The following is a 57,671-nucleotide window of genomic DNA, read 5'->3' as shown; positions in this document are numbered from 1 at the left end:
ATCATTTCTTCGAATGTATAGCCAAAAATTTGGCAAAGCCTTTTGTTTACAAAAACGGTGTCATTATTCTGGCCTACCTGCCAAATGCCTTCTTGTGAAGTTTCAATAATCTGCCTATATTTTTCTTCGCTTTTTTTCAGATTTTTCTCGGCTATTTTCTCTATGGTTATATCATGCAAGGTCCCATGCAAACCGATGGCTCTTCCATTTTGGTCAAGTTCAAACTTACTTCTGGAGCGGATATGCTTAATGGTTCCATCTCTCAAGACTATCCGGTGATTGATATCGGTTTCACCACGCGTTTGTTGTGCCCTATTGTTTACCGAAATCATCTCATCAAGATCATCTGGATGTATAAATTTCAACCAATTGGCATATGTATGCTTGTTATCTGTAGGAGAGAGGCCATATATGTTACACGCTTCTTCAGACCATAACGCAATATTCGTTTCAAAAGACAGCACCCAACTCCCAAGGTGGGCTGTTTTCTGAGCCTCATTTAATCTTTTTTCATTCAGCCCTAGAGATTCTTCTGCTTTTTTTCTGGCGGTAATATCTCTAGAATGGCAAGCAGTGCCAATTACTTCGTGGTCTTTACGAATGGGGTAAAAAGAAATTTCCGACCAGGATTCTATGGGTGAGGTGATGTATTCCATTTCCAAGAACTCCTCTCCGGCAAGTGCACGTTTATAATAGGCTCTAAATCGATCAAATTGTTCCTTAGATAACACTAAAGATAATACATCATCACCTTTGGTGATTTCTTTCTTCGTGGTAAGTTTAATCACTTCGAAAAAAGGTTGATTAAACGTAATCAGCTCACAATCTAAATTGATACTCCACATCAGATCGGTTGTATTATTAATTAGGGCATTTAAATTATTCTTGTCAAACTCGCGTTGTTTTTCACTTAGTTTCTTTTCCGAAATATCCCGGATAAATCCGATGAAAGCTATTTCACCGTTGATTTGCGACGAGCTAATACTTAGCGAAACATCAATTTCGCTCCCGTCTTTCTTTACCGCTCGGATTTCAGTGGCTTTCCCAATCAGAACTTTTTCTCCAGTTTTGAGGTGATTACTAAAGCCAGCCGCATGCAACTTCCGGTATCTTTTTGGGATTACAGTTTCAGCTAAAGGTGTGCCCAACACCTCGGTTTCTTTCCATCCGAATAAAGCTTCAGATTTATCATCCCATTTGGTAATTACTCCCATTTTATTGATAACAATTACCGCATCCAATGATGCTGCATAAATAGTTTTTACAAGATTATTACTTTCGATCTGTGTTTGAAGTGCTCGCTTCTGATCAGAGATATCGCGAAAATTAGTGACCATGGCGTTAATGCCAGGCTCATCAAGCATGTTTGTTATCGTAGCTTCACACCAGATCCACTTTCCGGTTTTATGTTTTAAACGTAATTGATGATGGTAAGATGCTCCCGGACTTTTAAGTATCTCGACTCTGTTTTTGATGAAAATTTCCAGATCGTTAGGGTGAATAAAATTGGTTGCCATCGTATTCGAAATTTCGGTGGGCTCATAGCCAAATATCTTAGTAATTGAGGGACTTCCATAAAGCATTTCTCCTTTCGCAGTAGAAAGGGTAATCATATCAGATCCATTTTCTATAAGGGAACGAAAACGCTTTTCGTTGTCTTTAACTGATTTCAATGCTAATTTTTGCTCAGTTTTATCAACAGACAAGACTGAAATGCCCTCTGGAATGGGATCCACACACAGGTCGAAATTAGACTTTGACCCATCGGGGAAGACGAACTCGGTCTCGAAACGCTGAGATATCCTATGTTTCATGCAGCGCTGCATTTTTTTGAACAGTACTGTTTTTTCGATGCCCGGGTATTTTTCAAATAAGGTAAACCCTATCAGTTCTTCTCTTGAATAGGGGCTAAATTTTACCGACGCATCGTTTACATATAAATATCGCCATTGAAAATCATGAAGCTGTACACCCTCGATCAGATTATCAAGCGTGTGCCGAAACTTCTTTTCGTTATTAATTATCAATTCTTCAGTCTCTTTTTGGCGTTTTTGCTTCTCAAAGAGATCTAGCCCGAATGAAATATCGCGTGTAGCCTCTTCCAATAGCCTGATTTCTTCTTCTCCAAAAAAATGGAGATCACTCGAATAAAGAGTAAAAGCACCTATAACCTCATCTGATTTTTTGATCGGGATTACAATGCAGGATTGAATATCGTTTGCTGCAGCAAATGCTTTCAAACTTGTTAGTTCAAGGTTGTTTTCGATATCGTTGCAAATATAGGAAACTCCGGTGTGCAACACCTTTGCCTGTAGGCTATCTAGATCGAAAGGTATGGTTAAAAATAAAGGAATTTCTTGCGAAGGTATTCCGCTCTGATCAACCAGATTAAGCGCTTTGGTTTCATTTTGATATAAACCTATCCAAGCCATTTTGAATTTACCAAATTGGAGCGCAACTTGGCAAGAAATACGGAAGAGGCTCTCCGCATCCTTAATTCTAACAATGTTATGATTTACCTGACTAATAAATGCTAAAAGCTGGTTTGCCTTATTTAATTTCTCTAATTTTATTTTATTCATACATTGTTAATCCTTCCCAACAATATGCATGATTTAGGGGAAGGTTAACACGTAAAGAAAAATAGAAATGATCTCCTTTTTTTTGAAAAAAGGATTCGAAAACTAAGTACCTATTCTTTTTTGGTTCCATCACAACATCCATCTCCATACATCCTACGGTTTATGAAATCCAAAAAGAGAGAAACTATAAATACGGTTTCTGGGATTCCTTATAAAGGTATAACTTTAATTGACATTTGAACCATTTACTTCAACTATCTTCGAAAGGTGAATTTCGGCATATTCTGCATAATTCAATAATTCTCCGTTCTTTCTTTTATAAAAATTAATTACCTTACTTTCAAAATGACCTTAAACAATCAATTCGTTTTAGTGTTATAACTGCTCATGGAAGACATTAACGCTTTACAAATAAAAATAGCTGAGTACGAAAAGCAAAATGCTGAATTATTGCTGCGTAACGAAGAGCTGAAAGATTTTGTAGAAAATGCTTCTATACCTCTCCATTGGGTAAATGAACAAGGAATAATTATATGGGCTAATCGAGCTGAGCTTGAAACGCTCGGCTACAGCGCTGATGAATATATTGGCAAGCCAATTCAAGATTTTCATGTAGAAGAATCTTCCATATCCGATATTTTAACCCGATTAACAAATAATGAAACCCTAAAGAACCACAGAGCAATTCTAAAATGTAAAGATGGAACATTAAAACATGTTCTCATCAACTCTAATGTGTATAGAAGGGACGGAAAATTTATTCATACCCGATGCTTTACCAGAGACGTTACCCCCGTTGTAAATGAAGATATCAGGAAAGAAGCACTATCAATAGCATTAGAGAATAGAGAATCCCAGCTTCAGCTTGCGATTGAACTTACCAATTTAGGTACCTGGGAGTGGGATCCTAAAACTGGCCAATTATTTTGGTCTGATGAATGCAAAAAGATTTACGGTTTTCCGCTCGAAGAGGAGCCCACTTTTGAACTATTCTCAAAATTAATTCACCCAGAAGATAATGATCGGGTGCTAAATGCAATACAAAATGCCCTTGAAGATAAAGATGGGATTTATGAAATTACCAATAGAATTATTCGCTTTGATAATCAAACCATTAGATGGATAAAGGTAAAAGGTAAAGTATATTTTGATGATCTTAAAAACCCTGAACGTTTTATTGGTACCGTAGTAGATATTACCGACAGTAAGCAAACGCAAGACAAAATTATTACGAGCGAAAGGTTATTTAAATCCATCGCCTTAAACATTCCAAATTCTTTGGTGATTGTGATTGATAAAGATCACCGCTACGTTACTATTGAAGGTGATTTAATGGAAAAAATGGGCTTTAACAGCGCAGACTATACCGGCAAACATCCCACAGAAGTAGCACCTCCTGAGCGCTACGAAGCTTCAAAAAATTTATACGAACGCGTAATGGCCGGCGAAAAATTTTCTGTAGAAAGGCAGAGCGAAGCTGGGGGCATTTTTATGGTACATTTTATTCCGTTAAGAAACGAAGAACAGGAGGTAGAATTGGGGTTGATTATTGCAATGGATATTTCTGAAATTAAAGAAGGTCAGGAGAAAAGCGCCAAGCTTGGAGCAATTATCGAATCAAGTGATGACGCCATTATCAGTAAAACCTTAGAAGGAATTATTACCAGTTGGAATAATTCTGCGGAGCGAACTTTTGGCTATACGGCCGAGGAAATGATCGGCGAGCCTGTTTTAAAATTAATTCCCTTAGATCGACAACAAGAAGAAGTTCATATCCTATCACGCTTAAGAAATGGCGAACGGGTAGAGCATTTTGAAACCAAACGTTTAAGAAAAGACGGTAGTTTGTTAGATGTTTCACTAACTGTTTCTCCTGTTAAAGATCCAACTGGCAATATTATCGGCGTTTCTAAAATTGCCAGGGATATTACAGAAAGAAAACAGGAAGAACAGCGTAAAAATGATTTTGTGGCTATTGTTAGTCATGAATTAAAAACACCCCTCACTTCTATTATTGGCTATATACAGCTGCTAATTTCCCAATCAAAAAGGGAAAATAATGAGCAGAGCTTAACCATCTTAACCAGAACAGAAATACAGGCCAAAAAAATGGCAGCCATGATCCAGGATTTTTTAAACCTGGCTAAAATGGAAGAGGGTAAAATTCAAATTAACCTTGCAGACTTTGAATTATTGCCATTAATCGTTGAAATAACAATGGATTCTCAATTTAAAAGCGATAAGCATGAGATTGTATTATCTGTAGATGATGGAATTGAAATCCATGCGGATAGGGATAAAATCGGTCAAGTATTAATCAATCTATTGAGCAATGCCATCAAATATTCGCCACAGGGTGGAAAAATAGTTATCGGAAGCGAAATCAATGGAGATGAGGTTAAAATCTTTGTTAAGGATGAAGGTTTGGGCATTCATCCCTCTGATCAAAAAAGATTATTTGATCGGTTTTATCGGGTAAATGATGATCGGGTTAAATCTGTTTCAGGGTTTGGGATTGGCTTATATTTTGTTTCCGAAATATTGCGTTACCATCAAAGCACTATTGAGATCGATAGTAAGGAAGGTGCTGGATCAACGTTTTACTTTAGTCTTGCGCTGAGCGATAAGCGATAAGCGGAAAGCGGAAAGCGTTCTGCACGCTTTACGCCAAGCTCCCATCTCTCAACTCCAAACTCTAAACTCTCAACTCCCTTGGCTTGCGATCAATAGTTCTCCAAAACTTTTCACATTATCTGCAATAATATCAGCTTTTACATCAGAAGAGGCAACATCTTCCATGGTGGCTTCTCCAGAGAGCACCAAAACGCCAAAAGCATTGGCATTTAAGGCCATCTTAACGTCTGTATATAACCTATCGCCTACCATGGCTATTTCTGAGGGTTCGAGTTGGTAACGATGTAAAATCCCATCTAACATTCGTGGATCGGGCTTGCCAATTACCATATCTGGCCATCTTTTCGTAGCTCCTTCTATACAGGCACAAATAGCTCCACAATCAACTAAAATTACAGGCTGATCGGTTGGGCATACCCAATCTGGATTTGTTGCGATATAAGGTAGTTTTTGGCTTGCCCACCAGGCCGCACGACATAGGCGAGCGTATACCAGAGAACTATCAAAACCTACAACAAGTGCATCTGGTACATCATTCGCATCATCTGCAGTAGAGATAAAACCGTTTCCTTCAAATTCGGCAATCATGCTAGGCGTACCCAAAATAAAGAGACGTTTAACCAGCGGGAGATGACTTTTAAGGTAATCAATGGTTGCCAAGGCCGAAGTATACATTTCTTCACGCGAAGCAGGAATTCCCATCTTTTCTAAATGCTTTAAATAGTCATTTGTACTTTTTGAGGGATTATTGGTTAAAAAAGAATAGCCTATTCCTGCTGCTTTAAGACTTGCTAAAAACCCGGGTGTATACGGAAACAGTGTACTGCCATTGTAAATAGTTCCATCCATATCAAGGGCTACATGCTTAATTTTTTTTAGTCGTTCCAGTATTTCTGGCGAGACAGCGCTTTTTATACCGTCGAAAGATTGGTTTGTAATCTGCATTTAATTAATTCGTTTCAGTTTCATATCCATGGGCTCTTGATTTCCAGCCCAATAAAAATACCAGACATCCTACAACACCAAGCCCTGTTAATATTCCGAACGTGGTATCCCACCCATAGTTATCCGCTAAAAGCGCAATTCCAACACCAGATAAAATCGTACTTGCATAACCAAACAATCCCGTAAAGCCCCCTGCTGTTGCCGCTGCCCTCCTAGTAGCCAAATTTGCTGCTGCAATACCTATTAACGCTTGCGGACCATAGATAAAAAATCCGATACCCATTAACAATGCTGTAATTACAAGAGTTGAGGGATGTTGGATCTGCCAAAAAACAGAGATACAAAGCGTCGCCCCGATCATACAAAACAAGCAGGTACGAATAGTTCTCCCTTTTAGATACTTATCTGTAACGTAACCAGCAACTAACATCCCTACAATTCCTGAAGCTTCAAAACCAGCTACCATCCAAGCCGCTTTAGACGGAATTTCAATCCCCTTCCATTGCTTTAAGATACTAGGGCCCCAGTCTAACATTGCATAACGGAGAGTATAAACAAAAAAATTGGCAACAGAAATAATCCAAATATTAGGGTTTCGGAATACCATTTTGCTTATAAATGCTTTATATTCTTTTGAATTTTCTTTTTTATCTTCATTTTTCACATGCGCTACACCTAGTTCTGGTAAGCCTACCGAAGAAGGTGTATCTCTTATGATAAACCATACCGCTATAGCCCCTAATAAGGCAACAATAGACGGAACGTAGAAACACCATTGCCAGCCCCATGAAACCACATATCCACATAATACTAGCGTTAATCCAGCACCGATCGAGTGGGAAGCATTCCACCACGACATTTTTGTCGCCAATTCTGTAGGAGGTACCCAGTGTGATAATAGTCTGGCACATGGTGGAAACCCCATTCCTTGAAACCAGCCATTAAGCACCCACATGATGCCAAATAAAAGTACCGTACTCCCAAATCCAAAAATGATGTTACAAACAGCACAAAGCACTAACCCGATTACCATAAAGTACCTCGAATTAACACGATCTCCTATAAAGCCGTTCGCAAATTTAGATACTCCATACATTAATCCGTGAAGTGTTAAGAAAAGACCTAATTGCACTTTGCCGATCCCTAAATCCTGTTCCATAAAAGGCATCGCAATACTGATGTTTTTCCGAACAAAATAATACATGGCATAGCCAACTATTGTGCCTACTATTGTTCTTGCCTGCCAGTTGCCGAATCTCTTTTTCGTTGGTGCATCCATCGATGCATATTCTGGGTTAATCGTGCTCATTAGGTATGATTTAATTCTAGTTTAGCAATTAATAGTTATTGTTGAGGGATTAGTCCGCAGCGATTTCCCAAATTCCGCCTTTTCCAAAGAGCTCTTCCAGCCACTGTTCTAAATATCCAGTTCTGATGGCCAGGTCTAAAATCGTAAACCTTCTTCTAATAAATTGGGCCCTGATAAAAGTTTCTCTTAATCTTTCACGCGCAATACCGATCTGTTCTGGAGCAGTTGGTGCACCTACAAGTTCCAATCGGCGTTTTGCCTCTTCGTACGGTACAACCTGTGCCGCTAATTTATTTTTAAGGCTTGGCCAATTATTCTTTAAAAGGGTTAGCTGTGCTTTCAGCTCCTCTCGGGTATTGTATTTCGCTTTTATTTCTTGAAGGCCTATTTCCGGAAAATCTGTTCCAACAAATATATCCAGTGCTGCGGCCTCTGCTTCGGCAGGAAGTGGCCAATTGGCACAACATGTTGCAATATCCAGATTATTAATGGCTGTGCCCAATAGACATTCGTAAAGTGCGGTTATGGCAATGGTTCCAATACTAACCTGAAAGCCATGAGAAATGTGTTCGCCATTGTTAAGATGGTTCTCCATGTTCCATAAATGACTAAATTGGTGTTCAGCTCCAGATGCCGGCCTACTAGATTTAGCCCATTGCATCGCAAAGCCACCTAACATTAGTCCTTCCACCAAGCGGGTTATAGCCTGAGGGTCGCCGTTTTTCACCCCCTCTGGGTCAGAAAGTGCATCATGCAATCCATCCTGAACAATAGACCATGCTGTAGGATCTATAGGCTCTACGTGTAGGCTATCAGCTAAAATCCAATCTGCACCTGCTGTGATCTTTGCAAATAGATCTGCATAACCCGAAGCGGTCATCTCCGAAGGAGCTTTACAAATAATACTGATATCGGCTAAACAAGCCTGTGGTGCCGGACAGTTGAAGGTTTGTTTTGCCCCATTTGCAGTAATGGAAGCACCAAATGCGGTATAACCATCCATTGATGCTGCTGTAGCAACACACATATATTGGCGGTTGGTTAAATGGGATGCTAATTTGGTAAGATCGTTAATCGTACCTGAACCAACTGCGATGGGAATAGCCTCATTGGTTTGCAAAAATGTTACCAGTTCATCAACAAAAGCATATTCTGCATATAAATGCGGATCTGAATAAATAAATGGGGCCAGTTGGTTTATACCTGCTGCATTTAAAATCTGTTTTACTTCTTCACCTGCAATCTTATAGGTTATGGTATCCGCAATAATTACAGCGGTTTTGCCAAAGAATTGTTCCGAAAATAAATCAGCTACTTCGGTTAAAAGCCCTTCACCTATTCTCAGTGCACGTGTTTCACTTGCTGCAGCTAGAGCTTCTTCAATTTTTGACATCATTTTTATCAAAGATTATTAATTTTTTTTTATTATGCTTATTATTAACGTAATAAAGCTGATTGATGAAAACATGGCAATATTCCCATGTTTCGTTTTGCATCGTTATTTTAAATTCTATGCTTTCAAAGAAAGAAAATAAAAACAAATTAAACAAATCGAAAGTGCTTTAACTGCTCAAAAATTTTCAATTATGAAGGGATTTTGGGAGCGGGGAGTTTGGGGTAAGGAGTTGAGGGTTGGGAGTTAGTTTAAATCGCGTTGTGCTCCGGCATTTGTAGCATGACAATTAGAAAAAGTTCAAGTAATCTTCTGTTTTCATTGTCTATAAAACTCAGGTTGTGCTTCGACAAGCTCAGCACGACAAGTTATGGAGTTTTTCTAGCATTGAACAAATTCAATCCTTTAATCCTAGTCCTAGTCTTATTGCCTCCAACCTCCGCCAAGTGCCCTATACAAATTTACTACAGCTTGTAATTTTTGCAGCTTATCATTCACACCACTTAATTGTGCTGCTAATAAACTCTGCTCAGAAGTTAATACATCTGTGTAATTTGTTGCAGAACTGTAACGCAATAATTCTTGGGTAAAATCTACCGCCTTAGTTAGTGATGCAATCTGTTTTGCTCTTGTTGTTTCTTTTTCGGCAGCCGTTTGGTAAGCGTACAGCGCATTAGAAACCTCTTGAGCACCCGTTAGAAGTGATTGCTGAAAGCTGTAGAGTGCAATTTGTTGCTGGGCTTCAGCGGTCGTAAGCCTTGCTTTATTTTGTCCCCTAGCAAAAAGGGGCTGTGTTAAACCGCCAACTAAATTGTAAAAGACAGCATTGTTAAAGAAATCCTTTAATTGTAAGCTGGATAATCCGCCAGCGGCTGTAAGGGTTAAAGAAGGATAAAAATATGTTTTAGCCACATTTTTGTTTTCAAAAGCTGCTCTAAACGCAAACTCTGCTGCTTGTACATCCGGTCTATTTTGGAGCAATTGAGCCGAAACACCGGTTTGCAGATTGGTAAACACCTCTTGACTAGCCAATGTAGATCGGTTTATACTTAAAGGAGCGTCTGCTAATAAAGTGCTCAATGAATTTTCAACTTCTCTTATGCTCCTTTTTAAATCTGGAATACTTACCTCTGCGGCATATAAATTAGCCTCACTTTGTACTACTGCTGCACCATTTACAACGGCCCCATCCTTTAAGGCCTTCATGGTCGACACATTTTTTGTTCGCGCCTCCACTGTTTTTATGGTAATCGCCAATTGCTGGTCTAAAGCTAATAGATTGTAATAGGCATTCGCAATATTAGCGATCAATTGTGTTTGCACTGCACGTTTAGCTGCATCGCTTTGCAATAAGGAGGCATAGGCTGATTTCTTGGCACTGCTTAATTTGCCCCATATATCGGCTTCCCAACTGGTACTTAATTGTCCTCTAAAGGTTTGCGTTTCCAGATCAATTGTTCCGGCCGGAAAGTTAACAGCGCGTGCAGATTGTTTTGAATCGGTTACTGATAAATCGCCCTGCAAACTTGGTAATAGGGCCATTCTACTTTGGTATAATCCAGCTTCCGCAATCTTTATCCTTTCGATGGCCTGTTTGAGGTCTAAGTTCTCGGCCAATCCCTTCTCAATCAAACCTTGTAAAATAGGATCTGAAAACAAACTCTTCCAAGGCAAATTAGCAATGGTGGTGGTATCTGTACCCTGTTTATCACGGTACAAATTGTCTGTTTTTAATGTGGGTCTGGTATACGTTTGTGTTACGCATGCACTCAATAAGAGTAAGGCAAAGCCGATGAGAGTGATAGAGTATCTATAATTGAGTTTCATTTTCTATTTAATTTAATGGGTTTCAGGTAACGGAAAGTCCAATTCTGATTGTTCGCCTTCAATTCCCTCATCGAAAGGAGACTTACTACTTATTTTTTCTTGAAGGGTTTGGAAGATGATAAACAATGCTGGGATCACAAAAATCCCGAAAATTGTTCCGATCAACATCCCGCCAACTGCTCCCGTACCAATTGATTTATTTCCTGCTGCTCCTACACCCGATGAAAGCATAAGTGGTAACAACCCTAAAATAAAGGCTAAAGAGGTCATTAAGATGGGGCGTAATCGTGCTGTTGCTCCTTCAATGGCCGCATTCACGATGCTCATTCCTTTACGTCGTCTACTAACCGCAAATTCTACAATAAGGATCGCATTCTTGGCCAACAGACCAACCAGCATAATTAATGTGATCTGGGTATAGATGTTATTATCTACTTTAAAAATCTTATCGAAAATAAATACGCCCGCCAATCCTATCGGCAAGGAAATCAATACCGCTAATGGAAGAATATAACTTTCGTACTGCGCACAAAGCAAGAAATATACAAACACTACGCAGAGCAAAAAGATAAAGATAGTCTGGCTGCCGCTACTCATTTCTTCGCGTGATAGCCCCGAAAATTCGTAACCATACCCTTGTGGTAAATGTATCGCCGCCTCTTCCTGAACTGCTTTTAAAGCATCCCCAGAGCTGAAACCTGCTTTGGGTGCCCCAGTAACTGCAATAGATGTGTATAGATTAAAACGAGAAATTGCTTGCGGACCATATACTTTTTCTAGGGTGATAAATTCGTTTATCGGCGCCATTGTACCACTAGCATTGCGAACGTAAATACTGTTTAGCGTTTGCTGATTTGCCCTATAAGGCGCATCTGCCTGATACATTACCCGGTACTGTTTTCCGAATTTGTTAAAGTTTGATGCGTAAACACCGCCGTAATAACCTTGTAAAACGCTCAGCACATCAGTTACCGATAAACCTGCCTGTTTTATTTTAGCTACATTAACATCAATCTGAAACTGTGGGAAATTAGGGTTAAATGAGGTATAAGCGTTCAAAATCTCGGGACGCTTGCTTAAGGCGGCTAAAAATCCTTGGGCAATTTCATTAAACTTCCTGATATCTCCCCCAGTTTTATCCTGGAGCTGGAATTCGAAACCTCCGCTGGTACCAAAACCTTGAATGGTTGGGGGTGCAAAGAAAATGATCTTCGCTCCTTTTATCCCCGCAGTTTTGGCAAACAGTTCGCCAATAATGGCCTTCACATCCCGTTTGCGCTCATCCCACGGTTTCAACCTCGAAATTACCATGCCGTAAGAACTTCCAGAACCACTGATCATACTCCGACCGGTAATCCTTAACGAGTTTTTCACCTCTGGTATTTTATGCACAATACTATCGATCCTTTCTAACACCAAGGCTGTTGCCTCTTGTGAAGTACCGGCTGGCAAAGAGATATCAGACATAATGGTTCCCAAATCTTCGTTAGGTACAAAGCCCTTTGGCGTGGTATTCATCGTCCAGATCAGTGCTACTGTAAAAAGCGCAATCCCTAAGCCTGCTATCCATTTTTTATGTGATAAAAAGCTTACTGATCGTTTGTAACGCTTGGTCATCAAATCAAAGCTGGTATTAAAACCTGTATAGAAACGTTGTAAAAAGTTTTTTCGCTTTCCGAGGTGATCAACATGAGGTTTTAGGAACAGGGCGCATAATGCCGGACTTAAAGTTAAGGCATTAATTGCCGAAAGGATAATGGCGATGGCCAAGGTTAAGCCAAACTGTTTGTAAAATACGCCCGATGATCCCTGGATAAAACTTACTGGGATAAATACAGCTGCCATTACCAAAGTAATGGAAATAATGGCTCCACTAATATCATCCATGGCATCTACGGTAGCTTTTTTTGCCGAGGTATAGCCATGGTCTAACTTGGCATGCACCGCTTCGACCACTACAATGGCGTCATCAACTACAATTCCAATGGCCAAAACCAATGCAAATAAGGTTAGCAGGTTAATGGTAAATCCAAAGAGGCTCAAGAAAAAGAATGTTCCGATAATAGCCACTGGTACACTTATCGCTGGAATTAAAGTTGACCTAAAATCCTGAAGGAAGATAAATACAACGATAAATACCAAAATAAATGCCTCTATTAATGTGTGCAGTACTTTTTCTATAGATGCGTCCAAGAAATCGTTTACGTTAATTAAGGCCGTATAGTGTACACCTTTGGGGAAAAATTTCGACGCTTCATCCAATGCTTTGATCGAATTTTCGATTACTTCTTTTGCATTTGAACCCGCTGTTTGATTGATGGCGATCCCAAGAGCGGGCTTACCATCAAATTTTACTGAACTCGCATAACTTTGAGCGCCCAGTTCTATTCGTGCGATATCTTTTAAACGAAGAACCTGACCATTGCTTCCTGTTCTAACAATCACATTACTAAATTCGGTTTCGTCTTTTAATCTTCCAGAATATTTTAAGGTGTATTGAAATGACTGCTCACCCTGCTCTCCAAATTGTCCGGGAGCTGCTTCTATATTTTGTTCGGCAAGAGCAACGCTAATATCGTTTGGAACCAAACCATAAGTGGCCATCACATCTGGTTTAAGCCAAATCCGCATCGTATAATCCATTAAACCAAACGCACTGGCATCACCCACTCCGTTAATCCTTTTAATTTGCGGAATGATGTTAATGTTGGCATAGTTTTGCAAAAACTTCTGATCATAGGATGGATCATCACTATAAATACCAAAAATAAGTACATTACTCGCTTGTCTTTTAGCGGTTATCACACCAGAACGTGTTACTTCGGCAGGAAGTAAACTGCTTGCCCTAGCTACCCTATTCTGCACGTTTACTGCAGCCAGATCAGGGTTGGTACCCAGTTTAAAGTTTACGGTAATAGTTGCAGTACCATCATTACTGGCAGAAGAGGTCATGTAGGTCATGTTTTCTACCCCGTTTATCTGCTCTTCCAATGGCACTACAACACTGTTCATTACCACATCAGCATTAGCGCCCTGATAAGAAGCCGATACCTGGACTGTGGGAGGTGCAATTTCTGGATATTGTGAAATAGGGAGGGTGATTAGCCCTAAGATTCCAAGTATGACAATAATTACTGAAATTACTGTCGATAGTACCGGTCTCTCTATAAATTTCTTAAACATATTTTCGATTTACGATTGTTGGTTTACGATGTACGATTGGAGCTCTGATAGTTATCAGGATATGATTTGTGATTAAAGCGATTGGAGTATTGATATCGATAACGCCAAACGCTTAGCGCTTAACGCTTCTTCACTTCAGCATACACCGAATCAGCATTTAAATCTTGTGGTTTTATTTTTGTGCCATCCTTTAACGATTGAAATCCTTCTAGCACCACTTTATCGCCTGCTTTTAGGCCTTTGGTAACTACATAAAATTTTCCTGTGGTAATTTCCATGATCTCAATTTCTGTACTTACAACTTTGGCAGAATCTCCCAACACGTAAACAAATTTCTTTCCTTGTAAATCTGTAGTTGATTTTTGAGGGATTAATATCACATTATTAAGATGTTGAGGGATGCGTACCGAAGCACTTGCTCCACTTTTTAACAAGGAAGTTGGATTTGGAAAAGTGGCCCTTAAACTTGCAGAACCAGTGTTGGTATTGATTTGGCTATTAATGGATTCTATCTTACCGTTTTCGGCGTAGACATTACCATCAGCTAGTACTAAACTTACAGCGGGAATATTTTTCATTTGAGCAGCGAGGGTTTTTCCCTTATATGTAGTAGAAAAATCCAACAATTGCTTTTCGTTTAAGGAGAAATAAGCATACACTTTAGAAATATTGGATACTGTAGTTAAGGGCTGCGCGCTATTTCCGCTCACCAAACTGCCGGTTTTAAAGGGAATACTGCCCACAATACCATCCGCCGGACTAGTTATACTGGTGTATCCTAAGTTTACTCTTGCATTAGCCAATTCTGCTTTTGCTTGTGAAAGTGCAGCTCTTCTGCTTTGCAATGTTAACAATGCAGCATCAAGATCGTATTTACTGATGATATCTTTTTCTACCAGGGGTCGGGTTTTATTTACTTGCAATTGCGCTGCGCTCACATTTGCTTCGGCAGCACTAATTGCCGCATTGGCAGTCCGTACCATTTGCTCATATTGTGGCGCGTTAATTTTGAAGAGCATCTGCCCTTTTTTTACAATCGCACCTTCATCTACGTAAATTCTTTCGATAAATCCATCTACTTTGGGCCTGATATCAATGTCTTGAATTCCTTCGATAGTAGCGGGGTAATCAGTTTGCAGTGTAGTTGATTGCGTACTTACTGCAAAAACCGGGTAAGCCTGTGGGGCCGCCGCCGCTGCCGCTGCTTGTGCGGCTTTTTCATCTTTACCACCATTACAGGCGGCTAAAAGAACACCAATAAATAAGATCGAGAGTTTAAATGTAAATTTCATATTGTTAGGGTTAATCTTGTAAGTCATATTTCAATTATTGGTATACCATTTCAAAAATTAATTGCTTTCGCTCTTTCATTAATTTTAGGTATTCGGCATCGCCGATATTATAAAGCGATTTATTGATACAGTTTGTAATTAATGGATAGGCCATTAGCGCAAATAAATTCATACAAAACTGGCGAGGATCCATCTTTTTGATTTTTCCTTTATCCATTTCAATCTTCACTTCTTTTAAAAAAGATTTGATTTTATTCTTTTTTTCCTCCGGAACAGGCTTTTCGCCTCGATTGAGTTCGGTTACGACGTACATTTCACGATATGGATATTTAATTGCCTGATCCATAAATACCGTGATCAGTTGGTGTATTTTGTCTTTAAATTCTAAATTGGCAACAAATACCGAATCAAGAACAGCCGACATATCAGCCCGCGCCTCTGTGGCCACTTGTTCGAATAGAATATCTCTAGACCTGAAATAATAATTTAGTAATGTTCGGTTTACACCAGCAGCATCAGCAATATCCTGTGTAGTGGCATGTAGCTTCCCTTCAGAAAAAAAAATCCGCTTGGCGGTATCTTTAATTAACTGCTCTGTTCCCTTATCTTTTGTTGCCATTTACAATTTTGTTTAACAATTTTGTTAAATGCAAATGTAGAGATATGTACGAGCTAGAAAAATTTCTATCAAAAATGTAGCGGATTTATGACAAAAGGGTGAACAATCTATCGTCTATGGACGATGGTCGATAGACAATAGTAGGTTCTATCTAAGGCATCATCAATTGATAAATTTGTCCTCTATTGCCAGTAAGCAGCACCAGTTTCCCATTTTTAGCTTTTTGAAGGGAGTTGAAATTTTGTGTAGAGATATTTTGCCAGTTGTTGCCGCCATCGGTAGAAAAGTCAGTGCCTGATGATCCCGTGGCAAAACACAATTTGTCAGTTACATACTCAACCGCAGAGCGATATCCAAGCACCGGCCTAATGGGTTTAACCCATGATTTTCCACCATTTGAAGTGAGCAATACATTATTTATACTTTCTTTATCTTTTAGGTAATTTCCTCCTACTGCAATTCCTTTTTTGGCATTATAAAATGCGATAGAGAATGGGCCAGTACTACTTTCACCCTGTATAATCGGACAATCATACACTTTCCATTTATTACCATAGTTGCTTGAGTAGAAAATTCTAGAGACCGACCCTCCGCTTGCGATCCAAACTTTACCATCTTTGGTTGTTCTAATTGTGGTGCCACTTGCTGCAAAACCAGCCTCTCCTACCTTAAGGTCTTCTTTCAGGTTTTTAGAAATATCATGCCAGGTTAAACCGCCATCTGTAGTTTTCAAAAGCTGCATTTTATTATTGATCGGATCACCGAAAATAATCCCCTCCTGTTCATTCCAAAATGCCATACCGTCTAAAAATATCGCTGAGTCTAGATTTTTATAGACTTCACGCCAAGTTTTGCCACCGTCAATTGTAGATAATATATATGCAGGCGATCCGGCATTTACAACAATCGCTTTTAGATTATCGAAGGCCTCGATATCTCTAAAATCAAGTTTCTCATACCCTTTTGGCTGTGTCCATTGCCAATTTTTACCTCCATCTGATGTTTTGCCCACATAGCCACCGCTGCCACTTACCCAAGCTACAGAATCTGTTACAACAGATAAACCTCGCATGCTGGTTTTAGTACCGGCAGTTAATTCTTTTAATGTATAGTTTTGAGCAAAGCTGATGATGGGGCAGAGTATTAGGAAATACAGGATCTTCTTCATTTTATATTTATTAAAGGGATAAATTTAAATAGGAATGGTCTATTTCACTCTTTTCCAGACTTCTGATCGCCCAATTAGTGAAATGCCAATATAGCCTCTAATATTTAATTGGCCATTTTTTATGGAGAGGTTACAACTATAGGTTTTGCCCGTTTTGGGTTCGTAAATAGTTCCGTCTGTCCATTTTTCATCTTCAAACACAAAATCCTTTAAGATCTCCAATCCCAAAAGAGGTCTTGATCTTAAACTTTCTGTGGGATTTTTACCATCTTGTTTTGGCTTTCCCCTTTCGTCAATCGGCTCTTTAAGCCACACCAATTTACCAAAGTATCGGTCTGATTTTTTATAGATCTCTACCTGGCCTTCACCTGATGGGTTAATCCATCTGCCCAAAATGTCATCCCTCTTCTGGGCTAACACAGTGGTTGCCAAGAACGAAAAAACAATTAAAGCAGCAAATTTTCTAAGCATGTGTTAAAGTTAAGCAATAGTATGGAAATTGCAAGAAGTGAGAAAGTCGGAAGATATGATTTGTTAGCATGGCGCAGAGATTCACCACCTAAGACACCTTAGACGTCTTAGGGCAAGATGTATTTAGTGCCCGGCTTGCCTAAGGTGTCGAAAAAATTAACCACTAAGAACGCAAAGACAGTTTCAACCAGCAATTTGCAGTGGCTATCCTCACGTGGTGAAAAAACTCAATGTATCTTCTAGTACGGCCGCACTCCATCCATTTTCTTCCATCAAAGAAATAATAGCGAACGCCTGAATTGGACCGCTTACATTTTCAACACGTAAAATCAGGTCGCAATCTTCAAGATCGAAGTTTGCACGGTAGTTCTCAAAGCTTTTATGAATCTTTGCAACCAACTGTTTGGCCTGATCAGCATCACTTACATTTGTTTTAAAAACTTCAACCATGATTGATGTATTACTCAGTTTACGTACACAATGTGGAAGCCAATTATTTCTTCTCGTCGTAATTTACCATCCATTGTATGCCGAATTTATCGGTTAACATTCCAAAATAAGCTCCCCAAAACATTTTAGCTAAAGGCATTTGAATATGACCGCCTGCCCCTAATCCAGCAAATAATTGATCTGCTTCTACTTCACTTTCAGTATCAATGGAAACAGAAATATTTGTTCCGTTAACAACCTGTTGCATCACCGAAGGCACATCGGTTCCCATTAAAACACTTGTTGGTCCAATAGGAAGTGCAACATGCATAATACCTTTATGTTCGTTAGCCGGCAAACCTTCACAGGCGCCAGGGTTATCTTCAAAACGTGAAAAAGTAGAAAATTCGCCGCCGAAAACAGATTTATAAAAGTTAAATGCCTCTTCTGTATTACCATTAAAATTTAAATATGTGTGGATTGTTGCCATGATGTATTTGGTTAATTGTTGAATTGGTTAATTGCGAATTGCTTAACTGGTTAATTGTTTAACTGGTTAACTGGTAGCTGATAACTGGTAACTGGCATTAGGTATTTTCCAGAATTTGTTTCAGGTTAGTTAAACTTTTACTGATATCCTTCCCCAAAAGATTATCTATTACTAAATTAAACAGTGTCATGGGAAATTTATTTCTTCCAACCATTTGCCATTTAACTTGCGTCTGATTGGCGCCAATCTCAGTAGTGAACATGTACATCTGAGCCACGTTCTTAAAGGGTTTTTCAAATCTCACCTCCACCCGTGTGCTCTTGCCTTCGTCAATTAGCATGATTTCCTGTTCGCCCTTACCGGCCTGTTTATTTCCTTCCCATTTGCTTAAAAATCCAACTGTACCGTCTGTGCCAAAATAATCTATCTTATTGGTAGGATCCTGCATCACCCAATACGAATACTTTTCTTGATTTTTCATCAATTTAACGTAATCGAAAACTTCATTCAGCGGTCGATCAATAATAACGTCTCGTTCAATAGTATAGGCTCCTTTTGTTATAAGGGCAAGGAATAAGAGGAAGACAATCAAAATTCCGATGACAAGCAAAATAATTAAGATAACATTCATAGCGTTTAATTAATATTTTTAAGATTAAACTACGACAATTTTAAGTACTGATGGATATTCTTTAATTGGTGCAGGTGTCGTTGAGTGTGGAAGATCACAAAATAAATGGCTTCTAACCGGGTAAGATGTCCAAGTTTTGGCAATTCAAAAGACAGGCAGGTTTTGTTAAGGTCTAAGGCTGGGATCGCTGTTGCAATATCATGTTTAATTTTCTGGATTTGAGCAAGAAGTTGCTCCTTATCATAATCTTTCATTTGAGGATCAATAAAATCTGGGGATTTCATTTTAGATTCGAAATTTAACAATATACTCCTAAGAATTTTTACCTTTTCATCAACTGGTCGTTCGGTTGGCGCAACTTCTCCATTCAATACCTTTGCAAAATTTCCCGCTGCTAAACTAATGTGCTCTACCACTTGTCCGGCAGTCCAGCTATCTTTATAAGGAATCTGGTTAAATAATTTATTGTCAAATTGGGAAATAGAGTTTTCTAAATCAGAAAATGTATCATTAAAAGTGGTTAATAGTTCGTCTTTGTTCATGCTTACATGTATTTAATACCATCATAATTTAATAACCTGCGCCATAGGGCGATTTGACCGATACAATTCGCTTCTCTGTACATATCAAAGGACACCATTTCGTAAACCGAAAAACTCATATCGGGGAAGGTCAAAACCTTATCCAGTTGTTCATCTGTAGCTTTTACAAGTTCTTCTCTTAAAATTGGAGAGATTTTGTCCCAATCCTCTTCATAACTTGCCAAGGATGGGTAGGTTACCCCATTTTGGATACCTGTATGATCTTTAAAGAGATCATTGGCGGCAGATTTTAATTCCTTTCCAAATAGATTAGCCAGTTCATATCTTTCCTGAACCAAGCTTCCTGCTAACCAAGCAATATGGTTTGCTTTGGTATTTAATCGCTTCCCTGCATCTTCATCAGAAATGCCTTCCAAAGCGCTGTGAAAATAAGTGCTGTGCATATCGTACAAATCGATTAGGCCGAGCAGTCTTGTACTTGTAGTTTTAGCTTCCATTTTAAATTATTTAGGTTATACTAAATTACAGAACTTTTAATGTAAAGAGAATGCTATAAAAGTCAATATTAGGGGGCATTTGAGCCAAATTTTTTATCTTAGTATAACCAATCCTAACTTTATGAAAAAAATAGGGGTTATTTTAACCAAAAACTATAAACTATTAAGTGTAGCTGCAATCTTAGAGGTATTTGACACCGTAAATTACTATAACCGAATTGCTGGAGAAGAAAATTCCTTTCAGTTGCATATGTTATCAGGCGAAAACTCTTCCCATACCGATGTATTCGGTTATCCACTAATACCTTTAAAAGATGCTCCCATATTTGATTTAATTCTGATTCCTGCCTTCACATCAGAAAATATGCCAGTTACCTTACACGAAAACCAGGCCTGTATTCCCCATATCATTAATCAATATAATCAGGGAGCAAGTATAGGTACTTTTTGTACGGGTGCATTTTTACTTGGGGCAAGTGGGTTATTAAACGGTAAAATAGCTACTACGCATGTGGATGCAAGCAAGGGTTTTGCAAATGCGTTTCCAGCAGTAAAGCTAAAAGCAGATAAAACAGTAACGCAAGACGGCAGATTATATACAAGTGGGGGCGCAACCTCTTCATTTCATTTATTGCTTCACTTTGTACAAGAATTTTGCGGAAAGGATATGGCAGTTAAGATTGCGAAGGTATTCGCGATAGATATGGATCGAGATAGTCAATCCTATTTCGGTACCTTTCAGCCCTCAAAAAACCACAATGATGAACTGGTAGCTTCGGCCCAACAAAAAATCGAAAGCAATTTTCATGATAGCACAACTATAGAAGAACTGATTAGGGATATCCCTTCGAGCAGAAGAAATATGGTAAGAAGGTTTAAGCAGGTAACCGGTATTACTCCAATAGAATATCTTCAGCAGACCAGAATTGAGGCGGCAAAAAAATTATTGGAACAAACCGGTCAGCAGATGACAGAAATCATCTTTAATTCAGGCTATAATGACCCTAAAGCGTTCCGCAAAGTTTTTAAAAAAAGCGTAGGGATGACACCTTCACAATACCGAGAGAAGTTTCAGGTGAGATAAGCGATTAGCTAAAACTAAACGATCCATCCATTATATCTTGCATCTTTAACCACATAGTAACGTAGCGAAAATTTTAAAACTAGACATTTTTAGATTACATCTTCCCATTTCTCATTTCTTCACCAAGTGCATTACTTGTCCGCCTCCAGCCTGTATTTCTACACTAACAATATCAGCCTTGCTTACCACTTTTGATGTTTTTACAATAGCGTTAGGATTTTCTTTAGTAGTAGCCCCATCTTGATAAAATTCGGCCTGGTAATTCCCTAAAGGGAGAAAATCCAATGGAATTTTTAAAGTCCTAGGTACACTATTATTTATTGTTCCTACATACCAATCTGTGCCTTTTCTACGTGCAACGGTTAAAAAGGATCCCACCTCGGCATTTAGCACTTTTGTTTCATCCCAAACGGTTGGTACGTTTTGTATAAAATCAAATCCCGGCTGCCCTTCATAGGCTTCGGGATAATCAGCCACCATCGTTAAATAGCTTTCTAAAACCACATACATGGCTAGCATATGCGCACGTGTGCTAACCATAAGCGGTCTGATATAATGGGTTTTAAAATTTTCGGGCTTCACGGCCCTAAAACCGCCCAGATGATAATCACTTGCGCCAGCTATCAATCTCGTAAAAGCAATGTCCAAATCATGCTCGGGGGTTATTCCTTGTTTGCGCCATTTGTTCTGCTCGTAATTATAGGTCCCTTCCCGTGTAAATTCGTTGGGGTATGTTCTATTTAATCCAGTTGGTTTATAAGCGCCATGAAATTGAATAAATAAGTGATGTGCCGCTGCTTTCTCTAGGATCTCTTCTTGGATATTTACCATTTCTTGATCATCCCTATCTAGAAAATCGACCATCATTCCTTTAATTCCCCATTTTTCAAATTGTGTAAACGCAGCTTCCAGTTGTGGATATAAGGCTTTCCAATTTACCCAAACATGAATGGCAACTCCTTTGCTTTTAGCATAATCGCATATCTTCTGCATATCAAGCGCAGCAATAGATTTTGTGACGTCTGAGTAAGTTCCTTGGTGACCATAATTTGGCCAATCATTGGGGTACCAGGCAAAACCCCCATATCCAATCACCGAATGATATTCTATATGGTTTCTGGCGCAAAAATCAATGTAATATTTATTAGTTTCAAAATTAGCTCCTGGCACAAATGAAGTATCGGGCACTACATCGCCGTTCCACCAATGAAAAGATGTTTTACCCGGTTTTAGCCAAGAAATGTCCTTAATCTTTGAGGGTTCATTTAAGTTGGTAAGAATGTTTGATTCTATTAATGCTCCCACACGATCACTAAAAATCATTACCCTCCATGGCGTTTGATGTGGGAGTATTGCTTTGACCTTAATTTCTTTTTGACCTTGCAAGGGCGATAGAAAGCTTTTTAAAATGCCATTTGATTTAGATAGATACATGCCCGCGTAGTTTCTTAAACTTGCTTCCGTTATCGCCATGTAGGTTTGGTCTGGATATTCGAACAAAGCCGGAAGATCCATTAGCTGCGTCGAATTAAAATCGCTCAGCGACATCTTTTGGTACAGCCCTTCATGGCTACTGTTGTAATTATCAAAGAGTAAGGCCCTTATTTTTGGGTTTCCTGCAACATTAAACTCACTATTTTCATCTGTTAAGGTATACGACGACCAATTTTCTTGCTTCGGAAACTCATATCTAAATGCTACTCCATCATTAAACGCTCTAACAACAAGATTGATCGTTTTTCCATTAAGCTTATTCTCAACTAAGGGTATGATAACTTGATGGTAGTTGTTATGTACATGCTTAGTTTTCCCAATCGGCAACTCGTAAAATTCATCCGCTTTGCTAAAAACTGCCTTAGGTGTTTTTAAATTTCCTCCAAAGGCACCGCTTTCTTTAAACGTAAATCCTAATTCCGAATCGGCTATCAGTATTTTATTTTTATAACTAACCTGATAAAGCGGTTTTGATGGTGTTAATTTAAAAGAAAATATACTATTTCCATCTGGTGATTTCAATAGGATTATTTTTTGCGCATGGGCTGATGCGGAAAAAATACATAGCACAAGTACCAATGTTTTTTGAAAGACGTTCATCACTCCTGATCAGTAAGGTAAATGCGGTTTGTAAGCTACTCAATTTTAAGAATTGTTTAGCAAACAATTACAAAAATTATCTGTTTAAAGAAAGAATATAAAGTCAGTGCTCATGTTACATCTACAACCTTTAACCCTGCCACAACCCTATTTAACGGATTCAATTGGCTATAAATACATTTTTGAAAATACCGACCACTATCTCTTAGAAGTAAAAAGAGCTGACGCTGGAGATTTATATGAGCGACTATATTGGCTGAAAATCAGTAAAGATAACCATCATGTTTCTGTACTAAATCTGAAATCTATCGATTCTTCGAGAGATATTGAAGAACGCTTTTTTGATGAGGGCTATTTCAAATTTAATGTAGACAAAGGTATTTTTATTGAGAAATTTAACTCCGGAACACACCACTACCAATTAATTAAGGGCGTTGAAGGCGAAAACATGTTCATGCCAACGTTACAAAAGTATTTTTCGAAAGACAGGCAATTAACGAATTAGTTTGTTCTTTTTTCAACCACCTAAAGCACGTTAGACACCACAGTTTGAACCCCCGTATCTGAATCCAGCTTTGCGTACTCCACGTCCTTTGTCCCACAGGGACTCCCTTGGAGCGGTTAATTTTTCACCCTGCTAGAGCTTTTGAATTTCTCAACCACCTAAGACACCTGAGACACCTCAGTTTGAACTTCGATATCTGAATGGAACGTTGCGTTTCTCCGCGTACTTTGTCCCAAAGGGACTCCCTTGGAGCGGTTAATTATGCAATATAGCAGCTAACGAATTTTATCATTTCCGATTTTATTGGCGTTGATTGCAATTGCCACAGAGTCTTTTTGCTGTGCATTTGCTTTAATGCCATGTACCATCATTGATAAAGTAATAATAAAGAGCAATAAAATGGGAAGAGTTTTCTTTTTCATAGTCGCGGGTTTAAATCTACGACATTAACGTAAAAATACGAACACTTAGTATATACCGTCTAGAAATGTTCATCCCAAGGTGTTATGTGGATTATTGCATTTTATAAAAAGAGGATGATTCTTGCAGTATTAACCTAATTAGTTTAAATCAACGTGTTTAACACAACATTCATCAACTAATTTTAGAATAGAATGATAATTTTTTCCAACAGCATCTGACAATGCAATTTCGCATGTTTTAGAAGAAGAATAATAGCCGTCATGTGCCTTGGCCCTTACTTCTCCTGCTTCCCTAGCCGTTGCAGATTGGGTGAGCTCCGGGAATAAGAATCCTCGATCACCTGCCATTCCACAACAACCTGCAAATAAAGGTTGCGTTACTTCGTTCGAAAAGTGCTGGGCAATAGCATTGAATTTATAGGGAAGACCATACATTTTCTGTAGAGAACATACAGGATGCAGAGCGATGGACTCCTTTTTCTTGGCAACCCCTACTTTTGGTAAGATATAATCGTAAAGATAGGCCACACTATCTATGATTTGAAGCTCATCGTATTTCTTTTGATTCTCCGAAGTAAGCATGTTTCGGCAATTGGAAAGCGTTTGGGTACAGGAACTGATATCCAGTACAATGGGGAACGCCCCCTTTTGCGTTGTTTCATACAATTTTTCGATTGTATCGTTGGCGGCATGGGCAAAAGCCGATGCAAATCCCTTAGATGAAAACAATTGTCCGCAACAATGTTGATTTAACTGCGTAGGGATGATAACCCGGACACGTGCTTTTTCCGAAACCGACAAAAAATGCTGCATGATATCTTTATCTCCTTTATTTTTGTCGCCCATTAATCGGGTAATGCAGGTAGGAAAATAAACGATAGCTTGGCCTTGAATTGGAATTTGAAGCACTTTTGGAACTTTCTTAGCCGCAGCCAACTGATCAGACCATAAGGGAAATGCAGGAATGATGGTTTTAATCCCCCCTGTGATAATCGTCATGGTTTTATTGCCAAAAACCCGATTTATTAGTTCCCCAGATGCCAATGCAAATTTCACGGTCTTTGCTACTCCATTAAAATTTTTGGCTACCAATAAAGCAACCTTATTGGCAAATGGTGAATGGTTTTCTCGTCTCAACCGTTTTACTAAATCTCCGGTATTGATATCCACAGGGCAGGCCGTTGCGCACAAGCCGTCTACTGCACAAGTATCAAGTCCCTGATATTGATACTGATCCAACAAGGTTTTATAATCCTGTTTTTTACCCTTGTTTTTAAGATTTAGCAACTCTCTTCTTACCACAATTCTTTTACGGGGGGTAAGCGTAATGTCTCTGCTAGGGCATACGTGCTCACAAAATCCACATTCCATGCATCTATCCACTTCTATCTCAACTTTGGGCAGTTCCTTTAAATTGGCAAGATGGGCATCAGGGTTGTTATTGATAATTACGCCAGGATTTAACAAAAGCGATGGATCAACAATTGATTTGATCGTTTTCATGATCTCGTAGATTTCTCCACCCCACTCTTTTTCTACAAAAGGTGCCATGTTTCTGCCTGTGCCATGTTCGGCCTTTAATGCACCTCCATATTTTTGGAGTACCAAACTGATCACATCTTTGAGGAGCCGATCATATCGTTCAATTTCTTCAGGGGTGTCAAAAGCCTGACTAATCACAAAGTGGATATTACCATCTTTTGCATGCCCGAAAATAATGGCATTGTGATAGTGATAATCTACAAAAAGCTGTTGAAGATCAATAATCGCATCGCCCAGCTTATCTACAGGAACTGCGATGTCTTCTAAAATTACAGAGGTACCGCTGGCCCTAACCGCTCCAACTGCAGGGAACATTCCCTTCCTTACCTTCCAAAAAAGTGCCTGCTCTATTGGATCGGTGGTAAAAAGTGCTTCGTTCAATAAATTAAGTTCGGCCGCGATACTGATAAAATCCGCAATCTGCCCCGCAATTTCCACATGCGAATCTCCCTGATATTCTACTAGTAAGGCAGCAGCCGATTCGGGCAATTCTCTGATAATTGACGGTAGGCCTTCTATGTGCTCAACCGACCTTAATGATGCCCTATCCATCAATTCGACAGCAGCTGCCCCCGAATTGGTGAGGGGAACAATCGCTTTACAAGCCGAATAGATATCGGGAAAATAAAGTAGCGAAGTAGATTTTGCTTTGTAGTCTGGTAAGGTTACCATTACCGCTTCGGCAATAAATGCCAATGTACCCTCAGCCCCAATTAATAGATGTGCTAAAATATCTAGGGGCTCTTCAAAATCAATAAAGGCATTAACCGAGTAGCCTACGGTATTTTTTGTTCTATATTTTTTCCTAATACGCTCATGCAAATTTTTGTCGCCCAGAATCTCCTCACGCATTCTAATAAGATGATCGGTTAACCACGCATTTTCTAAAACAAATCTTGCGTAATCCTTAGCGTTTTCGGTAGAATAGGTTTTACCATTAGGAAGGATAAACCTAATGTATTTTACAGTGTGATAGGAATTTTTACTTACGCCACAGCACATTCCACTTGCGTTATTGGAAATAATGCCCCCCATCATTGCCGAATTTATACTTGCTGGATCAGGTCCTATTTTTTTTCCAAAGGGGTGCAGTAAAGCATTTACAATAGCTCCAATTGCACCGGGTTGTATCCTAACCAGTTCTCCGTTATTTTCTATTTTAATTTTTTCCCAATGCCTACTTAGGTCTACCAGAATTCCATCAGTAATGGATTGCCCAGATAAACTTGTACCAGCAGTTCTAAAAACAAGTGGAATTTGATGTTCTTGGGAAAAACTGAAGAGATTGATAATTTCTTCCTCACTGATGGGAAGAACCACAGCTTTTGGTCTGAGGTAATAGAACCCTGCATCAGAAGCATAAGCCACTAGGTCTATTAAACTAGATTTTATCCTCTCTTTAGCAATAATTTTTGATAGTAACGTTGCAATATCAAACTGTGGCATACTGCAAAAATATTATATATTCACACATTCCTTTCTAAAACCTCAAGTTTTTGACAAATAAATATGCGATTATTTTTAATTGTGATATAAGGCAAGGGCCAAAAAATAAGCTAATCGATTGTAATGGAAGAGTATACATAAAGGCTCAAACGTACCTTTACTTTATCTTGTTTGGCACTTTTATCCCTTTTTAATTATGCTTATTTTTGAATAGCATCAGCATTGCTGGAGGGAGATATTAACCATTACTTAATTTTTTACACCATGGCAACACAAAGGAATCCTATTGGATGGGCAGAAATCTATGTAGAAAATATGTCAAGAGCCCAAAAATTCTACGAAACCGTTCTACAGCTAAAAATGGAGGCTGCACCAATGCCCGAAGGTATGGAAGCCGAACCAGGGAGCGATGAATATTTTGAAATGGTATTTTTTCCGGGTGAAATGGATGCATCAGGAATAAGTGGCTCATTGGTTAAATCACCAATGTTTAAACCTGGATCAGGTGGCACACTTAACTATTTCACATGCGAAGACTGTGCTGTCGAGATTTCGAGGGTAGCTGAAGCGGGCGGCAAGGTAGTTAGTGGAAAGATGTCTATAGGCCAATATGGTTTCTGTGGAATTTGTGAGGATACAGAAGGTAATCCAATCGGTTTTCACTCTTTGAAGTAAAAATTTTTCGGTTTGCGGATGAGCCTTTATACTTACTATCTTTTAGCTCTATTAGTACAAAAAGCTACAAAATGGGCTGCTCCAACACCGGTTTCAACATTTTGGTCTGATACATGGATTCCTGGGTGGTCAGATTTCAAGCCGAGCATCACTCCATCAGCAAAACTGTCGATTTCCTTATTCCCTATTTCCGTACTTACTACAGGATAGTAGGCATGTTCGATCGCTTTTCTTTCTTCAAGGTCTACCTTTGCAAATTTCCAACCTTCGGCTGGTCTGATCCCATTTTCGTTATTGGCATTGTTTAAATGGAAAAGATATTCTTTAACCTTAAAATTTATATTATTTTTCTTCATTATCATCTACTTTTAATTGACTTAACTGGCCCCAAAATTCTTTGGTAAAACACAAGGTTGTATTACAAAAACTATTTAGATTATCTTGCAGTGCTGGATTTATTCCCTCGAACAACATGCTCCATGCAGTGTTGAAAGGATTTGAGCGATTAGGGCAATAATTATAACGCATAAAAAGATTAAATCATATGCTATTTCTCAAATATACCATCTTTTTGGTTGAAATTGATCAGAAAACTTGTAAAGTATAAGCAGTGGGTTGTAAGTTATAGGCCCAATGAAGGATAAAACCCTTAAGAGAATGTCTATGCAAAGATTTAAGGACTTTTCCTCTTAATGTATTCCTTTTTAAATTAGTTTTGTGGAAAGGGTGTAAACTGCGCATCTTCGATTTATATTAGCTTCTTATCATATCTCTTAACTTATAACTAATGAAAAATCGATATCTCTTTTTAACTTCTGCCTTCGTGTTTAGCATTGCAATTTCCGGTTGTCAACAAGAAAAGCCTAAAGAAAATCCGATAGACAAGAGCAAAACAGTTTGTTACCAATCCATTTCTGGAAAGGATACGGCATGGCTTTCCATTGATACGTCTAAAAAGATTATTAATGGAATACTTACCTTTAATTATACCGAGAAAAAAGAAAAATATGAGGGTCAGTTCAAAGGCGAAATGTATGGCGATACCTTGAGAGGCCACTATGATTTTAAAATTAACAAAGCAGAGCGATGGAACCGTAATCCAGTGGCGTTTTTAAAAAAAGAGGATAAATTAACCATGGGTGTAGGCCAGTTTATGTTAATTATGGGCTCGGCACATTTCGATGACAAGGTTCCCATCGACTATGAAAAGGGAAGATTTGTATTTGCGCAAGCGAAATGTAATAACTAAACTGAAATAGCGTATGGATTTAAAACAGACCAGAATGACAGCCGAAGAAAAACAGTCGGAGCTTGATCGGCACAGAGCCATCATTCTGTCTACCCTCGATTATCTTCTTGATCGCAATGGGAATAGGATTGTTTTTGACCAAAAAGACCCCATGAGGGAATATTATCAAGAGCAGAAAATACAAACTGAAAAATATTACAAGTTAAATAGGCTAGATAGACTTAAATACAGGTTGGATAGTTTAACAAAAGCATTACAAAACATTTAATTAGAAACTCTATCACAAGTTGAAGTAAATAGTGGCTTTACGCACGCTAAGCGATGCTTCTGAAATACCAGCCAAATTTAACTTTTAATGCAAAGTACAAAAGAGCATTAATTCGGTATTTAAAGACTATCTTCTGCAACTTTGGCTGGCAATAATTTTGTTGTTCGCTTCTGCCAAAAAATGAGAAAACAACAAAGTTATCGGAACTTGTTATCCTCAGCATGGTATTCTTATAAATCGTTTGTACGACTACGCACAAGTGATAGACAGGCAATCGCGCCCTTCAATATGGAAGATTGGAGAAGCCGGCTTTTCACCAACTTCATCACCTATGTACTTCCAAGTTGTTTTATCGCACTTGTACCAGGTGTTTATATGTCTTTCGCCCATGGATATATTTTGATTGGTGTTGCGGATCTACTGGCAGTTGTACTAACTGCCGCCATTTCCTTGTCGCGGGGGTTGAGCCAGAATGCGAAAAAGGTATCGGTAATTCTTATCTTCTATTGCCTGTCGATTATTCTGCTCATTAAATTAAGTATAGTTGGGCCGGGTTTCGTTTACCTACTTACGCTTAGCGTTATTATCACCATTACCTGTAAAATAAGGCTTGCGTATTGGAGTGTAGCACTAAATTTTATAGTATGTATAGCCTGTGCTATGATTATTCATTATAGACTTTGGAATACCCAGTTGGCAAATGACTATTCTCTGGGCATATGGATCACCGTTTCAACCAACCTCATCTTCTTAAGTTTTATCATCGTGATGATTGTAGGAAAAACCATTCAGGGACTGGAAAAGACGATTATAAAGGAAATATCACTCAAGGCCGATCTGCATAAAATAAATATCGAGCAACTGGAAAACAATCGTTTATTAAAGGAATCCGAAGGCCATTATATGAGTCTGTTTTTCCAAAGTCCAACCCCCATGTGGGTACTAGACAATGCGACCTTACGATTTTTACAAGTGAACCAGGCGGCCGTGATAAAATATAAGTACACTCAGGAAGAATTCCTGAAGATGAAAATTATAGATATCAAATTTGATACGAATCCTGATGCTGTGCAGGCCGACATGAACAGGAGTGGAACTGGAATCCCCGAGACTATGTTTACCCGGCACATTAAAAAAGATGGAGAAGTATTCCATGTGGAGATTATTTTCAATGCCATTCCTTTCAATGGCATACCAGCTACCCTTGCCATATCCAATGATTTGACCGAACGGATGGCATATCTTACCTCAATACAGCTGCAAAACGAGAGACTACAACAGATTGCCTGGATTCAAAGCCATGAGGTTAGGGCACCACTAGCTTCTATTTTGGGACTCACGCAATTATATGATGGCGAACTAGCCAAGGACCAAGTAGATGAAATCATGGAGAGGATACTGTATTCGGCAGGGAAACTTGATCGAGTAATAAGGGATACGGTTATTAAAAGTAAGTGTTAATACCATGAACAAAAAAACTAAATAACTCTATGCAAGCTCCGCATTGTTTATTTATATAGTTGCCCTATCGGTTGTTGTCTCCACCGACCGAAATAGTTAACCTAAATGGTTTTACCGTTGGGCAGTGGAACACCGACCAATAAAGAAAAAAATGAATATACTTTGCGCTATAGGTTGGTGTCCTCACCGACCGAAACAGTTAACTTATATGATTTTTCGCTTGGTCTGTGGAGACACCGCCGATAAAGAAGCTGGTGCGTCTACCGCCCCGATAGCTATCGGGGTCGCCACTATTTATAATTCAATATTAACCTGTTCACCATTTCTGGATATTTTTCAAGATTTTCAATGTAAATTTTGCTTTTCATCCTCTTGATATGGGTCTCGATTGATCTCGCCTGCTCATAACCGAGATCATTGATAACGAGGAAAATCTTCCAATCCTGTGCCTTTGTTGTAAAGCTTCCGCGAAAATCTTTGTTACAATGCTGCTCCAAACGAAAGGAAAGTTCGGAGCAACTCCCCGTGTAAAAACGGTCTAAAGTTTTGGAGTGTAAAATGTAAACTGATGCCATGATCCAAAATAACGAAAGCCCCAGTTTCTACTGGAGCTTTTTTGTTCATTATAAGGTTATTTTGTACCCAAGAGGAGTCCCGATAGCAATCGGGACGAACTCCCACACCCTAATTGTATTTGTACCCAAGAGGAGTCCCGATAACCATCGGGACGAACTCCCGCACCCTAAAGTGTATTTGTACCCAAGAGGAGTCCCGATAGCAATCGGGACGAACTCCCACACCCTAAAGTGTATTTGTACCCAAGAGGAGTCCCGATAGCAATCGGGACGAACTCCCACACCCTAATTGTATTTGTACCCAAGAGGAGATTCGAACTCCCACACCCGTAAGGGCGCCAGCCCCTCAAGCTGGTGCGTCTACCAATTTCGCCACCTGGGTAAGTGGTTTTAAGCCCATTGCGTCTACCATCCCCATAGCTATCGGGATCGCCACCTGGGTAAGCGGTTTTTAAGCCCATTGCGTCTACCATCCCCATTGCGTCTACCATCCCCATAGCTATCGGGATCGCCTCCTGGGTATTGGTCTGCAAATATAGAGGAATTTCACAAATTAGCTAATTTGCAAATTAGATAATTAGCTAATTATTTTAAGTCCATCATAAGCCAACCTAATATGCGGTGGCAATTCTTTTTCGATATCGGCATGCAGGCCTAAATTGTGGCTCATATGGGTGAAATAGGTAGTTTCTGCTCCTGCTTTATTTGCAAATGCGATAGCTTCGTTGAAGGTAAAATGAGAGATATGATCCTGCTTTTGAAGTGCGTTGATCACTAAATATTTGCTTCCCTTAATTTTTTCGAATGATTCATCTGATATGGTCTTGGCATCCGTGATGTAGGTGAAATCTTTGAATCGATATCCCAAGACAGGTAATTTATGGTGCATTACCTCTATGGGGACAATGGTAGTAGAACCAATTTCGAAAGGTTGGTTAGTAACAGTGTGGAGTTTAACCTGCGGTAAACCATGGTATTTGGTATCTGCAAAAATATAAGCAAATTCCCGTCTTAGTGCTTCTTGCACTCGTGTTGTAGCATGGATATCAATCACCTTGTGTAACAAGTAATTAAAAGGCCTAATGTCATCTAATCCCGCTACATGGTCCTTATGCTCATGAGTATATAAAATAGCGTCTAGATCTTTTACGCCTGCTCTCAGCATTTGAAACCTGAAATCAGGGCCGCTATCTATAACTAGGGTTCTATCATCGGTTTCTACCAGAACAGACACCCGCAATCTTTTATCCTTAGCATCGGCTGATTGGCATACCGCACAGCCACACCCAATAACCGGAATGCCCTGTGATGTGCCCGTACCTAAAAAAGTGATTTTCAAAATGCAGTATTAAAAGGATGATTGTAAACTTCACACCATCAACCCAAGACAATTATACTCAAAATAGGCCAAAATAAAAAAGGTTCAAGCTTTCGCTCAAACCCTTTTAACATGTTCCCGATAGTTATCGGGAATATTAATTATCTTAAATCTACTACTTCAACGCCAGGATATTTTTTCGCGTCGAAAGCAAATGTGGTTTCAGGAACTTTTACGTTTGGCGAAAACGTTTTCACGTTGTAAGTATAGGTATTTCCATTCTTCTCAAAAATAACCACATTGGCTATTTGTTTTAAAGCTTTATCAATACTTAAACGAATTTTAAACACGTTTTTCTTCGCATCAGTTGGAGAAAGATCGATCATTTGATAAACCTTCGACCCCACTTTGCTTTCACCTGTGTACAAGTACTTAAATCCTTTTTCGTAAATCGTAAAAATCTTAGCAGGATTAATGGCATCTCCACTATTATCAACGTTAGAAATCTGCACTTCCTTATCATTTTTAAGATAAGTCCATTGCACTTTTCCATCGCTGATCAAATCTTGATTGGTCATGGCAACTTTATACTTATTGGCATTTGCTTTAACGTATAAGGTTCCTTGTTGAGTTTCTTTAACCTTTGCTTGTGCGTTATTTAAGGTAAAGGTAAAATCTGTTTTCACCACATCATAAGTACGATATTTCTTACTTACTGCAGCCAGAATTTCTTTGGCTTTCGCGTCTGTTTGTGCGCTTGCTGATAATCCGAATGCGCCAATAATCAATCCTATTATAATCTTTTTCATCTTTTTCTTGTTTATCTGTTAACATCAAACACTTTCAAGTTAACAGCACGTACATCTATGATTTGTTATTGAGGGTATTCAAAAACTGTTCCAAAGCATATTGATCTGGCAATAAAACTTCTCTAGCTTTACTTCCTTCGAACGGGCCAACTACACCCGCAGCTTCCAATTGATCAATTATCCTTCCAGCCCTATTGTATCCCAATTTCATCTTTCGCTGAATTAAAGAGGTAGAACCCTGTTGATGGGTCACAATCAGCTGTGCGGCCTCTTCAAACAAGGGGTCTCTATCGTCGGGATCAAAATCACCTTTGGTAGATTCCGCATTCTCATCTATATATTCTGGTAGTTGATAGGCGTCTGGATAGCCACGTTGGTTACCAATAAACTCAGAAATACGGTCAACTTCTGGTGTATCTACAAATGCACACTGTAGTCTTATTAAGTCGCTCCCTGTTGACAATAACATATCTCCCCTACCAATTAACTGGTCGGCGCCGCCACTATCCAAGATTGTTCTTGAATCGATTTTCGAAAGCACCCTAAAAGCCAATCGAGCCGGAAAATTAGCCTTTATCGTTCCTGTAATGATATTTACCGACGGACGTTGCGTTGCAAGAACCAAATGGATCCCAATAGCTCTTGCCAATTGTGCCAAACGTGCGATAGGTGCCTCCACTTCTTTCCCGGCAGTCATCATCAAATCTGCAAACTCATCAACTATTAGAACAATGAAAGGTAAAAACCTATGACCGTTATTTGGATTAAGTTTTCGCTTGATAAACTTATCGTTGTATTCCTTTAAATTTCTAACCTGTGCATCTTTCAATAAATCATAACGCTGATCCATTTCGATACATAAAGAGTTTAACGTATTCACCACTTTTTTGGTATCGGTGATAATTGCGTCCGCCTCGCCAGGCAATTTGGCCAAAAAGTGGCGTTCAATCCTATTAAATAGCGTAAGTTCTACTTTTTTTGGATCTACCAGTACAAATTTCAGCTGTGCTGGATGCTTTTTAAACAAGAGTGAAACTAAGATGGCATTGATCCCAACAGATTTACCCTGCCCGGTTGCTCCAGCTACCAACAAATGGGGCATTTTAGCCAAATCGGCAATAAAAACTTCATTGCTAATGGTTTTCCCAAGTGCAATGGGAAGGTCCATGGTGTTTTGCGACCATTTTTCGGTATTTAAAATGCTCCTCATCGAAACCATTTCTGGATGCTGATTTGGCACTTCAATCCCAATGGTACCCTTTCCGGGCATTGGCGCAATTATCCTAATTCCTAAAGCGGCTAAACTCAGGGCGATATCATCTTCTAAGTTTTTGATCTTAGAAATACGAACACCTGGAGCCGGGATAATTTCGTACAAAGTAACTGTTGGACCAATTGTAGCTTTAATCTTATCAATCTCAATGTTGTAATGATTAAGTGTTTCTACAATTTTATTTTTATTGGCTTCGAGCTCATCGGCATTTACAGAAATCTTATTAGAACCATAATTTTCTAATAGGTCTAAGTGTGGGTATTGATAGCCCGATAAGTCTAATTTTTCATCATAATTGCCAAACTGTTCTACGAGGCCTTCGGCTTTTGCTTCTTCTTCGGTTTTTTCTATGGTAAATGCAGGCTCAACTTCTAAGGGTGTGGCCGCAGCAGCTGTGGGAGTTAATAACACATTTGTACCTAAGGGTAAAATCGTTTCTAACTCCTCTTTTTCATCCTGGTTTTCGAATCTGCTTGGGGTAAGCACGATGTTCTGTTCTTTTTTAGGTTGATTTTTGAACCTATCGTTTACATCAAATTCTACAGGCTCAGATAGATCTGCATCCCTATTTTGTGCTGCTTCTGCCCTTATATCGCTTACATAATCTGGAACTTCATTATCTAAATACACTTCCTTTTCACGCTGTGGAAGTTTGAAATCGATATTATAGGCTATGATTAAAATTGTTAAGGCTAAAAAAACCAATAAACCACCAACGCCAGCCTGTCCGACCTGTGCAACTAATAATTTATTGCTCCAGTAACCAAATTCTCCTTCTAAGAAATGGGGAGTATCTGCAAAAAACGAATGGCCAAAACCAAAGGCAAGGGATAGGAATACCAAAAAGAAAAAACTATAGGCTAATACCTTTTCGATGGCGAAGATTTGTACCTTAAAAAGTAAGCGGTAACCGATTACAAAAAACACGAAAATGAACAGGAATGATGCTACACCAAACCACTCGTAGATAAATTGATGGGCCAATAATGCACCCACTTTACCCAACCAATTTTGGACGATAGGATCATTTACGCCACTGTTCTTAAGTTCATCTAAACCTTTAAAGAGATTGCTCCAACCCCCATTGGCATCAATTACGTAGCTCTGATCTTCCTGCCAAGTAAATAGATAAGAGGTAAAGGCAACTAAAAAATATATGGAGATGATAATAAAGAAAAGCCCAATAATTTTAATAAATCTTCCATTTTGCAAGTCGAAAGTTGGCATTAAATCTACCTTGTTTCGCGTTGGTCTGCTTGTTGTTTGCTTCTGACCAGCTTTTGTAGGTTCTTCCTGCTTAAATGAATTAGACTTAAATTGATTTCCCTTTAGCGGCATTTAGTTAAATGTTATAAGCAACAAATATAAAATATATAGTTGTTTGTGCTATATAAATCAATTAAGATTTGAAGAAATTATTTTGAACGTTCCTCATCGGATGACTTAAGTCATCCGATGAGTTAAACCATTTCCCATTCTTATCGTCTAAATTAAAATGGCGAAAATCATTTTATATAGTTTTGTTTTAGGTTAATCCTGCTTGATCATATTGGGCAGGATTTTTTTTTGCTTATATTAGTCATCGGATGACTTAAGTCATCCGATGACTAACCTTTTTAAAAAATGGATATTACGCATCTCGAAACGCTTATTGAGAACGGTCAGTTAGCCGAAATAATCGAATTACTTAAACAAAAGCCTCAATTGGCCTCACAAACAACATCTCACCGAATTTCTCCTTTGATGTTGGCCTGTTACTATAAAAAAAGTGAAATTGCTAATGCTATTGCCGAATTTGTTTCAGAACTGAATATTTTTGAAGCTTGTGCCGTAGGAAAGTTTGATGATGTTACACTTTTGATCTTTAAAAACCCACAATTGGTTAATTCTTTTTCGGATGATGGTTTTACTCCGTTGGGACTGGCCAGTTATTTTGGACATGAAGATATTGCCCGTTTTTTAGTGCTTAAAGGGGCGGAGGTTAATGTTCCCACAAATAATGGCTATAATTTATTCCCCATTCATTCGGCCGTTGCCGCTAATAATTTCACTATAACAAAAATGTTGTTAGATGCCGGAGCTTACCCTAATGTTTGTCAAAAAAGCGGTGTAGCACCCTTACATTCGGCCGCACAATTGGGAAATATAGAATTGATAATTCTATTATTGGAGCACGGTGCAGAAGTAACTTTGCGCATGGAAGGAGGAAAATTACCGGCAGATCTGGCTGCTGAAAAGGGATTTAGCGAAATCGCGGAGATATTAAGGGATGATGATTAATTAGCTAATTAGTGAATTAATCAATTAGCTAATTACCCATAGTCAAATGAACTTAAATATTATTGACTTGGTTAATTTAAAGCGTTGATGAATTTGGTTGAAGCATTGGCTAATTATCAAATTAATAAATTAGCTAATTAAATATCCCAAACCCTTAACCTCACCTTTTTCATATAATTTCGAATGTCTAAGACTACAGCTGCTAAAAGGTAAAATAAGATCGGGAAACCAACAGCCAAAAAGGAGGAATAAATAAAGAACAGGCGCACCTTGTTTGTGTTCATGTTAAATTTATTGGCAAGATAAGTAGATACGCCAAAACTTTGTTGTTCAAAAAATGTGACTATACGTTGAAACATTGATCGTGATTGCTATAACATTTAAACGTAATTTAGCTTTTAAAATTGGGTTTTGCAATTTAATCTATTGTTAGGGTTTAAAAAATGAAGTTAGAACTGTATAGATTACCACCCACCACAATTCATAAGCTTAATTAGTAGTGGATTTCTTTAATATTTTTACTCCAATTGCACATTGCAGGCATCTCTTTTCATTGCAATACATTTTTTTCAATTGAAGAAGTGCTTGAGAATGAAAGGCATTTTTAACTTCTACACCCACGGCTATATATTGCTTAAGGATGGAATTATCTTCTGGAGGCAAATTTTCCAACATAGAGATTGCCCTTCTTACATATTGATACTGGTCCATTGTTTTACCATAAGTGAACAACAAAATGCTCATTGTATTGATCAGAATATGATGAATGGAGCTTTTGCCTAGCTGAAGGTTTACACCAACGGCCTGTTTATTAAAGTGGTAATGGGTAGCCCAGAAGGGATTAACCGGAAGATTCTCAAAGAGTTGCTCTGTATCTTGAAGCTCATTTATATATAAAATCTTCGAAAAAAGATGGTTTGAGCGAGCTATTAATGCCGCAAATTGTGCCAATCTTAGTGTCGGGAAATTCTGTGGGCGCATGCGCATAAACTTCCAAAGCGAAATGTCTATGGGTTTTAGCTTATATTTTTTTCTTAGGAAAAGATATTCATGACGGAGTTGTTTAGGGTAAGGATGGTTAAATTTTTGATTAAGAAAGCCCGCCTGACCAAAAATTAAAGCTTCGATTTGCAAAGGATTGTCTTTATGTTTTGACAACAACTGGTGAGGTAGCGATTGAGCTAATATCTCCATCGGGAGGGCGTTTACTTTAAAACCAAAGCTCCTCGCCAAAAAATGATAAAAGGTTCCATCCCAATCACCTTTAAAAGCGGCGAGTTTCTGTTCAACCTCAACTGATTTTTGCACCATCCGCTCAACCAAAATACGGGATAAGAAACTCTCGATTAATAAGGTGTCAACCTGATGAATTTGCTTTTCGCAAGGGAATACATTTGCTGATGTAACCAATTGTTCATAATTATTAAGGAGATAAGGGGGATAGAGGTCTTTTATAATTAGTACAGGCAACAAGCTTCCATCTTTTCTATAAATGGGGATGTCATCCTCATAAACTACATGCAATACCACATTTTCGTAAGCACTATCAAACTGATGCTGATGCAACATCCAATCGGATGATTTGATATGGATTTCTACATTACCAACCCAGATTGTATCTGCAATTTGGATTTTGGCATTGCTAAAATCTGGACCGGAATTTCTATTTGGCATTCCTGGATGTAACACGTCTATCAGTTCGTAATTGGTTGTATACAGTTTTTGGCTACCATATAATCTAAATTGCCATATAAAATGCAAGAATTCTTCTTGAAAGTTCATGCATGAAAATAAGTATTCAAAGCGCTAAAAATGAGGTTTTTAGAAAATTTAACTGGTGATTATCGGGATTGAATTAGAGGGAAAACTTGATTTATTTAAGGATTATATAATCTCCTAAAAGTTATCATAATTATCATACGACCCGCTTGGGGTCTAGAAACGAACGTTCATATTATATAGAGAGTAGCTGACCTCTCTGAGGTAGGTTGGGACCAGCATGTTTGATATTATTATATAAGACCCCGCTGGGGTCGTAATGCGTGATGGATATTTCTTAAAAGATTTGACCTCTCCGAGGTCAGCTTGTGAAGCCGTAGGCTTCATATATCTTAGATAAATGGCAGTTTATTCCCTCGACCCCGGCGGGGTCGCATATAAAAATGGGCTCCCGCAACCTAACGTTCATATCTCAGAGAGTAGCTGACGCCCTAAAAAAGCAGGCTGGGATCAGCATGTTTAATATTATTACATACGAGCCCGCTGGGGTCGTAACGCTGATGATTTCTTTGAAAATTTGACCTCTCCGAGGTCAGTTTATGAAGCCATAGGCTTCATATATCTTAGACAACGGGCAAGTTATTCCTCGACCCCGGCGGGGTCGTATATAAAAATGGGCTCCCGCAACCTAAGATAGCAGCACCACCCTTATTTATTAAGCCTGATCGGAATGGAAAGCCCGTATCCCGATCCTTCATCGGGAGAGGACTTGTAATGGAGAGCAGGGCTGCAAAATCCCAAGCACTACTGCCTTTCACTTTCTAATCTTTCGTATTCTGCTTTTTATAAGTAGTAATAAATACTCCAGCAATTATTAATATCGTAGCAATAAGCAGCTCATAGGTGATCACTTCATCTAAAATTAGCCAACCCAAAAATAATGCGATAATGGTATTGAAATAAGAGGTAATGGTTACTTCTGTAGCTGTTACTTTTTTTAACGCGTAACTGTAGCAAAAATATCCGATCACAGACCCAAAGATCCCTAAATAAGCTACTGCTGCTAAACTTTCCAAACTCCAACGACTAGGTTCTATTTCCTTCGAAAAAATAAATGCTAAAATCAATTGAACAATCGCCGAAAAAGCAAACTGGTAAAACAGATCAAGAAAGATATTTGAGCTTTGTTGAGTATATTTTTTGGTGTATATCGTTCCTGTTGCCCAGCTTAAAATGGCAATGGCCAAAAACACAACGCCATTGGTATAATTAGAATCCAAGAGATCTGCAATTCCATCCCTAAAAATAAAGGCTACACCTAAAAAACCTATAACTACTCCTATAAATCCTTTTAAATTTGGCCTCTGTAGTCCGATTAATACACTTCCAATAAAAACTACAATTGGGCTAAGGGCATTGAGCAGGGATGTTAACCCACTGGGGATACTCTGTTCGGCCACTGTGGTCATTCCATTTGCGATTACCACCATAAGTAAAGAGAGCAGAATTTGTCGCCTTAATGCAGGCCAGCCGATCCATTTTAGTTCGTTTTTTCGTAAAAGTATAACCAATAGAATGGAGGATGCTAAAAATTGTCGCATTGCGGTAACAAACCATGGCGGGATGGTATGCACAGCAATACGAATTCCCAAATAGGTTGTGCCCCAAACTAAAGCGATGGCAACAAGAGCTCCAATTAATTTAAAATCAACTTTTGCTTTCATAACAGATTGGCATTCTTCAATATCTGCTCCATTTCTTGCTGGATAATTAAGGCCTCTTCACGGGCTTTTTCGGCAAAATCGAGACCATCGCTTGCATAAATGATGCTTCGGGCCGAGTTTACCAATAGTCCACAGCTTTTGTTTAGGCCAGCGTTACAAACTGCAGCTAAATTTCCGCCTTGTGCTCCGATACCCGGAACCAGTAGAAAATGATCTGGTGCTAAGCGTCTTACATTTTCAAACTCTTCGGGCTTAGTAGCACCCACAACATACATTAATTGATCGCTACTTGCCCATTGTTGAGCTGCTATGATTACTTGTTCATACAATTTTGTGCCATCCCTCTGTTGAGTTTGAAAATCTTTGCTTCCTTCATTAGAGGTAAGCGCTAACAGAATCATCCATTTATTTGGATAAGCGATAAAGGGAGCTACAGAATCCTTCCCCATGTAGGGTGCAACGGTAATCGAATCAAAGCTCATTCCTGTGTTTTCTTCTAAGAAAAATGCTTCGGCATACATGGCAGAAGTATTTCCAATATCACCGCGTTTTGCGTCCGCGATCGAAAAAATATCTTTCGGAAAATGTTGCCAGGTTTTAACTAAGGTTTCCCAACCTCGAGCTCCCCTATTTTCGTAAAAAGCAGTATTTGGTTTATAAGCTACACAAAGATCATGGGTAGCATCAATTAATTGCTTATTAAATTCAAGGATAGGATCTTCGTATTTTAACAGGTGTTTTGGAAGTTTTGATAATACTGGATCTAGACCGACGCATAAAAAAGATTTCTTTTTTTTGATCTGCTCAAAAAGTTGTTCCTTGTTCATTTGAAGTGGGAGAATGATGCGCAAAGATGTCGATTTTAGTGAAATTCCCGTTATGTTTACAACAAAAAAATGCAATATTTTTAAACAATTTGATATTTTAGTTGCTTATTAATTTGTAAATACATACAATTGTGGCATAATTCCCGAATGTTTATCTGAATATCCCAGAAAAATCTCAACCAAAATTGTTTCTATAAATGTTTTTAAGGCATTTTTTTCTATACTATTCTTTGATAAACCCTATTTAAAATTTCTCGACAAATACACATAAATGTTTAATAAAACAGAACTAACTGAAAAGCTTACTGCTGAATTACGTGAGTTGGCAAAAAAAGCCGGTATAACCAATACTGATGATTTGCGTAAAAACGACCTCATAGAGCAAATTCTACAGCAACAATCCCCGATAAACGAATCTAGTGCAGCGCCTCAAGAAAGTGCCACTACTGTTCGGTCGGCTAAGCCTAAAATTTCCAGAGAAAACAATACCGACAAACCGATGGTAAAGAAAAGGGCCCGTATTTCTAAAGACGATAAAGGCAATCAGCCCCAACAACCTGAACGGGATCGTGTTACTTTATTTGATGAACCACAAACACGGAGACCTGAGGCTGAAATTGAGGAAGTTGAAGAAGTTGAGCCACCTGTAGTTACACTTCCACCAAATTTTGAAGATGATCCGGAGCGTTTGGAAACCATTGCAATGAAATTGCAGAACCAGGCAAACAAAGCAAAAAATCCCGAAAATCCTAACAGTCAGGCTAATCCTAAAAATCCTGTTAATCCTAAAAATCCCAGTAAGAAACAGAAAAATATCCCAGAGGGCGAAGAAAAACCTGCACGCGAAGAAAGAACACCTAGGGAAGATAATCGTCCGCAAAAAGGACAAAATCCTAACCAAAACGGAGGAAATGCCCATAAACAGAATGAAACCAGTTACTCGACCCTCGATTTTGATAATACCATTACCAACGAAGGTGTTTTAGAAATTATGCCCGATGGATATGGATTTTTACGTTCAGCAGATTACAATTACCTTTCATCTCCTGATGATATTTATGTTTCGCAATCGCAGATTAAATTATTTGGACTAAAAACCGGTGATACCGTTAATGGTAGCATCCGCCCGCCAAAAGAAGGCGAAAAATATTTCCCTTTGGTTAAAGTAATTAGCATTAATGGCCGAATTCCTGCCGACGTGCGCGATCGTGTTCCATTTGATTACCTAACCCCACTTTTTCCTACGGAAAAATTAAATCTTTTCACTGATTCTAATAATTACTCTACACGGATCATGGATCTTTTCACTCCAATTGGAAAGGGACAACGTGGATTAATTGTAGCACAGCCGAAAACCGGTAAAACTAACTTATTAAAAGAAGTAGCTAACGCGATCGCAAAAAACCATCCGGAAGTTTATCTGATTATTTTATTGATCGATGAGCGTCCAGAAGAGGTTACCGACATGGCCCGTAGCGTAAGAGCTGAGGTAATCGCATCTACTTTTGACGAACCCGCAGAGCGACATGTGAAAATCGCCAATATCGTTTTAGAGAAATCGAAACGTTTGGTAGAATGTGGTCATGACGTAGTTATCCTATTGGATTCTATCACCCGTTTAGCTAGAGCCTACAATACCACTGCCCCTGCATCGGGTAAAATTCTGTCAGGTGGTGTAGACGCCAATGCCTTGCATAAACCAAAACGTTTCTTTGGAGCCGCCCGTAATATTGAAAAAGGTGGATCATTAACTATTTTAGCTACCGCACTTACCGATACGGGATCTAAAATGGATGAGGTAATTTTTGAAGAGTTTAAAGGTACCGGTAACATGGAACTGCAGTTAGACCGTAAACTATCGAACAAACGGATTTTCCCTGCCATTGATATTACTGCATCAAGTACACGTAGAGACGATCTATTATTGGATAGAGAAAACCTACAGCGCATTTGGGTATTGCGTAACCATTTGGCCGATATGAACAGTCAGGAGGCAATGGAACTGGTGCAGGCACAAATCAAAGGCACTAAAACCAACGAAGAATTTTTAATGGGAATGAATGGGTAGAAAAATGTAAGATGGAACATGTAAAATGGAAGATGTTTCCATTCCATCTTCCATCTTACATCTCACATTTTACATCTTAACATGAAGAGACACATCCCAAACGCCATTACTTGCGCCAACCTATTTTCGGGTTGTATCGGGATTGTTTTTGCATTTCAAGGAAATTTAGAATATGCCGCTTATTTTGTGGTATTGTCTGGGGTTTTTGATTTCTTTGACGGAATGGTAGCTCGATTGCTTAACGTTAAATCGGCTATTGGTAAAGAATTGGACTCGTTGGCGGATATGGTAAGCTTTGGGTTCTTACCGGGGGTAGTAATGTATCAGTTGCTTTTTTCCAACCTCCCTGCCTATTATCTAGGAGAAGCTGCTCTAGCGATCCCTTATTTGGGCTTTATAATTACGGTTTTTTCAGCACTACGATTGGCTAAATTCAATGTAGACACAAGACAAACGGAGGAATTTATTGGATTGAACACACCAATGAATACTTTTTTTATAGTCTCCTTACCCTTTATTATTAAAGATTATCCTTTAGTTGGCTCTCCCGTTCTACTTGTAGCAATTATCGCAATCACCAGTTTTTTATTGGTGAGCGAACTTCAACTATTTTCATTAAAACTAACTGAGAAATCTTGGGCAAAGAGCAAGTTCAAATATATGTTTGTTATTCTCTCGGCTCTTTTGATCGCCCTGCTTAAATTTACAGCAATACCCTTTATTTTGGTATTGTATATTGGATTTTCGGTGCTTCATTTTAGGAAGAAAACCTAATTAAACATAATTGAGTTGGAAGTAGGGAGTTGGGAGTTGGGAGCTAGGTCAAGTCTAATCCTATAATCTTATTAATCCTAGTCCTATTAATCCTAGTTGTTTTTCTGTAATTCAACTTTCGCTTCATCCAATTGCTTATATAGAGTCTCAACAAAATCCTTAACTTCATTAAATGCCTGTGGGATATGTTCAACTTCACGAAGTTCTCGAGCATTGGTTTCTATTGCTTGCATGTGGTCTCTAACATCTTCACGACCTACATAATAAAAAGTGGGTTTTATTTTATGTGCACATTCAGACGTAGATTTCCAGTTTTCAGACTTAATTGCGAGCTCAAGTTCTTCCATATAGATGGGGGTCTGCTTCTTGAAAACATCTAGCATCTCAATCATAAACTCGGCACTATCTCCAGACATCTCTCTTAAATAAGATAGATTAAGAGGCTCATTGTTTTTGTTTTGGTCGATCATTAATCAAACTTAATTAAAATTGTGGTTTTACACAATGATAATAAACGAATTTTAACTAGTTAATGAAGGTTAATTGCCATCCTCAGCTCCCTATCTTTCTCTCAAAGAGATGCCTCTCATAACAACCTTCTAATACGCCAACATTCAATCATTTCTTTTCTACCTTTAACGGGTCGTTTAAATTTTTCAAAATTTCAGACAAACTCAGTCCTAACACTGGATGTATAAAATCAGGCGCAATTTCTACCAAGGGCTCCATCACGAATTTTCGATGCTGCATTGCGGGGTGAGGGATATGTAGTTCGTCTTCTCTGTTAACGATTTCATTTCCATATAAGATCACATCAATATCAATTAATCTTGCCCCCCATTTTTCTTCCCTTGTTCTTCCCAATACTTTTTCTATCGCTAACACTTGGTGCAGCAGTTCAATGGGAGTTAAAAGGGTACTCACTTCTAGTGCCCGATTTAAAAATCCCGGCTGGTCTGTCTTTCCCCAAGCGGCTGTTTCATAGACTGATGAGCTAGACATGATTGTTCCAACCTCTTCGGCTATTAATCCCATCGCCTGATCCAAGTACCATTCTCTTTTCCCTAAATTACTACCAAGTAACAAATAAGCAGTTACCGTATCTAATTTCATATTGTATGGATCATTTTAAGGCTAAAGCCTTTCTTAATTTATTTGTAAATGGGGCAATAAATTACTATAGGATGCCCATGCTTTTTATATATTTGCAAATTAAATACTTAACAAGCACATGAAAGAATTTTTTAAATATGTTTTAGCTACTATAGTCGGAATTGTTGTCTCAACCGTTGTTTTATGTGTGCTTTTCTTTCTTATAATTGTTGGAATGATAAGTTCGATTGGCGAGGAAAAAACTGTTGCAGTTGGCCATAATTCGGTACTTTATTTAGACCTCGACCAGGTAATTACCGAACGTACCCCAGATAACTCCTTAAAGGGCATCCCCATCATTGGTGGTAGCGATCAAAAAAGTATTGGATTTTATGATGTAATCAAAGCTCTAAAAGCGGCTAAGGAAGATGATAAGATAGAATGTGTTTTTATCAATGTGAGTGCCCCACAAGCGGGCATGGCAACCATGTTGGAAGTTAGAAATGCGATTATTGATTTTAAAAAATGTAAGAAACCTGTAATTGCCTATAGTGAAGTGTATTCTCAAGGTGCTTATTATTTGGCTTCTGCAGCAAATAAAGTATATCTTAATCCAGAAGGTGCACTGGAATTTAAAGGATTTAGCTCAGAATTGATGTTTTTTAAAGGTGCCCTCGATAAATTAGGTATCGAAGCTCAAATAATTCGGGTGGGTAATTATAAAAGTGCAGTTGAACCCTTTATAAATACCAAAATGAGCGATTACAATCGTAAACAGGTTACCGCTTATGTTGGTGGTTTATACCAAACCTTTTTACAGGGGATTTCGCAAACCAGGAATATCCCTACGGATAGTTTATTTCTATTGGCAAATGATTATAAAATTCAATTACCAAAAGATGCTTTAGCCTATAAATTAGTTGATGGACTAAAATATAAAGATGAAGTTTTAGACGAGTTGAAAAACATTACCGGAAAAGGTAAAAAAAGCACCATTACCACGGTTAGTATTAACGATTATATTGCCAATCTCCCTTCAGAAGATACGGCCTCTAGCAATAAAGTAGCGGTAATTTATGCCAATGGCGATATTGTTGGCGGTGAAGGTTCTGATGAACAGATTGGATCTGAACGAATTTCTAGGGCAATAAGAAAAGCACGTCTTGATGAGGATGTTAAAGCTATCGTTTTACGTGTTAATTCTGGCGGTGGAAGTGCACTCGCTTCTGATGTAATCTGGAGAGAAATTGTATTGAGCAAAAAAGTTAAGCCGGTAATCGCCTCATTTGGCGACGTGGCAGCCTCTGGGGGATACTATATCGGTTGCGCCGCAGATAGTATCTTTGTACAACCAAATACTATTACAGGCTCAATTGGTGTGTTTGGGATCATTCCAAACTTTCAGAATTTATTGAACAATAAGTTAGGAATAACTTTTGATGGGGTTAAAACTGGTAAGTATGCAGATATCATGAGCGTTACAAGACCGTTAACCGCAGGAGAGCGTTTCATCATTCAAAATGATGTAAATCATGTTTACGACAGTTTTATCACTCGCGTAGCCAATGGACGTAAAAAAACAAAAGCCCAGGTTGATAGCATTGGCGGTGGACATGTATGGATCGGAACCGATGCGGTTAAAATTGGATTGGCTGATAGATTGGGGAGCTTTACCGATGCCATTAACGCGGCAGGAAAAAAAGCAAAACTGAAATCTTTTAGAGTGGTAGAATATCCTGAGAAAATTGACCCATGGAAAGCTTTTCTAGGTAATGCACGAGATAACATTAGTGTTTACTATTCTAAAAAAGAATTGGGCGAACATTACTTTATCTATAAACAAATGCAAAAAGCGATTGTAAATAGTGGTGTTCAGGCAAGGATGGATTACGAGGTGAAAATAAGGTAATTAGCTAATAAGCAATCTATCTAATTAGCTAATTAATTTTGGTCCATTCTGGATGGAGTACCAAATAGGTATCATTTACCTTCTCTCCTTTTTTATGGATAGTGATGGCACGACTTATATCCCTTAAAAATTCGACCGCTATTCCGTTAGCTTTCGAATCGAATATCTGGATCGTATCTCCCAAAGCGGTGTCAACATACCGTGACACTTGGGTAAAATCTGAATATTTGGTTTGGAAGGTCGAAAGTAAGTTGCCGTTATTCAATCCATCTACGGTTTCAAATTTACCCGAGATTACCCTGATTTGTTGTACTACTTTGGTAGACATCGTGCTATCCCCATAGGTAGAATAAATGGCAATTTCGTTTCTTTTATTACCCGTTTTATTTTTTCCATACCAAACAGACCAAGCTTTGCCCATGGCTGCATCGCTCACATCAGGCTTTCCTTTTAAAGAATCCACCGTGATCATATTTTGTCCAAGAAAATATCTCCCGATAGATTTACCAGGAACAATTAACAATTTAGCTTCGATGTCGTTTACATTGGTGGTATTCTGATAGAGTTTCACTTTGGATGAATCCGAATTACAGGAAAACAACAATCCACAGACAACAATAAATAAATACTTCATTTTCATACGTAATTAACAATAGGACGGGCGGTATTGTGTTTGCTAATTAATTTTAGCTGTTCACATATAATTTCCTAATTTTACGATAATGGAAAACAAACCCATATCACGTATTCTACGGCAATTATCGCAGTTGATGGAATTGCATGAAGAGAACCCTTTCAAAATCAAATCGGTTGCAAATGCAGCCTTTAAAATAGACAAACTCCCCTTCCCTGTAGCCCAAAAACCTATTGAAGAAATAGAAAAAATTGATGGAATAGGAAAAAGTATAGCAGCTAAGATAATTGAACTCTTAACCACGGGCAGCATCCAAGATCTGGAAAATATGTTGCTAAAAACTCCGGCAGGCATTGTAGAGATGCTTGGAATCAAAGGGATTGGGCCAAAAAAAATAAGTATAATCTGGCGTGAGCTGCAAATAGAAAATGTAGGAGAGCTTTACTATGCCTGTAACGAAAACCGATTAATTGAAGCAAAAGGGTTCGGACTTAAAACACAGGAAGAGATCAAAAAAGTGATCGAGTTTAAAATGGCTGCTAATGGCAAATTCCTTTACGCACACATTGAGGCTACGGTTAAGCATCTTTTTACTAATCTATCTATTTGGTTAAATAAAGTGCCTGAGGAACAACTTTTATTGGGTATTGCTGGAGATTTTAGGAGAGCATGTGAAATTATTGAGGAGTTTATAATCGTAGTTGGAACAACTAACATTGCAGAACTGACCCCTCAAATTGAATCTTTTACAGGATTAGACCTTAAAAAAATAGATGAAGATATCTTTGCTGCACATACCGAAAGTGGATTACATGTTAGGCTAGTATTAGTTCAAAAAGCGGATTTTTATCTTCAGTTTTTTAAGCTTACCGGTAATGAGGCACATGTTAATGAAGTACTAAGATTAGCTGTAAATGGTCCATTTAAGGATGAACATGAAATCTATACCAAGGCGAAGTTAGCATTTGTTGAGCCAGAATTGAGGGAGGGCTTGGATGAAATTGGATTAGCGGGGCGAAATGAGCTACCGAAATTGATCGAATATACCGATCTGAAAGGGAGTTTACATAATCACTCAGACTGGAGCGATGGTGTTCATACCTTAGAAGAAATGGCGGTATATTGCAAGGATTCTTTAAACCTAGAGTATCTAGGAATCTGCGATCACTCAAAATCGGCATTTTACGCCAAAGGACTTAATGAACAGCGGGTGTATGCCCAGCATCAGCAGATTAATGAACTGAACCAAAAGCTTGCCCCCTTTAAGATCTTTAAAGGCATTGAAAGTGATATCTTAAATGACGGGGCCTTAGATTATAGCGACGAAATTTTAAAAACTTTTGATTTTATAGTGGCTTCCGTGCACAGCAATTTACGCATAACGGAAGAAAAAGCTACGTCTAGGTTAATTAAAGCAATCGAAAATCCATATACCACTATTTTAGGGCACCCTACCGGGAGATTACTCTTGAGCAGAAAGGGCTATGAAATTGATTACAAAAAAGTAATCGATGCCTGCGCTGCAAATCATGTAGTTATCGAAATTAATGCAAATCCTTTGCGTCTGGATCTGGATTGGCGTTGGCATCGCTATGCGCTAGAAAAAGGAGTTTTACTCTCCATTAATCCAGATGCACATCGAAAAGAAGGCTTCAACGATATGAGATTTGGAGTATTGACCGCCCGCAAGGGATCCTTAACCGCAGAGAAATGTTTAAATGCATTCTCCCTAGAAGAAATTACTGCTTATTTTGAGCGAAAGCATGGTGCTAAAAGTATTTAAATGATAACTTTATTTGCTCATCAGATGAGTTATCCGATGACTCATCCGATGAGCATATTACTAACTGGGGGTTAAATGGCAGACAACTATATATTTTGTATGAAATGGGGCACATTGTATGGCCCTGAATATGTAAATAGACTTTTTTCGATGGTTCAACGCAATTTGAGCTATCCCTTTAAGATGGTGTGTTTTACAGATGATGAAAAAGGTATTAATCCAGCAGTTAAATGCTTCCCTATTCCTGCCATGGAATTGCCTGGTGGTTTACCAGAGCGCATGTGGAAAAAGCTTGCTACCTTAAAAGAAGAGCTGTATGGCCTGCAAGGAACGGCCTTATTTCTAGATCTGGATATTGTAATTGTAAATTCTATAGATCCGTTTTTTGATTACCCAGGAGAATTTTTGATCATAAAAGATTATAAAAAGCAGTGGCGGATTACCGGGAATTCTTCGGTTTACAGATTTGAGATAGGCAAACATGGTTATGTATTTGACGATTTTCTAGCTAACTTTAATGAGATAAGACAAATACACCGCAATGAGCAAGAATATTTAACACAAGCTATATTCGACCGAGGAAAACTTGCTTATTGGCCAAAAGAATGGTGTCCGAGTTATAAATACGACTGTGTATCGAAAGTTCCCTTTGCTTTTTGGGCAACTCCCCAGATTCCAAAAGGAGCCAAGATCATCATCTTTCATGGCGAAATTAACCCACATAAAGCAATAAAAGGCGGGCGGGGAAAGTGGTATCGCTATGTGAAACCAGCACCTTGGGTTGCTGATTATTGGAAATAATACGGTTAACAGTTAACAGTTACCAGCTGTCAATTGCCAACTGCCAAAGATAACTGAAAAATGGTAAAGCAATTATTATTGATTAGGCATGCTAAATCTGACTGGGGGAACGCAGATTTACGCGATTTCGACAGACCCTTAAATAAGAGAGGGAAAGCCAATGCTCCAGAAATGGCCGAACGTTTAGTTAAACAAAAAATTAAACCAGAACTCATAGTGAGCAGTCCGGCATTGCGAGCAATTACTACCGCTGAATATTTTGCCGAAGCTTGGAAGATTGCTTGCAAAAAAATCGTCAAAGAGACGACGATTTATGAGGCCAGTATCAAAACCTTGGTGGCGTTGATCAACCAGTTTGATAATACGTACAATCGAATTGCCTTATTTGGTCATAACCCGGGGTTAACAGATTTGGTTAATTATCTAGACAGTTACCTCGAAAATATGCCCACTTGCAGTGTGGTAATGCTAGAATTCCCTTTTGATGATTGGCGAATGGTAAGTGCTGATACCGCTAAAGTGTTATTATTTGACTTTCCGAAAAGTGGGGAAGATTAGTATTGAAGGGCTTAATGATAGATATTCCAATTCCATTTACAATGCCCTCCACTTTGCTTAAAAAAGCCTGATAATTGATAAACTTACAAAATGATACTAAAGAAAACTCTCCTCACCTCTTATTTCGTTCTGTTACTTTTAGGGCCAGTATTCTGCCAAAGCTCCGGTATTCTATTACAATGGAAGATAGCAAAAGGTGATACCCTCAACTATCAAACAGTGATGAATTCCCGCCGGTTAGTTACCGAAGACACCGCTAAGACTGATAGTTTAGCTGGTATTTTTAAGAATCTTTTCAATTCTTTGAGTAAGGTTAATGCAAGCATGAAATATCAGACCAATCTTTTTCTGAATGCAAAAAATAATACGCTGATTGACATCGAAATGAAAACCGTAGTTGATCCAACCTCCCAAAAAGGTTCATCTAAAAACAAACCGAATAATTTTGTAAAAGACGGAAAAGATAAAAACAAAAATAAGCAAACGGATACCGACAAAGAAGTTGACAGTTTAACATTTGCGAACATGTTTGCCAGTCTAACCGGACGAGAGAGTATGGTGGTATTACGAGGCAGGATTACACCTAATGGGGAGGTAGTGAGCACCTACTATAAAAGCAGTCAAAAAAATCTGATATCATCCTTATTTGCTTTACCTAACAAACCAGTTCAAATAGGCGAAAAATGGCAATTAAATGCAAATTTCATTGAAATGGATCAAAACTTTTATGCAGATAGCTCTTCGAGTGTAAATGAAGTTTATATTGAAAAGGTGATAGAAGAGAATAATGATAAAATAGCTATTGTTAAGTATAACATACAAGAGTTTGTGATGGGCAGTTTTAGTTCTGCACTAATGACATTGCCAGGAATGGGGGGCGAGGAGAGAATTTTCATGAAATATAATCACATTGCTACTGGTTACTTCTCAATTGGAAAAGGAAAATGGATAAATTATGAGGGTACATCCGAACTTGAGAGCAATTTCCGAATGATTGGCGGAAAAACGATAACAAGTTATAAGCTTATTGAATAGTTGCACCTTATCTAATGATCAGAAAACCCATCCCTTTCAATTTTGTGCTCGATTACCTTTATCCTTTAGAAGTTAGGTTAAATCCAATGTTTGGATTAACAGCAGTGTATGTAAACGATAAAATTGTACTCGGATTAAGGGATAGACTAACCATGCAGAAGTTAACGGAATATGGGTGGCCACAAGTAAAGAGCATCACGAAAGTTTAAAAAAAGTGTTGCCATCATTAACTTCTATTGCAGTGCTAGGCGATGGTGAGACCGGATGGCAACTCCTTTCTTCTGATGATAATAATTTCGAAGAGCATGCCATCAAAATTTGCGAACTGATCAAGAAAAATGATCCTCGCATTGGAAAAATACCGAAACCAAAAAAGAAGAAAACGAAGTAATGGAAACAGTTGATGGCGAAAAAACATTTGTCCCAACTGGGGTAAACGATTGGCGTGAATGGTTAGAAAAAAATGGGGAAACCGAGCAATCGGTTTGGCTTGCCATAGCGCATAAAAATACAAAGGGTATATATATGGCCGAAGCGATGGCAAACGCACTTTGTTATGGTTGGATTGATAGTAAGGCCAAAAAACGCGACAAAGAAAGTTCATGGCTAAGATTCTCACCCCGCAAAGCGAAAAGCAACTGGAGCAAAACAAACATTGAAAGGGCAAACCAAATGATCAAGGATGGCCTGATGAAGCCACAGGGGATGAAAATGATCGAGATCGCGAAACAAAGTGGAAAGTGGGATAGTTAATTAGCAAATATGCCAATTAGCTAATTCTTAAAACTTCAAGTGTTTTACTGTTGCTCCACCATTAATTAGTTGTTTAAGTGACTCAATGCCAATCTTAAGGTGACTTTCGACATAGTTAGTAGTTACAGAGCTATCGCTTTCAGCTGTTTTTACTCCTTCTGGGATCATGGGCTGATCAGACACCAACAATAAAGCACCAGTGGGGATTTTATTGGCAAAACCAGTGGTGAAGATGGTTGCTGTTTCCATATCTACCGCCATGGCACGTAAACTTTTTAAATATTTCTTAAATTCTTTATCATGCTCCCAAACCCTGCGGTTGGTTGTATAGCAGGTCCCTGTCCAATAATCTCTGGAGTGATCTCTAATGGTTGTTGATATCGCTTTTTGAAGTGCAAATGAGGGCAATGCAGGCACCTCGGCCGGCAAATAATCATTTGATGTACCTTCGCCCCTAATGGCAGCTATCGGTAAAATAAGATCCCCAAGTTGGTTTTTCTTTTTCAGGCCTCCGCATTTCCCTAAAAACAAAACAGCTTTTGGGGTAATCGCAGTTAATAGGTCCATCATTGTTGCAGCCAGCGGACTTCCCATACCGAAATTGATAATAGTAATCCCATTTGCTGTACAGCTTTGCATTGGTTTGTCCAGTCCCATTATTGGGGCATTATCATTCCATTCAGAAAACATCGTCAGGTATTTACTGAAATTAGTGAGCAGGATATATTTACCAAAATCTTCTAAAGGTCTGCCGGTATATCGCGGTAACCAGTTTTTAACAATATCATCTTTAGATTTTAATCCTGATTTTACCGGAGTTTCTACTTCTTTTACTTTTTTGGCCTTTGCCACAATTTTTACGTCTTTTTTGACGTCCATTTCTTCGTTCATACAATTAGCTTAGGGCATAGCGCTGAGCGCATAGCGTTGAGTGCATAGCGCAATAGCGCATAGCGTTAATATTACAATATAAAAAAAAATCCCTCCCGATTTCGAAAAGGATAGATTTATATTGCAAAAAATCGTTTCGAAATCGGGAAGGATTAAATTTTATGCTGCTTTTAATTTCTTAAAGTCTGCCTTTTCAAATTTCTCTATGGCATAATCCAAAGTGATATGTAGTTCCTTTGCCGTCTCATCGGAAGGTGTTTCATACATGGCATCCAGCATGATAGCCTCGCAAATAGATCTTAATCCTCGTGCACCGAGTTTATATTCCATCGCTTTATTTACGATAAAGTCTAATACATCCTCTTCAAAGATCAGGTTCACATCTTCGTACTCGAACAGCTTGGTATACTGTTTCATCAACGAGTTTTTAGGAACCGTTAAGATATTGCGTAAGGCCTGTATATCCAATGGATTAAGGTGCGTAAGCACAGGTACACGTCCAATGAGTTCAGGTATTAATCCGAACGCCTTTAAATCTTGTGGAGTGATATACTTGTACAGATTTTTTAGATCCAATTCGGTATCATCTTTTTTAACCTTATATCCAACCGCTTGCGTGCGCAGGCGATTTGCAATTTTACGTTCGATGCCATCAAATGCCCCTCCACAGATAAATAAAATATTATTGGTATCTACTGGAATCATTTTCTGGTCTGGATGCTTTCTTCCACCTTGTGGCGGCACATTAACCACCGTACCTTCTAAAATTTTTAGGAGCGCCTGTTGTACCCCTTCGCCAGAAACATCTCTAGTAATTGAAGGGTTATCGCTCTTGCGGGCAACTTTATCCACTTCATCAATGTACACAATGCCTCTTTCGGCTGAGGCGACATCATAATCTGCTGCCTGCAGTAAGCGGGTTAGGATACTCTCTACATCTTCTCCCACGTAACCTGCTTCTGTTAAAACAGTTGCATCAACAATACAGAAAGGTACATGTAAAATTTTAGCAATGGTTTTAGCTAATAGTGTTTTCCCAGTTCCTGTTTCGCCTACCAACATGATGTTAGATTTCTCTATCTCTACTTCATCTTTATCTATTTTTTGGCTCAGTCTTTTATAATGGTTATAAACGGCTACCGATAGTACTTTTTTTGCGTCATCCTGTCCAATTACATATTGATCGATATGTGCCTTGATTTCTGCAGGTTTGAGCAATCTAAATGATTCGTCGAATGCTTTGCTTTTTTTATTGCCTAATTCTTGGGCAAGTAGAACATTGGCCTGCGTTACACATTTATCACATATATATGCATCCATCCCCTCAATTAACATTAATGTTTCTTGTTTAGGGGAGTTACAGAAGGAGCAACGTGAGTCTTTATTTTGTTTAGCCATTTTTTTTGTGTTATGCGTTAAGCGTTAGGCGTTGAGCGCTAATACGCCTTCCGCCAAACTCCAAACTCGTACTATTTCGTTCCACCTAACACCTCATCAATCATACCAAAACTTTTAGCCTCATCGGCCTTCATCCAGTAATCTCTATCTGATGCTTTTTCTACCCATTCATAGTTCTGACCAGAGTGAGTAGAAATGATGTCGTACAGTTCTTTTTTCAGTTTCAACATTTCGCGAAGGTTAATCTCCATATCTGAAGCGACACCTTGTGCGCCACCAGACGGTTGATGGATCATAACCCTTGAGTGCGTTAATGCAGCACGTTTGCCCTTCGCACCCGCTACAAGCAATACAGCGCCCATAGAGGCTGCCATTCCCGTACAGATAGTGGCCACATCAGGTGTGATGTACTGCATGGTATCATAGATCCCCAAGCCCGCATATACAGAGCCCCCAGGAGAGTTGATGTAGATCTGAATATCGCGATTTGCATCTGTTGATTGTAGGAACAACAATTGTGCTTGGATAATATTTGCATTCTGATCATAAATCGCATCACCCAAAAAGATGATCCGGTCCATCATTAAACGCGAAAACACATCCATTTGAGCAACATTCAATTGGCGTTCTTCTATAATATATGGTGTCATGGATTTTGGCGAATTATTGGTAGCTCCAATATAACGATCTACATTTAATCCGTTAATTCTATGATGTTTAACTGCGTATTTTCTAAATTCGTCTTTGTCGATGTTCATGATATGTTTTTTTTAGCGATGGGGCATGGGGCATAGAGCTACATCCTCCCAAATTCTTCGTAAATTATAACCTCAAAATATAAAATCAAAATATTAATTGACCTTAAGTTTTATATTACACTATAATGTCAATTAAATATTAGCTTATCAATATTCATAGTCAAAGAATATACCAATACAATTTTAGTGACAAATTAGCATGCTATTATTTTATACTATTAGAAAAACTGGATATCATTCTTGCCAACAGATCCAATTCTTCTAAAAGAACTTCCAAATCTTGGGTTGAAACTAGCATTCTTAAATTAAGAACCACAAGAATATTGGCATTTTCAAAAACGGAACGATGAGCAAAGTTTAAAAATCTTTTAAAGTCTGCATTTGAACTAGAGCCAGAACCTTCGGCTATATTATTTGATACGCTGAGAGCAGCTCCGCGAAGCTGCTCTGCAAATCTGAATTTTTTAATTTCCTCAAGTTTCTCAGAAATATCAATTAATTTATTGCCAGTTAAAATAGCTTTTTGCCATATTAAAAGGTCTTGAAATCTAAATTTTGCCATGCGACAAAATAAAACCTAATTCGCTTATAGACGAATTTTGAAAGCAAATTTCTCCATGCCCCAAGCTCTTTGCTACTTTAAAGCAACAAACTTATCATACGCGATATCCTCACTAATAATTGTAGCGGTATTTTGGATGTATTCAAACACTTTCAAAGCTTTCACCTCGTCGAAAATACGGTTTGCATTTTCTTTTTCTTGTAAGAAGGTAGTGGTATATTGGGCCAGTTGTTCTTCAGACATGGGTTGTGGGCTGTACATTCTGAACTGGGCATCTAAACGTTGCTTAGCGGTTTCGAAAACGTCCTTGTACTCAATTTTGATTTCGTTATCGGTAATAATTTTATTCTCGATTAAAGTCCACTTTAAATTTTTCGCGAAATCAGCATAGCCCTGTTCCAATTCTTCATTGGTTAATTTATCGTTTGTAGCTTTTAACCATTTACGTAAGAAGGTATCTGGCAACTGCATCTTGGTTTGGCTGGTAAGTTGGGTATAAATATCGTTCTGAAGTTTACGATCTGCATCCTGTTTAAACATGCTCTCTACTTCTTCTGTAATTTTTGCCCTAAAACCGGCTTCATCACTCACTACACCCAGACCGAATATTTTATCATAAAACTCTTGGTTAAGATCAGATTCTTCTAAACGGTTTACATTTTTAATAGTTACCTGGAATTTAGATTTCAGTTCTTGCGCATCTTCTTCTTCGATATTTAACAATTTGGCAATTACGGTTTCGTTATTGTCGAATGCTTTTTGGATGTCAAGTTCAAAAATATCACCTTTCTTTACACCAACTAATGATTTTAAGATTTCCTGATCTGTTACTAGATCCAAACGGATTGAACCTGTGCTGGTAATCCCACCCTCAAAAACTGTTGCATCTGGGGCAAGCTGTACCAAGTCTGCATAAAGTACATCACCTTCTGCCGAAACTTCAGGGTTTGTCATTTTGCCATAGCTTTTGCGGATATTTTTAATCCTTGCGGCCAAGGTATCATCATCCGCTTTAACGTTATATTGGGTAAATTGATCTTTTGAAGTAATATCAACATCCACCTTTGGTGCCAAACCTAACTCATAGTTAAACTCGAATTCATCCGTGTTATCCCATTTAAATTCTTTTGAATCGTCTGTTACGGGCAAAGGTTGACCTAAAACTTCTACTTTATTTTCTGTTAAGTGCTTTGAAAGTGTATCGTTTAACAGGTTGTTAATTTCTTCTACCAAAATACTTTTGCCGTACATTCTTTTCAGGTGTGCAACCGGCACCATTCCCTTACGGAAACCTGGAAGATTGGCTTTTTTTGCTTGCTCTTTAAGTGCTTTTTCTACTCTAGGGGTATAATCTTCAGGTGCGATGGTAATT

54 protein-coding genes, 1 tRNA gene and 2 pseudogenes (2 of these 57 running past the window's edge) are annotated in these 57,671 nt (G+C 38.5%); 20 read left to right on the top strand and 37 right to left on the bottom strand.

Annotated elements, in window-relative coordinates; genetic code table 11:
• Window positions 1-2,582 carry the 5' portion of a PAS domain S-box protein gene (locus AC6H0V_RS02920; protein WP_497562212.1) on the bottom strand. 937 nt of this gene lie to the left of the window's left edge, so the window shows 2,582 of its 3,519 coding nt (coding positions 1-2,582); the start codon lies at window positions 2,580-2,582; its stop codon lies beyond the left edge, outside the window.
• A gap of 387 nt (window positions 2,583-2,969) precedes the next feature.
• Here AC6H0V_RS02920 and AC6H0V_RS02915 point away from each other — a divergent pair.
• From AC6H0V_RS02915 to AC6H0V_RS02905, 3 genes and pseudogenes are all read left to right on the top strand, one after another.
• A pseudogene (locus AC6H0V_RS02915) lies at window positions 2,970-4,514 on the top strand (PAS domain S-box protein); the annotation flags it as partial.
• Window positions 4,515-4,529: 15 nt separating this feature from the next.
• Window positions 4,530-4,682: pseudogene (locus AC6H0V_RS02910) on the top strand (histidine kinase dimerization/phospho-acceptor domain-containing protein); the annotation flags it as partial.
• Between the two features lie 9 nt (window positions 4,683-4,691).
• A complete protein-coding gene (locus tag AC6H0V_RS02905; protein WP_497563359.1) occupies window positions 4,692-5,216 on the top strand; it encodes a sensor histidine kinase in 525 nt (174 codons plus the stop codon).
• A gap of 69 nt (window positions 5,217-5,285) precedes the next feature.
• Here AC6H0V_RS02905 and AC6H0V_RS02900 read toward each other — a convergent pair whose 3' ends face one another.
• From AC6H0V_RS02900 to AC6H0V_RS02835, 14 genes are all read right to left on the bottom strand, one after another.
• On the bottom strand, window positions 5,286-6,161 hold the full coding sequence (locus tag AC6H0V_RS02900; protein WP_497562211.1) for an HAD-IIA family hydrolase: 876 nt from the start codon (window positions 6,159-6,161) through the stop codon (window positions 5,286-5,288).
• Between the two features lie 4 nt (window positions 6,162-6,165).
• Complete coding sequence (locus AC6H0V_RS02895; protein WP_497562210.1) at window positions 6,166-7,470, bottom strand: MFS transporter; 1,305 nt, start codon at window positions 7,468-7,470, stop codon at window positions 6,166-6,168.
• A gap of 49 nt (window positions 7,471-7,519) precedes the next feature.
• Entirely contained in the window at window positions 7,520-8,866 is a 1,347-nt protein-coding gene (locus tag AC6H0V_RS02890) for a sn-glycerol-1-phosphate dehydrogenase (protein ID WP_497562209.1), read from the bottom strand.
• Window positions 8,867-9,286: 420 nt separating this feature from the next.
• Entirely contained in the window at window positions 9,287-10,690 is a 1,404-nt protein-coding gene (locus AC6H0V_RS02885) for an efflux transporter outer membrane subunit (RefSeq protein WP_497562208.1), read from the bottom strand.
• A gap of 12 nt (window positions 10,691-10,702) precedes the next feature.
• Entirely contained in the window at window positions 10,703-13,873 is a 3,171-nt protein-coding gene (locus AC6H0V_RS02880) for an efflux RND transporter permease subunit (RefSeq protein ID WP_497562207.1), read from the bottom strand.
• A gap of 119 nt (window positions 13,874-13,992) precedes the next feature.
• Window positions 13,993-15,165, bottom strand: a complete 1,173-nt coding sequence (locus AC6H0V_RS02875; RefSeq protein WP_497562206.1) for an efflux RND transporter periplasmic adaptor subunit — start codon at window positions 15,163-15,165, stop codon at window positions 13,993-13,995.
• A 34-nt stretch (window positions 15,166-15,199) separates the two neighbouring features.
• On the bottom strand, window positions 15,200-15,784 hold the full coding sequence (locus AC6H0V_RS02870; protein WP_497562205.1) for a TetR/AcrR family transcriptional regulator: 585 nt from the start codon (window positions 15,782-15,784) through the stop codon (window positions 15,200-15,202).
• A gap of 151 nt (window positions 15,785-15,935) precedes the next feature.
• Window positions 15,936-16,952, bottom strand: coding sequence for a WD40/YVTN/BNR-like repeat-containing protein (locus AC6H0V_RS02865; protein WP_497562204.1), 1,017 nt, complete (start codon window positions 16,950-16,952; stop codon window positions 15,936-15,938).
• Window positions 16,953-16,991: 39 nt separating this feature from the next.
• Entirely contained in the window at window positions 16,992-17,423 is a 432-nt protein-coding gene (locus AC6H0V_RS02860; RefSeq protein WP_497562203.1) for a DUF2147 domain-containing protein, read from the bottom strand.
• 210 nt (window positions 17,424-17,633) lie between these two features.
• Window positions 17,634-17,873 (bottom strand): hypothetical protein, encoded by a 240-nt coding sequence (locus AC6H0V_RS02855; protein WP_497562202.1) that lies wholly within the window; start codon window positions 17,871-17,873, stop codon window positions 17,634-17,636.
• Between the two features lie 43 nt (window positions 17,874-17,916).
• Complete coding sequence (locus AC6H0V_RS02850) at window positions 17,917-18,342, bottom strand: VOC family protein (RefSeq protein ID WP_497562201.1); 426 nt, start codon at window positions 18,340-18,342, stop codon at window positions 17,917-17,919.
• Between the two features lie 97 nt (window positions 18,343-18,439).
• Window positions 18,440-18,973, bottom strand: coding sequence for an SRPBCC family protein (locus AC6H0V_RS02845; protein ID WP_497562200.1), 534 nt, complete (start codon window positions 18,971-18,973; stop codon window positions 18,440-18,442).
• 29 nt (window positions 18,974-19,002) lie between these two features.
• Window positions 19,003-19,515, bottom strand: coding sequence for a DinB family protein (locus AC6H0V_RS02840; protein ID WP_497562199.1), 513 nt, complete (start codon window positions 19,513-19,515; stop codon window positions 19,003-19,005).
• Between the two features lie 2 nt (window positions 19,516-19,517).
• A complete protein-coding gene (locus AC6H0V_RS02835) occupies window positions 19,518-20,012 on the bottom strand; it encodes a DinB family protein (RefSeq protein WP_497562198.1) in 495 nt (164 codons plus the stop codon).
• A 121-nt stretch (window positions 20,013-20,133) separates the two neighbouring features.
• Here AC6H0V_RS02835 and AC6H0V_RS02830 point away from each other — a divergent pair, with 121 nt between their 5' ends.
• Window positions 20,134-21,096: a GlxA family transcriptional regulator gene (locus tag AC6H0V_RS02830; protein ID WP_497562197.1), complete on the top strand. Its 963-nt coding sequence runs from the start codon at window positions 20,134-20,136 to the stop codon at window positions 21,094-21,096.
• Between the two features lie 111 nt (window positions 21,097-21,207).
• Here the strand turns inward: AC6H0V_RS02830 and AC6H0V_RS02825 are convergent, their stop codons facing one another.
• A complete protein-coding gene (locus AC6H0V_RS02825) occupies window positions 21,208-23,112 on the bottom strand; it encodes a glycoside hydrolase family 97 protein (RefSeq protein ID WP_497562196.1) in 1,905 nt (634 codons plus the stop codon).
• Between the two features lie 190 nt (window positions 23,113-23,302).
• Here AC6H0V_RS02825 and AC6H0V_RS02820 point away from each other — a divergent pair, with 190 nt between their 5' ends.
• Entirely contained in the window at window positions 23,303-23,695 is a 393-nt protein-coding gene (locus AC6H0V_RS02820) for a hypothetical protein (RefSeq protein ID WP_497562195.1), read from the top strand.
• A 275-nt stretch (window positions 23,696-23,970) separates the two neighbouring features.
• Here AC6H0V_RS02820 and AC6H0V_RS02815 read toward each other — a convergent pair whose 3' ends face one another.
• Both AC6H0V_RS02815 and AC6H0V_RS02810 read right to left on the bottom strand, forming a co-directional pair.
• Entirely contained in the window at window positions 23,971-24,117 is a 147-nt protein-coding gene (locus tag AC6H0V_RS02815) for a hypothetical protein (protein ID WP_497562194.1), read from the bottom strand.
• Between the two features lie 138 nt (window positions 24,118-24,255).
• Complete coding sequence (locus AC6H0V_RS02810) at window positions 24,256-27,105, bottom strand: FAD-binding and (Fe-S)-binding domain-containing protein (RefSeq protein ID WP_497562193.1); 2,850 nt, start codon at window positions 27,103-27,105, stop codon at window positions 24,256-24,258.
• A 264-nt stretch (window positions 27,106-27,369) separates the two neighbouring features.
• Here AC6H0V_RS02810 and AC6H0V_RS02805 point away from each other — a divergent pair, with 264 nt between their 5' ends.
• Window positions 27,370-27,780 (top strand): VOC family protein, encoded by a 411-nt coding sequence (locus AC6H0V_RS02805; protein ID WP_497562192.1) that lies wholly within the window; start codon window positions 27,370-27,372, stop codon window positions 27,778-27,780.
• Window positions 27,781-27,815: 35 nt separating this feature from the next.
• Here AC6H0V_RS02805 and AC6H0V_RS02800 read toward each other — a convergent pair whose 3' ends face one another.
• Window positions 27,816-28,136 (bottom strand): hypothetical protein, encoded by a 321-nt coding sequence (locus AC6H0V_RS02800; protein ID WP_497562191.1) that lies wholly within the window; start codon window positions 28,134-28,136, stop codon window positions 27,816-27,818.
• Window positions 28,123-28,308, bottom strand: a complete 186-nt coding sequence (locus AC6H0V_RS02795) for a hypothetical protein (RefSeq protein ID WP_497562190.1) — start codon at window positions 28,306-28,308, stop codon at window positions 28,123-28,125. The genes AC6H0V_RS02800 and AC6H0V_RS02795 overlap by 14 nt, the downstream gene beginning before the upstream one ends.
• A gap of 259 nt (window positions 28,309-28,567) precedes the next feature.
• Here AC6H0V_RS02795 and AC6H0V_RS02790 point away from each other — a divergent pair, with 259 nt between their 5' ends.
• The 3 genes from AC6H0V_RS02790 to AC6H0V_RS02780 all read left to right on the top strand — a co-directional run bounded on the left by AC6H0V_RS02790 (window position 28,568) and on the right by AC6H0V_RS02780 (window position 30,758).
• Window positions 28,568-29,029, top strand: coding sequence for a hypothetical protein (locus AC6H0V_RS02790; protein WP_497562189.1), 462 nt, complete (start codon window positions 28,568-28,570; stop codon window positions 29,027-29,029).
• 13 nt (window positions 29,030-29,042) lie between these two features.
• Window positions 29,043-29,297, top strand: a complete 255-nt coding sequence (locus AC6H0V_RS02785; protein ID WP_497562188.1) for a hypothetical protein — start codon at window positions 29,043-29,045, stop codon at window positions 29,295-29,297.
• A gap of 180 nt (window positions 29,298-29,477) precedes the next feature.
• Window positions 29,478-30,758: a PAS domain S-box protein gene (locus AC6H0V_RS02780; RefSeq protein ID WP_497562187.1), complete on the top strand. Its 1,281-nt coding sequence runs from the start codon at window positions 29,478-29,480 to the stop codon at window positions 30,756-30,758.
• Between the two features lie 290 nt (window positions 30,759-31,048).
• On the opposite strand, the gene AC6H0V_RS02775 is transcribed toward AC6H0V_RS02780, so the two are convergent.
• The 5 genes from AC6H0V_RS02775 to AC6H0V_RS02755 form a co-directional block, all read right to left on the bottom strand.
• Window positions 31,049-31,333 carry a GIY-YIG nuclease family protein gene (locus AC6H0V_RS02775; RefSeq protein WP_497562186.1) on the bottom strand — a complete coding sequence of 95 codons (285 nt, stop codon included), beginning with the start codon at window positions 31,331-31,333 and terminating at the stop codon, window positions 31,049-31,051.
• A 298-nt stretch (window positions 31,334-31,631) separates the two neighbouring features.
• Window positions 31,632-31,715 (bottom strand) — tRNA-Leu (locus AC6H0V_RS02770).
• 195 nt (window positions 31,716-31,910) lie between these two features.
• A complete protein-coding gene (locus AC6H0V_RS02765) occupies window positions 31,911-32,672 on the bottom strand; it encodes an MBL fold metallo-hydrolase (RefSeq protein ID WP_497562185.1) in 762 nt (253 codons plus the stop codon).
• Window positions 32,673-32,812: 140 nt separating this feature from the next.
• Window positions 32,813-33,460 carry an outer membrane lipoprotein periplasmic chaperone LolA1 gene (gene lolA1, locus AC6H0V_RS02760; protein ID WP_497562184.1) on the bottom strand — a complete coding sequence of 216 codons (648 nt, stop codon included), beginning with the start codon at window positions 33,458-33,460 and terminating at the stop codon, window positions 32,813-32,815.
• Between the two features lie 55 nt (window positions 33,461-33,515).
• Entirely contained in the window at window positions 33,516-36,071 is a 2,556-nt protein-coding gene (locus tag AC6H0V_RS02755) for an FtsK/SpoIIIE family DNA translocase (RefSeq protein ID WP_497562183.1), read from the bottom strand.
• A gap of 285 nt (window positions 36,072-36,356) precedes the next feature.
• Between AC6H0V_RS02755 and AC6H0V_RS02750 the strand changes: the two genes are divergently transcribed.
• Entirely contained in the window at window positions 36,357-37,013 is a 657-nt protein-coding gene (locus AC6H0V_RS02750; RefSeq protein WP_497562182.1) for an ankyrin repeat domain-containing protein, read from the top strand.
• A gap of 137 nt (window positions 37,014-37,150) precedes the next feature.
• On the opposite strand, the gene AC6H0V_RS02745 is transcribed toward AC6H0V_RS02750, so the two are convergent.
• From AC6H0V_RS02745 to pyrF, 4 genes are all read right to left on the bottom strand, one after another.
• Complete coding sequence (locus AC6H0V_RS02745; RefSeq protein WP_497562181.1) at window positions 37,151-37,372, bottom strand: PspC domain-containing protein; 222 nt, start codon at window positions 37,370-37,372, stop codon at window positions 37,151-37,153.
• 130 nt (window positions 37,373-37,502) lie between these two features.
• Window positions 37,503-38,795, bottom strand: coding sequence for a DUF2851 family protein (locus AC6H0V_RS02740; protein ID WP_497562180.1), 1,293 nt, complete (start codon window positions 38,793-38,795; stop codon window positions 37,503-37,505).
• Between the two features lie 758 nt (window positions 38,796-39,553).
• On the bottom strand, window positions 39,554-40,456 hold the full coding sequence (locus AC6H0V_RS02735) for a DMT family transporter (RefSeq protein WP_497562179.1): 903 nt from the start codon (window positions 40,454-40,456) through the stop codon (window positions 39,554-39,556).
• Complete coding sequence (gene pyrF / locus AC6H0V_RS02730) at window positions 40,453-41,283, bottom strand: orotidine-5'-phosphate decarboxylase (RefSeq protein ID WP_497562178.1); 831 nt, start codon at window positions 41,281-41,283, stop codon at window positions 40,453-40,455. The genes AC6H0V_RS02735 and pyrF overlap by 4 nt, the downstream gene beginning before the upstream one ends.
• A gap of 271 nt (window positions 41,284-41,554) precedes the next feature.
• Here pyrF and rho point away from each other — a divergent pair, with 271 nt between their 5' ends.
• Both rho and pssA read left to right on the top strand, forming a co-directional pair.
• On the top strand, window positions 41,555-43,351 hold the full coding sequence (gene rho, locus AC6H0V_RS02725) for a transcription termination factor Rho (protein WP_497562177.1): 1,797 nt from the start codon (window positions 41,555-41,557) through the stop codon (window positions 43,349-43,351).
• Window positions 43,352-43,432: 81 nt separating this feature from the next.
• Complete coding sequence (pssA, locus tag AC6H0V_RS02720) at window positions 43,433-44,125, top strand: CDP-diacylglycerol--serine O-phosphatidyltransferase (protein ID WP_497562176.1); 693 nt, start codon at window positions 43,433-43,435, stop codon at window positions 44,123-44,125.
• A 92-nt stretch (window positions 44,126-44,217) separates the two neighbouring features.
• Here pssA and AC6H0V_RS02715 read toward each other — a convergent pair whose 3' ends face one another.
• Both AC6H0V_RS02715 and folK read right to left on the bottom strand, forming a co-directional pair.
• The gene (locus AC6H0V_RS02715; RefSeq protein WP_497562175.1) at window positions 44,218-44,595 is read right to left on the bottom strand and encodes an Hpt domain-containing protein; all 378 of its coding nucleotides are present in this window, start codon (window positions 44,593-44,595) and stop codon (window positions 44,218-44,220) included.
• A gap of 148 nt (window positions 44,596-44,743) precedes the next feature.
• Window positions 44,744-45,238 carry a 2-amino-4-hydroxy-6-hydroxymethyldihydropteridine diphosphokinase gene (gene folK, locus AC6H0V_RS02710; RefSeq protein WP_497562174.1) on the bottom strand — a complete coding sequence of 165 codons (495 nt, stop codon included), beginning with the start codon at window positions 45,236-45,238 and terminating at the stop codon, window positions 44,744-44,746.
• 118 nt (window positions 45,239-45,356) lie between these two features.
• Here folK and sppA point away from each other — a divergent pair, with 118 nt between their 5' ends.
• Window positions 45,357-47,126 carry a signal peptide peptidase SppA gene (gene sppA / locus AC6H0V_RS02705; protein ID WP_497562173.1) on the top strand — a complete coding sequence of 590 codons (1,770 nt, stop codon included), beginning with the start codon at window positions 45,357-45,359 and terminating at the stop codon, window positions 47,124-47,126.
• A gap of 28 nt (window positions 47,127-47,154) precedes the next feature.
• Here sppA and AC6H0V_RS02700 read toward each other — a convergent pair whose 3' ends face one another.
• Window positions 47,155-47,760: a hypothetical protein gene (locus AC6H0V_RS02700; RefSeq protein WP_497562172.1), complete on the bottom strand. Its 606-nt coding sequence runs from the start codon at window positions 47,758-47,760 to the stop codon at window positions 47,155-47,157.
• 88 nt (window positions 47,761-47,848) lie between these two features.
• On the opposite strand from AC6H0V_RS02700, the gene AC6H0V_RS02695 reads away from it, so the two are divergent.
• The 7 genes from AC6H0V_RS02695 (at window position 47,849) to AC6H0V_RS02665 (ending at window position 52,690) form a co-directional block, all read left to right on the top strand.
• Window positions 47,849-49,543, top strand: coding sequence for a helix-hairpin-helix domain-containing protein (locus tag AC6H0V_RS02695; protein WP_497562171.1), 1,695 nt, complete (start codon window positions 47,849-47,851; stop codon window positions 49,541-49,543).
• 75 nt (window positions 49,544-49,618) lie between these two features.
• On the top strand, window positions 49,619-50,344 hold the full coding sequence (locus AC6H0V_RS02690) for a hypothetical protein (protein ID WP_497562170.1): 726 nt from the start codon (window positions 49,619-49,621) through the stop codon (window positions 50,342-50,344).
• 60 nt (window positions 50,345-50,404) lie between these two features.
• Window positions 50,405-50,902: a SixA phosphatase family protein gene (locus tag AC6H0V_RS02685; protein ID WP_497562169.1), complete on the top strand. Its 498-nt coding sequence runs from the start codon at window positions 50,405-50,407 to the stop codon at window positions 50,900-50,902.
• Window positions 50,903-50,992: 90 nt separating this feature from the next.
• Entirely contained in the window at window positions 50,993-51,937 is a 945-nt protein-coding gene (locus AC6H0V_RS02680; protein ID WP_497562168.1) for a hypothetical protein, read from the top strand.
• A 14-nt stretch (window positions 51,938-51,951) separates the two neighbouring features.
• Window positions 51,952-52,146: a hypothetical protein gene (locus tag AC6H0V_RS02675; RefSeq protein ID WP_497562167.1), complete on the top strand. Its 195-nt coding sequence runs from the start codon at window positions 51,952-51,954 to the stop codon at window positions 52,144-52,146.
• Window positions 52,113-52,328: a hypothetical protein gene (locus AC6H0V_RS02670; protein WP_497562166.1), complete on the top strand. Its 216-nt coding sequence runs from the start codon at window positions 52,113-52,115 to the stop codon at window positions 52,326-52,328. Before AC6H0V_RS02675 ends, AC6H0V_RS02670 begins: the two co-directional genes overlap by 34 nt.
• A complete protein-coding gene (locus AC6H0V_RS02665; protein ID WP_497562165.1) occupies window positions 52,328-52,690 on the top strand; it encodes a YdeI/OmpD-associated family protein in 363 nt (120 codons plus the stop codon). Before AC6H0V_RS02670 ends, AC6H0V_RS02665 begins: the two co-directional genes overlap by 1 nt.
• A gap of 27 nt (window positions 52,691-52,717) precedes the next feature.
• Here AC6H0V_RS02665 and AC6H0V_RS02660 read toward each other — a convergent pair whose 3' ends face one another.
• From AC6H0V_RS02660 to tig, 5 genes are all read right to left on the bottom strand, one after another.
• Window positions 52,718-53,581 (bottom strand): AMP nucleosidase, encoded by an 864-nt coding sequence (locus AC6H0V_RS02660; protein WP_497562164.1) that lies wholly within the window; start codon window positions 53,579-53,581, stop codon window positions 52,718-52,720.
• Window positions 53,582-53,740: 159 nt separating this feature from the next.
• Window positions 53,741-54,979: an ATP-dependent Clp protease ATP-binding subunit ClpX gene (clpX, locus tag AC6H0V_RS02655; protein ID WP_497562163.1), complete on the bottom strand. Its 1,239-nt coding sequence runs from the start codon at window positions 54,977-54,979 to the stop codon at window positions 53,741-53,743.
• Between the two features lie 71 nt (window positions 54,980-55,050).
• Window positions 55,051-55,737 (bottom strand): ATP-dependent Clp endopeptidase proteolytic subunit ClpP, encoded by a 687-nt coding sequence (gene clpP / locus AC6H0V_RS02650; RefSeq protein WP_497562162.1) that lies wholly within the window; start codon window positions 55,735-55,737, stop codon window positions 55,051-55,053.
• Window positions 55,738-55,942: 205 nt separating this feature from the next.
• The gene (locus AC6H0V_RS02645; protein WP_497562161.1) at window positions 55,943-56,299 is read right to left on the bottom strand and encodes a four helix bundle protein; all 357 of its coding nucleotides are present in this window, start codon (window positions 56,297-56,299) and stop codon (window positions 55,943-55,945) included.
• Between the two features lie 72 nt (window positions 56,300-56,371).
• On the bottom strand, window positions 56,372-57,671 hold the 3' portion of the coding sequence (gene tig, locus AC6H0V_RS02640; protein WP_497562160.1) for a trigger factor. 47 nt of this gene lie beyond the right edge of the window; 1,300 of the gene's 1,347 nt are visible here — the last part of the coding sequence; its start codon lies beyond the right edge, outside the window — the gene reads right to left on this strand; it ends in the stop codon at window positions 56,372-56,374.

The sequence above is a fragment of the Pedobacter sp. NO84 genome, from assembly GCF_059703915.1.
This window is presented reverse-complemented; position numbering and strand designations above follow the sequence as displayed.

What these genes read in the sequence shown, in the direction of transcription:
- AC6H0V_RS02800 (WP_497562191.1), bottom strand. Translation starts at nt 28,136, where the DNA reads ATGAAGAAAAATAATATAAATTTTAAGGTTAAAGAATATCTTTTCCAT.
- AC6H0V_RS02855 (WP_497562202.1), bottom strand. Translation starts at nt 17,873, where the DNA reads ATGGTTGAAGTTTTTAAAACAAATGTAAGTGATGCTGATCAGGCCAAA.
- AC6H0V_RS02775 (WP_497562186.1), bottom strand. Translation starts at nt 31,333, where the DNA reads ATGGCATCAGTTTACATTTTACACTCCAAAACTTTAGACCGTTTTTAC.
- AC6H0V_RS02890 (WP_497562209.1), bottom strand. Translation starts at nt 8,866, where the DNA reads ATGATGTCAAAAATTGAAGAAGCTCTAGCTGCAGCAAGTGAAACACGT.
- pssA (WP_497562176.1), top strand. Translation starts at nt 43,433, where the DNA reads ATGAAGAGACACATCCCAAACGCCATTACTTGCGCCAACCTATTTTCG.
- AC6H0V_RS02755 (WP_497562183.1), bottom strand. Translation starts at nt 36,071, where the DNA reads ATGCCGCTAAAGGGAAATCAATTTAAGTCTAATTCATTTAAGCAGGAA.
- AC6H0V_RS02875 (WP_497562206.1), bottom strand. Translation starts at nt 15,165, where the DNA reads ATGAAATTTACATTTAAACTCTCGATCTTATTTATTGGTGTTCTTTTA.
- AC6H0V_RS02780 (WP_497562187.1), top strand. Translation starts at nt 29,478, where the DNA reads ATGAGAAAACAACAAAGTTATCGGAACTTGTTATCCTCAGCATGGTAT.
- AC6H0V_RS02785 (WP_497562188.1), top strand. Translation starts at nt 29,043, where the DNA reads ATGGATTTAAAACAGACCAGAATGACAGCCGAAGAAAAACAGTCGGAG.
- AC6H0V_RS02870 (WP_497562205.1), bottom strand. Translation starts at nt 15,784, where the DNA reads ATGGCAACAAAAGATAAGGGAACAGAGCAGTTAATTAAAGATACCGCC.
- AC6H0V_RS02690 (WP_497562170.1), top strand. Translation starts at nt 49,619, where the DNA reads ATGGCAGACAACTATATATTTTGTATGAAATGGGGCACATTGTATGGC.
- AC6H0V_RS02675 (WP_497562167.1), top strand. Translation starts at nt 51,952, where the DNA reads ATGATCAGAAAACCCATCCCTTTCAATTTTGTGCTCGATTACCTTTAT.
- AC6H0V_RS02895 (WP_497562210.1), bottom strand. Translation starts at nt 7,470, where the DNA reads ATGAGCACGATTAACCCAGAATATGCATCGATGGATGCACCAACGAAA.
- AC6H0V_RS02685 (WP_497562169.1), top strand. Translation starts at nt 50,405, where the DNA reads ATGGTAAAGCAATTATTATTGATTAGGCATGCTAAATCTGACTGGGGG.
- AC6H0V_RS02830 (WP_497562197.1), top strand. Translation starts at nt 20,134, where the DNA reads ATGAAAAAAATAGGGGTTATTTTAACCAAAAACTATAAACTATTAAGT.
- AC6H0V_RS02790 (WP_497562189.1), top strand. Translation starts at nt 28,568, where the DNA reads ATGAAAAATCGATATCTCTTTTTAACTTCTGCCTTCGTGTTTAGCATT.
- AC6H0V_RS02665 (WP_497562165.1), top strand. Translation starts at nt 52,328, where the DNA reads ATGGAAACAGTTGATGGCGAAAAAACATTTGTCCCAACTGGGGTAAAC.
- AC6H0V_RS02880 (WP_497562207.1), bottom strand. Translation starts at nt 13,873, where the DNA reads ATGTTTAAGAAATTTATAGAGAGACCGGTACTATCGACAGTAATTTCA.
- AC6H0V_RS02680 (WP_497562168.1), top strand. Translation starts at nt 50,993, where the DNA reads ATGATACTAAAGAAAACTCTCCTCACCTCTTATTTCGTTCTGTTACTT.
- AC6H0V_RS02865 (WP_497562204.1), bottom strand. Translation starts at nt 16,952, where the DNA reads ATGAAGAAGATCCTGTATTTCCTAATACTCTGCCCCATCATCAGCTTT.
- AC6H0V_RS02905 (WP_497563359.1), top strand. Translation starts at nt 4,692, where the DNA reads ATGGCAGCCATGATCCAGGATTTTTTAAACCTGGCTAAAATGGAAGAG.
- AC6H0V_RS02900 (WP_497562211.1), bottom strand. Translation starts at nt 6,161, where the DNA reads ATGCAGATTACAAACCAATCTTTCGACGGTATAAAAAGCGCTGTCTCG.
- AC6H0V_RS02850 (WP_497562201.1), bottom strand. Translation starts at nt 18,342, where the DNA reads ATGGCAACAATCCACACATATTTAAATTTTAATGGTAATACAGAAGAG.
- AC6H0V_RS02700 (WP_497562172.1), bottom strand. Translation starts at nt 47,760, where the DNA reads ATGAAGTATTTATTTATTGTTGTCTGTGGATTGTTGTTTTCCTGTAAT.
- AC6H0V_RS02645 (WP_497562161.1), bottom strand. Translation starts at nt 56,299, where the DNA reads ATGGCAAAATTTAGATTTCAAGACCTTTTAATATGGCAAAAAGCTATT.
- AC6H0V_RS02715 (WP_497562175.1), bottom strand. Translation starts at nt 44,595, where the DNA reads ATGATCGACCAAAACAAAAACAATGAGCCTCTTAATCTATCTTATTTA.
- clpP (WP_497562162.1), bottom strand. Translation starts at nt 55,737, where the DNA reads ATGAACATCGACAAAGACGAATTTAGAAAATACGCAGTTAAACATCAT.
- AC6H0V_RS02735 (WP_497562179.1), bottom strand. Translation starts at nt 40,456, where the DNA reads ATGAAAGCAAAAGTTGATTTTAAATTAATTGGAGCTCTTGTTGCCATC.
- folK (WP_497562174.1), bottom strand. Translation starts at nt 45,238, where the DNA reads ATGAAATTAGATACGGTAACTGCTTATTTGTTACTTGGTAGTAATTTA.
- clpX (WP_497562163.1), bottom strand. Translation starts at nt 54,979, where the DNA reads ATGGCTAAACAAAATAAAGACTCACGTTGCTCCTTCTGTAACTCCCCT.
- AC6H0V_RS02805 (WP_497562192.1), top strand. Translation starts at nt 27,370, where the DNA reads ATGGCAACACAAAGGAATCCTATTGGATGGGCAGAAATCTATGTAGAA.
- AC6H0V_RS02745 (WP_497562181.1), bottom strand. Translation starts at nt 37,372, where the DNA reads ATGTTTCAACGTATAGTCACATTTTTTGAACAACAAAGTTTTGGCGTA.
- AC6H0V_RS02795 (WP_497562190.1), bottom strand. Translation starts at nt 28,308, where the DNA reads ATGCGTTATAATTATTGCCCTAATCGCTCAAATCCTTTCAACACTGCA.
- AC6H0V_RS02695 (WP_497562171.1), top strand. Translation starts at nt 47,849, where the DNA reads ATGGAAAACAAACCCATATCACGTATTCTACGGCAATTATCGCAGTTG.
- AC6H0V_RS02750 (WP_497562182.1), top strand. Translation starts at nt 36,357, where the DNA reads ATGGATATTACGCATCTCGAAACGCTTATTGAGAACGGTCAGTTAGCC.
- AC6H0V_RS02660 (WP_497562164.1), bottom strand. Translation starts at nt 53,581, where the DNA reads ATGAACGAAGAAATGGACGTCAAAAAAGACGTAAAAATTGTGGCAAAG.
- pyrF (WP_497562178.1), bottom strand. Translation starts at nt 41,283, where the DNA reads ATGAACAAGGAACAACTTTTTGAGCAGATCAAAAAAAAGAAATCTTTT.
- AC6H0V_RS02835 (WP_497562198.1), bottom strand. Translation starts at nt 20,012, where the DNA reads ATGGAAGCTAAAACTACAAGTACAAGACTGCTCGGCCTAATCGATTTG.
- sppA (WP_497562173.1), top strand. Translation starts at nt 45,357, where the DNA reads ATGAAAGAATTTTTTAAATATGTTTTAGCTACTATAGTCGGAATTGTT.
- AC6H0V_RS02820 (WP_497562195.1), top strand. Translation starts at nt 23,303, where the DNA reads ATGTTACATCTACAACCTTTAACCCTGCCACAACCCTATTTAACGGAT.
- AC6H0V_RS02815 (WP_497562194.1), bottom strand. Translation starts at nt 24,117, where the DNA reads ATGAAAAAGAAAACTCTTCCCATTTTATTGCTCTTTATTATTACTTTA.
- AC6H0V_RS02810 (WP_497562193.1), bottom strand. Translation starts at nt 27,105, where the DNA reads ATGCCACAGTTTGATATTGCAACGTTACTATCAAAAATTATTGCTAAA.
- AC6H0V_RS02845 (WP_497562200.1), bottom strand. Translation starts at nt 18,973, where the DNA reads ATGAATGTTATCTTAATTATTTTGCTTGTCATCGGAATTTTGATTGTC.
- AC6H0V_RS02860 (WP_497562203.1), bottom strand. Translation starts at nt 17,423, where the DNA reads ATGCTTAGAAAATTTGCTGCTTTAATTGTTTTTTCGTTCTTGGCAACC.
- AC6H0V_RS02840 (WP_497562199.1), bottom strand. Translation starts at nt 19,515, where the DNA reads ATGAACAAAGACGAACTATTAACCACTTTTAATGATACATTTTCTGAT.
- AC6H0V_RS02740 (WP_497562180.1), bottom strand. Translation starts at nt 38,795, where the DNA reads ATGAACTTTCAAGAAGAATTCTTGCATTTTATATGGCAATTTAGATTA.
- rho (WP_497562177.1), top strand. Translation starts at nt 41,555, where the DNA reads ATGTTTAATAAAACAGAACTAACTGAAAAGCTTACTGCTGAATTACGT.
- lolA1 (WP_497562184.1), bottom strand. Translation starts at nt 33,460, where the DNA reads ATGAAAAAGATTATAATAGGATTGATTATTGGCGCATTCGGATTATCA.
- AC6H0V_RS02885 (WP_497562208.1), bottom strand. Translation starts at nt 10,690, where the DNA reads ATGAAACTCAATTATAGATACTCTATCACTCTCATCGGCTTTGCCTTA.